This is a genomic window from Streptomyces siamensis (assembly GCF_039543605.1).
Taxonomy (GTDB): Bacteria; Actinomycetota; Actinomycetes; order Streptomycetales; family Streptomycetaceae; genus Streptomyces; species Streptomyces siamensis.
In genome coordinates this window covers 1-57,185 of record NZ_BAABKB010000026.1, presented here as the reverse complement: position 1 = coordinate 57,185, position 57,185 = coordinate 1, and the positions used below count along the sequence as shown (strand labels likewise).

General features: G+C 71.1%; 50 protein-coding genes (1 of these 50 running past the window's edge). 32 read left to right on the top strand and 18 right to left on the bottom strand.

Features of this window, described 5'->3' with window-relative positions; translation table 11 throughout:
* The 3 genes from ABEB03_RS28460 to ABEB03_RS28450 all read right to left on the bottom strand — a co-directional run.
* Positions 1–1,361, bottom strand: the 5' portion of a protein-coding gene (locus ABEB03_RS28460; RefSeq protein ID WP_345655485.1) for a glutamate synthase subunit beta. Its footprint begins 130 nt before the window's first position; the window shows 1,361 of its 1,491 coding nt (coding positions 1–1,361); its start codon is at positions 1,359–1,361; its stop codon lies off the left edge, out of view.
* 268 nt (positions 1,362–1,629) lie between these two features.
* Positions 1,630–2,109, bottom strand: coding sequence for an anthrone oxygenase family protein (locus ABEB03_RS28455; RefSeq protein WP_345655483.1), 480 nt, complete (start codon positions 2,107–2,109; stop codon positions 1,630–1,632).
* 454 nt (positions 2,110–2,563) lie between these two features.
* Positions 2,564–3,259 (bottom strand): DUF2293 domain-containing protein, encoded by a 696-nt coding sequence (locus ABEB03_RS28450; protein ID WP_345655480.1) that lies wholly within the window; start codon positions 3,257–3,259, stop codon positions 2,564–2,566.
* Positions 3,260–3,407: 148 nt separating this feature from the next.
* On the opposite strand from ABEB03_RS28450, the gene ABEB03_RS28445 reads away from it, so the two are divergent.
* The 3 genes from ABEB03_RS28445 to ABEB03_RS28435 all read left to right on the top strand — a co-directional run bounded on the left by ABEB03_RS28445 (position 3,408) and on the right by ABEB03_RS28435 (position 5,112).
* Positions 3,408–4,049, top strand: coding sequence for a nucleoside/nucleotide kinase family protein (locus ABEB03_RS28445; RefSeq protein WP_345655478.1), 642 nt, complete (start codon positions 3,408–3,410; stop codon positions 4,047–4,049).
* A 68-nt stretch (positions 4,050–4,117) separates the two neighbouring features.
* Positions 4,118–4,531: a PPOX class F420-dependent oxidoreductase gene (locus ABEB03_RS28440; RefSeq protein ID WP_345655476.1), complete on the top strand. Its 414-nt coding sequence runs from the start codon at positions 4,118–4,120 to the stop codon at positions 4,529–4,531.
* 152 nt (positions 4,532–4,683) lie between these two features.
* Positions 4,684–5,112 (top strand): CBS domain-containing protein, encoded by a 429-nt coding sequence (locus tag ABEB03_RS28435; RefSeq protein WP_345655474.1) that lies wholly within the window; start codon positions 4,684–4,686, stop codon positions 5,110–5,112.
* Positions 5,113–5,178: 66 nt separating this feature from the next.
* Here the strand turns inward: ABEB03_RS28435 and ABEB03_RS28430 are convergent, their stop codons facing one another.
* Positions 5,179–6,306, bottom strand: coding sequence for a magnesium and cobalt transport protein CorA (locus ABEB03_RS28430; protein ID WP_345655472.1), 1,128 nt, complete (start codon positions 6,304–6,306; stop codon positions 5,179–5,181).
* Between the two features lie 386 nt (positions 6,307–6,692).
* Here ABEB03_RS28430 and ABEB03_RS28425 point away from each other — a divergent pair, with 386 nt between their 5' ends.
* Positions 6,693–7,487, top strand: coding sequence for a class I SAM-dependent methyltransferase (locus ABEB03_RS28425; protein ID WP_345655470.1), 795 nt, complete (start codon positions 6,693–6,695; stop codon positions 7,485–7,487).
* Between the two features lie 43 nt (positions 7,488–7,530).
* Here ABEB03_RS28425 and ABEB03_RS28420 read toward each other — a convergent pair whose 3' ends face one another.
* Complete coding sequence (locus tag ABEB03_RS28420; protein WP_345655468.1) at positions 7,531–8,478, bottom strand: carbohydrate kinase family protein; 948 nt, start codon at positions 8,476–8,478, stop codon at positions 7,531–7,533.
* Entirely contained in the window at positions 8,475–9,380 is a 906-nt protein-coding gene (locus tag ABEB03_RS28415; RefSeq protein ID WP_345655466.1) for a pseudouridine-5'-phosphate glycosidase, read from the bottom strand. The genes ABEB03_RS28420 and ABEB03_RS28415 overlap by 4 nt, the downstream gene beginning before the upstream one ends.
* A gap of 106 nt (positions 9,381–9,486) precedes the next feature.
* Here ABEB03_RS28415 and ABEB03_RS28410 point away from each other — a divergent pair, with 106 nt between their 5' ends.
* Both ABEB03_RS28410 and ABEB03_RS28405 read left to right on the top strand, forming a co-directional pair.
* On the top strand, positions 9,487–9,915 hold the full coding sequence (locus ABEB03_RS28410) for a VOC family protein (protein WP_095933579.1): 429 nt from the start codon (positions 9,487–9,489) through the stop codon (positions 9,913–9,915).
* A 95-nt stretch (positions 9,916–10,010) separates the two neighbouring features.
* Complete coding sequence (locus ABEB03_RS28405) at positions 10,011–10,373, top strand: cupin domain-containing protein (RefSeq protein WP_345655463.1); 363 nt, start codon at positions 10,011–10,013, stop codon at positions 10,371–10,373.
* 142 nt (positions 10,374–10,515) lie between these two features.
* Here ABEB03_RS28405 and ABEB03_RS28400 read toward each other — a convergent pair whose 3' ends face one another.
* The 3 genes from ABEB03_RS28400 to ABEB03_RS28390 form a co-directional block, all read right to left on the bottom strand.
* Positions 10,516–11,784 carry an MFS transporter gene (locus ABEB03_RS28400; protein ID WP_345655547.1) on the bottom strand — a complete coding sequence of 423 codons (1,269 nt, stop codon included), beginning with the start codon at positions 11,782–11,784 and terminating at the stop codon, positions 10,516–10,518.
* Between the two features lie 123 nt (positions 11,785–11,907).
* Positions 11,908–12,462 (bottom strand): methylated-DNA--[protein]-cysteine S-methyltransferase, encoded by a 555-nt coding sequence (locus tag ABEB03_RS28395; RefSeq protein ID WP_345655461.1) that lies wholly within the window; start codon positions 12,460–12,462, stop codon positions 11,908–11,910.
* 138 nt (positions 12,463–12,600) lie between these two features.
* Positions 12,601–13,473: a glycerophosphodiester phosphodiesterase gene (locus tag ABEB03_RS28390; RefSeq protein WP_345655458.1), complete on the bottom strand. Its 873-nt coding sequence runs from the start codon at positions 13,471–13,473 to the stop codon at positions 12,601–12,603.
* A gap of 280 nt (positions 13,474–13,753) precedes the next feature.
* On the opposite strand from ABEB03_RS28390, the gene ABEB03_RS28385 reads away from it, so the two are divergent.
* The 6 genes from ABEB03_RS28385 to ABEB03_RS28360 all read left to right on the top strand — a co-directional run bounded on the left by ABEB03_RS28385 (position 13,754) and on the right by ABEB03_RS28360 (position 22,407).
* Positions 13,754–14,620, top strand: coding sequence for an MHYT domain-containing protein (locus ABEB03_RS28385; protein ID WP_345655455.1), 867 nt, complete (start codon positions 13,754–13,756; stop codon positions 14,618–14,620).
* Positions 14,621–14,660: 40 nt separating this feature from the next.
* Complete coding sequence (gene uvrB, locus ABEB03_RS28380) at positions 14,661–16,787, top strand: excinuclease ABC subunit UvrB (RefSeq protein WP_345655453.1); 2,127 nt, start codon at positions 14,661–14,663, stop codon at positions 16,785–16,787.
* A gap of 159 nt (positions 16,788–16,946) precedes the next feature.
* The gene (locus ABEB03_RS28375; protein ID WP_345655451.1) at positions 16,947–17,525 is read left to right on the top strand and encodes a TerD family protein; all 579 of its coding nucleotides are present in this window, start codon (positions 16,947–16,949) and stop codon (positions 17,523–17,525) included.
* 52 nt (positions 17,526–17,577) lie between these two features.
* A complete protein-coding gene (locus ABEB03_RS28370) occupies positions 17,578–19,584 on the top strand; it encodes a TerD family protein (protein WP_345655449.1) in 2,007 nt (668 codons plus the stop codon).
* 298 nt (positions 19,585–19,882) lie between these two features.
* Positions 19,883–20,881, top strand: coding sequence for a TerC/Alx family metal homeostasis membrane protein (locus ABEB03_RS28365; protein WP_345655447.1), 999 nt, complete (start codon positions 19,883–19,885; stop codon positions 20,879–20,881).
* Between the two features lie 425 nt (positions 20,882–21,306).
* Positions 21,307–22,407 carry a calcium:cation antiporter gene (locus ABEB03_RS28360; RefSeq protein WP_345655445.1) on the top strand — a complete coding sequence of 367 codons (1,101 nt, stop codon included), beginning with the start codon at positions 21,307–21,309 and terminating at the stop codon, positions 22,405–22,407.
* A 28-nt stretch (positions 22,408–22,435) separates the two neighbouring features.
* Here ABEB03_RS28360 and ABEB03_RS28355 read toward each other — a convergent pair whose 3' ends face one another.
* Positions 22,436–23,737 carry an MFS transporter gene (locus ABEB03_RS28355; RefSeq protein WP_345655443.1) on the bottom strand — a complete coding sequence of 434 codons (1,302 nt, stop codon included), beginning with the start codon at positions 23,735–23,737 and terminating at the stop codon, positions 22,436–22,438.
* 119 nt (positions 23,738–23,856) lie between these two features.
* On the bottom strand, positions 23,857–24,903 hold the full coding sequence (locus ABEB03_RS28350) for a S66 family peptidase (RefSeq protein WP_345655440.1): 1,047 nt from the start codon (positions 24,901–24,903) through the stop codon (positions 23,857–23,859).
* A gap of 101 nt (positions 24,904–25,004) precedes the next feature.
* Here ABEB03_RS28350 and aroQ point away from each other — a divergent pair, with 101 nt between their 5' ends.
* Positions 25,005–25,478, top strand: a complete 474-nt coding sequence (gene aroQ / locus ABEB03_RS28345; RefSeq protein ID WP_345655438.1) for a type II 3-dehydroquinate dehydratase — start codon at positions 25,005–25,007, stop codon at positions 25,476–25,478.
* 553 nt (positions 25,479–26,031) lie between these two features.
* On the opposite strand, the gene ABEB03_RS28340 is transcribed toward aroQ, so the two are convergent.
* Together ABEB03_RS28340 and ABEB03_RS28335 are read right to left on the bottom strand one after the other, a co-directional pair.
* The gene (locus tag ABEB03_RS28340) at positions 26,032–26,688 is read right to left on the bottom strand and encodes an MBL fold metallo-hydrolase (protein ID WP_345655436.1); all 657 of its coding nucleotides are present in this window, start codon (positions 26,686–26,688) and stop codon (positions 26,032–26,034) included.
* Between the two features lie 9 nt (positions 26,689–26,697).
* Complete coding sequence (locus ABEB03_RS28335; RefSeq protein WP_345655434.1) at positions 26,698–27,387, bottom strand: maleylpyruvate isomerase family mycothiol-dependent enzyme; 690 nt, start codon at positions 27,385–27,387, stop codon at positions 26,698–26,700.
* 224 nt (positions 27,388–27,611) lie between these two features.
* On the opposite strand from ABEB03_RS28335, the gene uvrA reads away from it, so the two are divergent.
* Positions 27,612–30,650, top strand: a complete 3,039-nt coding sequence (uvrA, locus tag ABEB03_RS28330) for an excinuclease ABC subunit UvrA (protein WP_345655431.1) — start codon at positions 27,612–27,614, stop codon at positions 30,648–30,650.
* A 180-nt stretch (positions 30,651–30,830) separates the two neighbouring features.
* Here uvrA and ABEB03_RS28325 read toward each other — a convergent pair whose 3' ends face one another.
* Positions 30,831–31,397, bottom strand: a complete 567-nt coding sequence (locus tag ABEB03_RS28325) for a YceI family protein (RefSeq protein WP_345655428.1) — start codon at positions 31,395–31,397, stop codon at positions 30,831–30,833.
* A 100-nt stretch (positions 31,398–31,497) separates the two neighbouring features.
* Between ABEB03_RS28325 and ABEB03_RS28320 the strand changes: the two genes are divergently transcribed.
* Positions 31,498–32,352 (top strand): helix-turn-helix domain-containing protein, encoded by an 855-nt coding sequence (locus ABEB03_RS28320; RefSeq protein ID WP_345655426.1) that lies wholly within the window; start codon positions 31,498–31,500, stop codon positions 32,350–32,352.
* Between the two features lie 9 nt (positions 32,353–32,361).
* Here ABEB03_RS28320 and ABEB03_RS28315 read toward each other — a convergent pair whose 3' ends face one another.
* Together ABEB03_RS28315 and ABEB03_RS28310 are read right to left on the bottom strand one after the other, a co-directional pair.
* Positions 32,362–33,273, bottom strand: coding sequence for a carbohydrate kinase family protein (locus ABEB03_RS28315; protein WP_345655424.1), 912 nt, complete (start codon positions 33,271–33,273; stop codon positions 32,362–32,364).
* On the bottom strand, positions 33,270–34,328 hold the full coding sequence (locus ABEB03_RS28310) for a LacI family DNA-binding transcriptional regulator (RefSeq protein ID WP_345655422.1): 1,059 nt from the start codon (positions 34,326–34,328) through the stop codon (positions 33,270–33,272). Before ABEB03_RS28310 ends, ABEB03_RS28315 begins: the two co-directional genes overlap by 4 nt.
* Before the next feature lie 326 nt (positions 34,329–34,654).
* Here ABEB03_RS28310 and ABEB03_RS28305 point away from each other — a divergent pair, with 326 nt between their 5' ends.
* Entirely contained in the window at positions 34,655–35,080 is a 426-nt protein-coding gene (locus ABEB03_RS28305) for a Rieske (2Fe-2S) protein (RefSeq protein ID WP_345655420.1), read from the top strand.
* An 18-nt stretch (positions 35,081–35,098) separates the two neighbouring features.
* Here ABEB03_RS28305 and ABEB03_RS28300 read toward each other — a convergent pair whose 3' ends face one another.
* Complete coding sequence (locus tag ABEB03_RS28300) at positions 35,099–36,046, bottom strand: hypothetical protein (protein ID WP_345655418.1); 948 nt, start codon at positions 36,044–36,046, stop codon at positions 35,099–35,101.
* Positions 36,047–36,282: 236 nt separating this feature from the next.
* On the opposite strand from ABEB03_RS28300, the gene ABEB03_RS28295 reads away from it, so the two are divergent.
* Complete coding sequence (locus tag ABEB03_RS28295; protein WP_345655416.1) at positions 36,283–36,429, top strand: hypothetical protein; 147 nt, start codon at positions 36,283–36,285, stop codon at positions 36,427–36,429.
* A gap of 93 nt (positions 36,430–36,522) precedes the next feature.
* Here the strand turns inward: ABEB03_RS28295 and ABEB03_RS28290 are convergent, their stop codons facing one another.
* Positions 36,523–36,879 carry a response regulator gene (locus ABEB03_RS28290; protein WP_345655414.1) on the bottom strand — a complete coding sequence of 119 codons (357 nt, stop codon included), beginning with the start codon at positions 36,877–36,879 and terminating at the stop codon, positions 36,523–36,525.
* Positions 36,880–37,053: 174 nt separating this feature from the next.
* Between ABEB03_RS28290 and ABEB03_RS28285 the strand changes: the two genes are divergently transcribed.
* From ABEB03_RS28285 to ABEB03_RS28215, 15 genes are all read left to right on the top strand, one after another.
* Entirely contained in the window at positions 37,054–37,179 is a 126-nt protein-coding gene (locus ABEB03_RS28285) for a hypothetical protein (RefSeq protein WP_345655412.1), read from the top strand.
* Positions 37,180–37,331: 152 nt separating this feature from the next.
* Positions 37,332–40,283 (top strand): PAS domain S-box protein, encoded by a 2,952-nt coding sequence (locus tag ABEB03_RS28280; RefSeq protein WP_345655410.1) that lies wholly within the window; start codon positions 37,332–37,334, stop codon positions 40,281–40,283.
* A gap of 496 nt (positions 40,284–40,779) precedes the next feature.
* Positions 40,780–41,451 carry a response regulator transcription factor gene (locus ABEB03_RS28275; RefSeq protein WP_345655408.1) on the top strand — a complete coding sequence of 224 codons (672 nt, stop codon included), beginning with the start codon at positions 40,780–40,782 and terminating at the stop codon, positions 41,449–41,451.
* Between the two features lie 159 nt (positions 41,452–41,610).
* Positions 41,611–43,656, top strand: a complete 2,046-nt coding sequence (gene uvrC, locus ABEB03_RS28270; RefSeq protein ID WP_345655406.1) for an excinuclease ABC subunit UvrC — start codon at positions 41,611–41,613, stop codon at positions 43,654–43,656.
* Positions 43,653–44,726 carry an RNase adapter RapZ gene (rapZ, locus tag ABEB03_RS28265; protein WP_345655403.1) on the top strand — a complete coding sequence of 358 codons (1,074 nt, stop codon included), beginning with the start codon at positions 43,653–43,655 and terminating at the stop codon, positions 44,724–44,726. Before uvrC ends, rapZ begins: the two co-directional genes overlap by 4 nt.
* Positions 44,723–45,793 carry a gluconeogenesis factor YvcK family protein gene (locus ABEB03_RS28260; RefSeq protein ID WP_345655401.1) on the top strand — a complete coding sequence of 357 codons (1,071 nt, stop codon included), beginning with the start codon at positions 44,723–44,725 and terminating at the stop codon, positions 45,791–45,793. The genes rapZ and ABEB03_RS28260 overlap by 4 nt, the downstream gene beginning before the upstream one ends.
* Positions 45,784–46,773, top strand: a complete 990-nt coding sequence (gene whiA, locus ABEB03_RS28255; protein WP_345655399.1) for a DNA-binding protein WhiA — start codon at positions 45,784–45,786, stop codon at positions 46,771–46,773. Before ABEB03_RS28260 ends, whiA begins: the two co-directional genes overlap by 10 nt.
* 268 nt (positions 46,774–47,041) lie before the next feature.
* Positions 47,042–49,999 carry a M14 family metallopeptidase gene (locus ABEB03_RS28250; protein ID WP_345655397.1) on the top strand — a complete coding sequence of 986 codons (2,958 nt, stop codon included), beginning with the start codon at positions 47,042–47,044 and terminating at the stop codon, positions 49,997–49,999.
* A 190-nt stretch (positions 50,000–50,189) separates the two neighbouring features.
* On the top strand, positions 50,190–51,200 hold the full coding sequence (gene gap, locus ABEB03_RS28245; protein ID WP_345655395.1) for a type I glyceraldehyde-3-phosphate dehydrogenase: 1,011 nt from the start codon (positions 50,190–50,192) through the stop codon (positions 51,198–51,200).
* A gap of 122 nt (positions 51,201–51,322) precedes the next feature.
* On the top strand, positions 51,323–52,534 hold the full coding sequence (locus tag ABEB03_RS28240) for a phosphoglycerate kinase (protein ID WP_345655393.1): 1,212 nt from the start codon (positions 51,323–51,325) through the stop codon (positions 52,532–52,534).
* Between the two features lie 6 nt (positions 52,535–52,540).
* The gene (gene tpiA / locus ABEB03_RS28235) at positions 52,541–53,317 is read left to right on the top strand and encodes a triose-phosphate isomerase (protein ID WP_345655391.1); all 777 of its coding nucleotides are present in this window, start codon (positions 52,541–52,543) and stop codon (positions 53,315–53,317) included.
* A gap of 143 nt (positions 53,318–53,460) precedes the next feature.
* On the top strand, positions 53,461–53,691 hold the full coding sequence (gene secG / locus ABEB03_RS28230) for a preprotein translocase subunit SecG (RefSeq protein ID WP_218835031.1): 231 nt from the start codon (positions 53,461–53,463) through the stop codon (positions 53,689–53,691).
* A gap of 236 nt (positions 53,692–53,927) precedes the next feature.
* Complete coding sequence (locus tag ABEB03_RS28225) at positions 53,928–54,263, top strand: RNA polymerase-binding protein RbpA (RefSeq protein ID WP_003976875.1); 336 nt, start codon at positions 53,928–53,930, stop codon at positions 54,261–54,263.
* Between the two features lie 781 nt (positions 54,264–55,044).
* Entirely contained in the window at positions 55,045–56,313 is a 1,269-nt protein-coding gene (locus tag ABEB03_RS28220; protein WP_345655388.1) for an MFS transporter, read from the top strand.
* Positions 56,314–56,385: 72 nt separating this feature from the next.
* The coding region (locus tag ABEB03_RS28215; RefSeq protein WP_459115353.1) for a glucose-6-phosphate isomerase at positions 56,386–57,185 on the top strand (800 nt) is incomplete at its 3' end.

Here is a 57,185-nt window from a genome sequence, read left to right as displayed (position 1 = left end):
CCACGGGCCGCGTCCCCGGCGGCGTACACCCCGGGGACGTTGGTCCGGAAGTCCGCGTCGCGCGCGATCGTGCCGCGCGGGTCGAGGGCGAGACCGAGCTGGTCGATCAGACCGTCCCGGCGGTCCGGGCCGGAGAACCCGAGGGCGAGCAGCACCAGATCGGCGGGGAGCGTGCGCCCCGACTCGGCGATCGGGCGGCGTCGCTCGTCGACCTCGACGAGGTGCAGTTCCCGCACGTGCCCGTCCGCGTCCCCGGCGAAGCGCAGGGTGGACGCGGCGAACAGCCGTGCGTCCGCGTCCGCCGCGGGTGCCGTCTCCAGCGCCCCGGCCTCCTCGTGCGCGGCCGAGAGCCGGTAGATCTTCGGATACGTCGGCCACGGCTCGACGTCCTCGTCACGCTCGGCCCGCGGCAGCGGGTAGATGTCGAGCTGGGTCACCGACGCGGCGCCCTCCCGCACCGCCGTCCCGAGGCAGTCCGCGCCCGTGTCACCGCCACCGACGATCACCACGTGCCGGCCGGCCGCGGACAGCGGCGAGACCTCCAGATCCCCCTCGCACACCCGGTCGGCGAGCGGCAGGTACTCCATCGCCTGATGGATTCCGCTCAACTCCCTTCCAGGGACATCCAGTTCACGCCAGGCCGTCGCGCCGACGGCGAGTATCACCGCGTCGTACCGTGCCTTCAGGTCCGTGGCACGGATGTCCCTGCCGATCGCCGTCGACGTACGGAAGCGGGTCCCCTCCGCACGCATCTGGGCGAGCCGCCGGTCGAGGTGCCGCTTCTCCATCTTGAACGCGGGGATCCCGTACCGCAGCAGTCCGCCGACCCGGTCGGCCCGCTCGTACACGGCGACGGTGTGCCCCGCCCGCGTCAACTGCTGCGCCGCCGCCAGCCCGGTGGGCCCCGAGCCGATCACGGCGATGGTCCGCCCGGACAGCCGGTCGGGCGGGCGCGGGGGAGTGAAGCCGTCCTGCCAGGCTCGGTCCGCGATGGCGACCTCGACGTTCTTGATGGTCACCGCCGGCTGGTTGATCGCGAGAACGCAGCCGGCCTCGCACGGAGCCGGGCACAACCGCCCGGTGAACTCCGGGAAGTTGTTGGTGGCGTGCAGCCGGTCGCTCGCCGCCCGCCAGTCCTCGCGCGAGACCAGGTCGTTCCACTCGGGGATCAGATTGCCCAGGGGGCAGGCGTCGTGACAGAAGGGGACCCCGCAGTCCATGCAACGGTCGGCCTGCTTGCTGATGATCGGCAGCAGGGCTCCGGGGACGTACACCTCGTTCCAGTCCCGCACCCGCTCCTCGATGGGCCGACGCGGGTACTCCTCGCGCGGTGTGGTCATGAACCCTTTGGGATCGGCCATGGCCGTCTCCCTCGCGTACGCGTACCGGCAGGGCGCCGCGCGCCGGCGCACGTGAACGCGCCAAGGCCTCCGCGCGGCACTCCTTTCCCGCCACGATACGTCCCCTTCAGGAGCCCCGCCGCTCAGGTGAGGAGCCGCCCCCGGGGCCGTCCGGTGGCGTCCCCGAGGGCCGTTCACCGGGTCGTCCGGGGGCCGCTCGCAAGGTCGTCCGGACGGCGTCCCCGGGTCCGAGCCGGAAGGTCCGGGGGAGGAGGGCCAGGGCCCGGGCTCAGGTCAGGGCGAGCGTGTACGACACGGCGGCGGCGGCCGAGGCGACCGTGCGGACGTGGTTCCACCACGTCCACTCCCGCACGTACGTCCGCCAGTACGCGGCGGCCTCCTGCGTCCCCGGGTCCAGCTTGAGAAGCGCGTCGTTGCGCGGGACGTTCGCGACGATCGTCACTCCGAACGACCCGAACAGATACAGCGCGCTGCCCAGCAGCAGCTCCACCGTCCCGTCGTCCGGCAGCAGCACGAACGTGACCACTCCGAGCACGGCACACAGCCCCGCAGAGCCGACGAACACCAGCATGAACGGCGGTCGCACCGCCGCGACATTGATCGCGTTCATCGCGGCCACCCCCTGCGCGGGCGGCAGGTCGGCGAGCCCCCTCATCACGAATGTCGAGAATCCGCAGAAGACGCCTGCCACCACCCCGCAGCCGAGCACTCCCAGCACCGTCAGTACGAAGTACGGTCCATCGATCATGTTCACTCCCCCCGTCCCCGAGACCAAAGATCTTGCACCGACCGTCACCACAAGTGAAGCCCCCTGCGTCCACAGTGACCATCACCGAGGAGCGCGGGCACATGCGTGAACGTCCAGAACGCGCGCCGCGCCCGTGCGCCACGGATCGGGTTCCCTCCCGTGACCCGTGACCCGTGACCCGTGACCCGTGACCCGTGACCCGTGACCCGTGGGGCGTGGCCCGTGAACCGTGACCCGTGGCCCGTGACCCGTGGCCCGTGGGCTGTGACCCGTGACTCGTGGCACGTGAGCTGCGGGCCGTGGGCCGTGACCCGTCGGCCGTGGTCTGTGGCCCGTGGACTCTGGGCCGTGACCCGTCGGCCGTGGTCTGTGGACCGTGGTCTCTGGGCCGTGACCCGTCGGCCGTGGTCTCTGGGCCGTGAGCCCTTGCGTCGTGCGCCGGGGCCACGCCCGCTCACGAGCGAACCGTGCCCCCTTCGCGCCACGCGCCGAGCCGCGCCTCCACCACGGCCTCGATCCGGTGGCGTGCCTCGTGGCGCGGCACGCCGTCCATCAGCAACTGGTCGTACGACGTGTCCACGTGCCGTACGGACGCCCGGACCGCCGCGGTCACCGCCCCCTCCGACAGTGCACGGCCCGCCGCACTGCGCCCCACCCGTCCGCTTCCCCGCACCGAGGCGTGGCCCGCGATCGCCCGTGCCCGGTCGGCCGGGCAGCGTGGGAACAGGCGGCGTATCTCCCGTGCGAACGCGTCCGTGAACCGCACGTCCTCCCTCTCCCGCCGCCGTGCGTCCCGCACCCGGCGCCGCCTCCTCGCCTCCGCGTCGGCCAGACACCGCGCCTCGGCACGGGCGAGGGCCTCCTCCTCCACGAGCAGGCCCTGCCGTTCGTAGCGGCCACGACGCCGGTTGAACCGCACCACGACCGCCCACAGCGCACTGCCCTCCCGCGACCTGCGCGTCAGCGCGGTGTCCCCGCGCGGCAGGAAGACCAGATGCCCGAGATCGGCACAGTCCAGGCACCGCGGAGTCCCCTCCTCCAGCACGAGCAGCGCCAGCGGTCCGGTCCGGCAGTCACCGCAGTGCCGCTTCTTGAGCGGCTGGACGACGAGAAGTCCGGTCCCTTGCACGGGAGTTGCCATGGGTGCCATACGCGGTTCATTCCCCCCTTCGCCCCGTACGGAATGCGCTGGGATGCCGTCCTTCCGGGCCGACTCGGTCCCCGGGCCGTATCGGCTGCTCCCGGAGCCCCGCCGCCGTCCCCGTCGGCCGACGAGAACCTCGCCCGCACGGGGCATCATGGGCTCTGTGCGACTCGAAGCGATCACCTGGGAACGGCTCGGCGATCTTCTCGCCGGTCGCCTGCTCGACCTGAAGCCGGACGACGGCAGCCCGTGGCCGCGCATCGCCTTCGACGGAGCCCCCGCCGCCCGCCCCGGCGAACTCGCGCACCGCGTCTCCGAGGCACTGCGCATACGCGGCCGGACCTCGCTCGTCGTCGGCACGGAAGGCTTCCTGCGCCCCGCGTCGCTCCGCCTCGAATACGGTCACCAGGACGCCGACAGCTACTACGACGGCCGGTTCGACACCGGCGCCCTCTGGCGCGAGGTCTTCGGCCCCCTGGATTCGGACGGCGACGGGCGCGTGCTGCCCGACCTCTGGGACCCGGTCAGCGACCGCGCCACCCGCAGCCCCTACGTACAACTCCCGCCCGGCGGGATCCTGTTGATGCACGGCCCCTTCCTCCTTCGCCACTGGTTCCCCTTCGACCTCAGCGTTCACGTGCTCCTTTCTCCCGGCGCCCTGCGCCGCCGTTCCCCCGAGGCGGAGCAGTGGACCCTCCCCGCCTTCGCGCGCTACGAGGCCGAGGTGGACCCGGGCGCCACGGCGGACCTCATGGTGCGCGCCGACGATCCGCGCCGCCCGGCTTGGAACGGCTGAGCGATCACGCACGGCCACTGACACGAAAAGGCTTTTATATGCGCGTGCATATAGTTAGCCTGTGGTCCATGACGACCTCCGCCGACAGCCCGGCATCCTTCGACGACTCGGTCCGCGCCCTCCTCGACGGCAAGAACTTCGCCAGCGTCGCCACCCTGGGACCCGGCGGCGCTCCTCAGAACTCCGTGGTGTGGATCAAGCGCGACGGCGACACCGTCCTCTTCTCCTCGACCGCCGGACGCCAGAAGGTACGCAATCTCCGACGCGACCCCCGCATCAGCCTCTCCGTCTTCGATCTGGTCAACCCCTACTCCTCGGTCGAGATCCGCGGCACCGCCGAGATCCTCCCCGACGACGCCAAGCGACTCCCGTACGAGCTCTCCCACAAGTACCTCGGGATCGACCCCCCGGCGGAGAAGGACGACGAGGTCCGTGTGATCATCCGCGTCGTCCCGCGGAAGGTCGTCGGCTTCTCCGCCTGATCCCGGGGCCACCGCGCGGGCGGGGCTCCGGCAGTCGCCGGAAATCCCGCAGTTCCGGGTGCGTTCGTCCGGCGACACGGCGAGAATTGAGGGCGCCGGGACTAGCGGTGCGTCCCGCGCCGCGCCGGCCGTCCGGCACTGGGAGGTACTTCATGACCACCGCCGGAGACATCATGCACCGCGGTGCCCAATGGATCCCCGCGCACGAGACCCTGGACCGCGCCGCCCAGCTGATGCGCGAGCTCAACGTGGGCGCCCTGCCCATCAGCGACGAGAACGAACGGCTCTGCGGCATTCTCACCGACCGCGACATCGTCGTCGGATGCGTGGCCAGGGGTCACGACCCGGCGAAGATCACCGCGGGAGACCTGGCCCAGGGCACACCGCGCTGGATCGATTCGAGCGCAGATGTCGACGAAGTGCTCCAGGAGATGAAGGGGCACCAGATCCGCCGGCTTCCCGTCATCGAGAACAAGCGGCTGGTCGGCATGATCAGCGAGGCGGACCTGGCCCAGCATCTGACGGACGAACAACTCGCCGCCTGGGTCGAGGGCGTCTACGCGAGGAGCCTGGCCGGCTGACACGGATGTCCAGTCGTCCCCGAGGGCGCACTCTCGTCCGGCCGGCCGTGCCGGGCGAGGGGCGTCTCAGAGCCAGCCGTTGCGCCTGAATCCCCGGTACAGGACGACACAGGCGACGGATATCACGCCTATGACCAGGGGGTAGCCGAACCTCCAGTGCAGTTCCGGCATGTTGTCGAAGTTCATTCCGTAGACACCGCAGACCATGGTCGGCACCGCGATGACCGCCGCCCATGCCGTGATCTTCCGCATGTCCTCGTTCTGCGACACGGTCACCTGCGCGAGGTGGGCCTGGAGGATCGAGTTGAGCAGTTCGTCGAAAGCCGCGATCTGTTCGGCGACGCGCGTCAGATGGTCGGAGACGTCGCGGAAGTAGGTCTGTATCTCCGGGTCGACCACGCGTATCGGCCGGGTGGCGAGCTCCTGGACGGGGCGGGCGAGCGGCACCACCGCACGCTTCAGCTCCAGGAGTTCGCGCTTGAGCTGGTAGATGCGACCGGCGTCCGCACGGGCTCCGTTGGGAGCGAACACGTCGGCCTCGACCTGGTCGATGTCCGACTGGACCGAGTCCGTGACACTCACATATTCGTCCACCACGTGGTCGGCGATCGCGTGCAGGACGGCCGCCGGACCCTTGGACAACTGCAGGCGGTCGGCCTCCAACTCCTCGCGCAACGGCCCCAGGGAGCCGTGCCGCCCGTGCCGCACCGTGATGACGAAGTCCGGTCCGACGAAGACCATGATCTCGCCGGTGTCGACCACTTCGCTGGTCGCCGTCAGTTCCTTGTGCTCGACATAGCAGACGGTCTTGAACACCGCGAACAGCGTGTCGCCGTACCGCTCCAGCTTCGGACGCTGATGGGCTTCCACCGCGTCCTCGACGGCCAGCGGGTGCAGGTCGAAGAGTTCGGCGATGCCGGCGAACTCGCGGTCCGTCGGCTCGTGCAGCCCGAGCCAGACGAAACCGTCCTCGTCCTTGCGGATCCGCTCCACGGTGTCGACCAGGTCGCGGCCGCCGGGGACTCTGGCACCGTCCCGATAGGCGACGCAGTTCACCACCGCGGAGCCCAGGGGAGACCGGGCGGGGTGGCTCAGGTCGACACGGGCACGCCGCCGTGTCAGCCGTGCCACCTTGCGGAGGCCGCCGACCGCGCCGAGGGCCGTGACCTTCCGCAGATTCCCTGCCATGGACATCTGGATCTCCTTGCGTGGATCTCCTCGCGCCGCACTTTGCGCCTTGGCGCGCCAGTCTGCCAGCCCTGATCGGATGCCGGAAAAGCCTGTGGGAACGGAATATTCCGTTCCGTTGGATGCGGGTGGGTACGGGGCCGAGCCGCCGGTCCGCGCCGGCCCCGCCGAGGTCGGCGTCTCGCGGGTGTCTGCGAGGCGCGCCCGACCGATACCCGCACGGGCCCGCGGGGGGACGTGTGCCCGCAGGGCGCTCACGCATGCGGGCGAGTGGGCGAGGAGCCGCCCGTGGGCGCCGCGAGGGGGTCTCGCGGGTGGGAGCGGTCCCGCCGGTGCCGACGACGGGAGCGTCGCCGATTCCCGGCAAGCCGGTCAACTGGGATGATCTCCCCATGACGCGAACCGACGGATACCTCCTCGACAACCGGCAGAACGAGGCGGGGCAACGCTTCGACGCCTTCGCCACCGTCTTCGACCCCACGACGTTCCGGCACTTCGAGAGCTTCGGCATCGGATCCGGCTGGCGCTGCTGGGAGGTCGGCGCGGGCGGCACGTCCGTGGTGTCCTGGCTCGCCAAGAAGGTCGGCCCGACCGGCCGGGTCCTCGCCACCGACATCGACACCTCGTGGGTGGCCTCGGTCGCGCGCTCGCCCGTCGAGGTCCGCGTCCACGACGTGGGTGCGGAGGAACCTCCGGGGGAGGGCTTCGACCTCGTGCACGCCCGACTCGTCCTGGTCCATGTGCCTGACCGGGAGCGAGCGTTGCGCTCCATGATCCGGGCCCTGCGGCCCGGAGGCCGGCTCCTCGTCGAGGACGCCGACCCCGCCCTGCAGCCCCTGCTCTGCCCCGACGAGTACGGCCCCGAACAGCAGCTCGCGAACCGGCTGCGCAAGGGGTTCCGCAGTCTGCTCGCGGAGCGCGGCGCCGACCTCGCGTACGGCCGCAAGCTCCCGCGGCTGCTCCGCGAGGCCGGCCTGAGCGGCGTCGAGGCCGACGCGTACTTCCCCGTCGCCTCACCCGCCTGCGCCGCGCTGGAGACGGCGACGGTCGAGCAGATCCGCGACCGGCTGGTCGGCGCGGGCCTCGCCACCCACGAGGAGATCGACCAGCACCTCACCAACGTCGCCTCCGGAAGCATGGACCTGGCGACGGCACCGATGATCTCGGCGTGGGGGCGCAAGAAGTAGCCGACGCGACCACCGTGCCGTCACCGGCTGCTCGTGGCCGTCGTCAGGTGCGCGCCGGAGGCCTGCCGCCGACCCGCTCGACCGCCCTCGCTCCCGCCGCGCACCCCTCCACCGCCGCCTCCTCGGGTCCCACGCCCGCGAGCAGGGCGGCCAGGAACGCCCCGGTGAAGGCGTCCCCGGCACCCGTGGTGTCGCGAGGGGTCGCGGGCGCCGCCGGGACGCGGGCCAGGATGCGCCCCGAACGGGCCACCAGCGCTCCTTCGGCTCCCTGCTTCGCGACGACCAGGGGCACGTGGTGGCTCAGCTTGGCCGCTGCGTCGGCCGGATCGGGCAGCCCGGTCAGCAGGTGCGCCTCGGCACGGCTGGGCAGCAGGACGTCGATGCCCTCGACGAGTCCGAGGAAGCGGTCAACGCCCAGATCGACGAGGAAACCCGCCGACGCCGGATCCAGACTCACCGGCACGCCACGCGCGCGTGCCGACTCCACCGCCACCGGCAACAACGCCCTGCCCGGCTCGGAGAAGAGCAGGTATCCCGACAGGTGCAGGCGCGCCACACCGTCGAGGAGCGCGGACGACCAGTCGGCCGGTTCGAGCCGCAGGGACGCCCCGCTGTCCGTGAGGAACGTCCGCTCGGCCGCTGCGCCCCCGTCGACCAGACAGATCACCGTCCCGGTCGGTGCCCGCGGATCCACGACCAGCAGCGGACGTACCCCGCAGGCGGCGAGCTCGCGTCGGTGCCACTCGGCCGCGTCCTTGCCCACCCGGCCGAGCAGCCGTACGTCCGGGCAGCCGCGATGCGCCGCCCAGCACGCGACGTTGGCGCCGGCCCCGCCCGGCAGGGTCCGGATCGCGGCAGCCGTGTCCGTACCCGTGGTGAGCGGCCCCCGATGCCGGGCGACGACATCCGTGACCACGTCCCCGACGACCAGCAGCGCGCCCGCGGAGCTCCCGGCGCCCGGCCCGGAGTCCCCGCGGCCCGTCCCGTTCACACCCGGGCCCACGCCGCCGCGATCCGCGCCGCGAGGCGTACGTTGCCGCGCACCGCGGCCAGATTGGCGGTCAGCGAGGCACCGTCGGTGTGCCGGACCAAGTAGTCCAGCAGGAACGGCGTCACGGCCTGTCCCGTCACCCCCTCCGCCTCGCACGCCCGCAGCGCGTCGGCGAGCACGCGCGCGTGGAGCCCTGGATCGAGCTGCTCCTCCTCGGGGACCGGGTTCGCCACGATGAGGGACGAGTCCGGGGCGTCCAGCGCGTCCTGCGCGCGCATGACCTCGGCGACCTGCTCCGGGGAGTCCAGCGTCCAGTCGACGGGATGACCGGAGTCCGACAGATAGAAGCCGGGGAACCGGTCCGTGCCGTACCCGGCCACCGCCACACCGAGCGTCTCCAGGCGTTGCAGGGTCGCCGGCACGTCCAGGATCGACTTCACGCCCGCGCACACCACCGTGATCCTGGTCCGCGCCAGCAGGCCCAGGTCGGCGGACTCGTCCTGCGTCACCGTCCACTCCCGGTGCACCCCGCCCAGCCCGCCCGTGGCGAACACCCGCAGACCGGCCCGCGCGGCCAGCAGCGCCGTCGCGGACACCGTCGTCGCCCCGCTCGCGCCCGCCGCCATGGCGAGGGGCAGGTCGCGGTGGCCCAGTTTGCGGATCCCGTCCTCGTTGGCGACCCGCTCCACCTGGTCCTTGTCCAGTCCCACGTGGGGCCGCCCGTCGAGCACCGCGATCGTCGCGGGTACCCCGCCCTCCTGCCGTACGACGTCCTCCAGCTCCAGCGCGACCTGCAGATTGCGCGGGCGGGGCAGCCCGTGCGCGATGATCGTCGACTCCAGAGCCACCACCGGCCGGCGCGCGTCGAGCGCCTCTCGCACCTCTTCGGACACCACGATCACGCGTCTGCCTCCTGTCGGTCGAGGTTCCCCCGTATCTGGATCTCTGGCGGGCGGCGCCCCCGGTCAAACTCTTGCGAGCCGCGCCGTACGCCACCAGCCTGGGGGCATGACGGACAACTCGACACGTCTCGACCATGTCGTCCTCTGGGTGCGTGACCCGGCCGCCGCGGCCGCGTTCTACGAGGACGCCGTCGGCCTGGAGCCCCTGATGGTCGCCGAATACGCCGCGGGAAAGGCGTCCTTCCCCTCCGTACGCGTCAACGAGGAGACCATCCTCGACCTCGCGCCGCTGCCCCTGGCGGAGTACATGAACATGGTCCCGGGCGGCACGGAGAGCGCCGGTCACCCGGTGAACCACGTCTGCCTGTCCTTCCCGGAGGACGAGTTCGACGCCCTGCACGCCCGTCTGGAGGAACGGTCCGTCTCCGTCTCGGGCTTCTCCTACGACGCCTCCGGCGCCCGCGGGCCGGCCAAGCGCAGCTTCTACTTCCGCGACCCGGACGGAAACGTCTTCGAGGCCCGGCACTACGAGTAGCCCCCGGCGGCCCCTCGGCGAATCCGGCCGGTCGATCGAGGGGCGGGGCACCCTCGTCGCCGCTCCGGACGGCCCTGCCCTTAGGGTGACCGCTCATGACCACGAACACCGGGGCCACCCCGTCCTTCGCCGTGCACATCCCCGACGCCGAGCTCGAACCGGAGCCGCTGGACCCGGCCCAGATCGTCTCCGGCGAGCCGGTCGTGACGGGCAAGGTGCTGTGGGAGTCCCCCGACGGCAAGCAGCTGCGCGGCATCTGGCAGATCACGCCCGGCGTGGTGACCGACACCGAGGCGAACGAACTCTTCGTCGTGGTCAGCGGCCGCGCCACGGTCGAGGTCGAGGGCGGCGACGTCATCGAGGTGGGCCCGGGCGACGCGGCGATCCTGCGCGAGGGCGACCGCACGACATGGACCGTGCACGAGACGCTGCGCAAGGCGTACCACATCAGCCTCTGAAGACCTCGAAGGCCTTTCGAAGCCCTCGCAGCTCTTGAAGCCCCCTATGTCCTGAACCCCTGAAGTTCTGAAGCGGTGAAGTCCAGAGGCCTTGCGCGTCTGAAGGCCTCTGAGGGGGTTCGGCAGCATCCGCCGGTCCGGCTCATCGACCGCGGCGGTTCCGGGTGAACAACGCCAGGCCGCCCAACGGCACCAGCAGACAGGCGGCGGCGAGGTTCAGCCAGCCGTAGCCCGCCTGCGCGGCGACGACTCCGGCGGTCGCTCCACCCAGACCGGCCGCCGTGTTCATGGTCAGGTCGGACAGCCCTTGGGCCGCGGCCCGTGCCGCCTGCGGAACGGAGTCCGTGAGGAGCGCGGAGCCCGACACGAGCGCGGAGGACCAGCCGAGACCGAGCAGGAACAGCCCCACCGCGGTCTGCCCGTGATGGGCACCCGCCGTCCCCGCGAGCAGCGTCGCCGCCGCCAGCAGGGCCACCGCGAGCGCTATCCCGGACAGCCGGCCGAGCCGGTCCGAGAGCCGTCCCATCAGCGGCGAGAACGCGTACATGCCCGCGATGTGTCCGCTGATCACCAGCCCGATCAGATCGATGCCCGCCCCGTGGTGCCCGAGGGCCACGGGGGTCATCGACATGACCGAGACCATGGCCGTGTGCGCGACCGCCACGGTCACGAGTGCCAGCCTGGCCCGCCGCGAGGCCGCGACGGCCGCGAACCCGGCCCGCAGCGAGCGCGCCTCGGCCGACCGTTCCTCGGCCGGTGCGAGCGCCCTGGCGGTCAGCAGCGGATCGGGCCGCAGCAGTACGGCCACCAGCAGCGCCGACACGAGGAACACCCCGGACGCCCACAGGAACGGTCCCGCCGCCCCGGGGATCCCGAGTCCCGAGACGCTGCGTCCGGCGGGCGCGGCGATGTTGGGGCCCAGCACCGCCCCGATCGTCGCCGCCCACACCACGTTCGAGATGGCGCGGGCCCGCATCGAGGGCTCGGCCAGGTCGGCGGCGGCGAACCGCGCCTGCAGATTCGCCGAGGAGGCCGCGCCGAAACCCGCCATGCCGAGCAGCAGCAGCGGGAAGCTTCCGACGCTCGCCGCGACCACGACGACGGCCGCTCCCGCCGCACCGATGAGATACCCCAGCACAAGGCCCGGCCGGCGTCCTCGCGCCGTCATCAGCGCCGCCAGCGGCACCGAGAGCACCGCCGTACCGGTCACGGTCGCGGTCGGCGCCAGTCCGGACAGCGACTCGGTGCCGCTGACCTGTTGGGCCAGTACGGTGGCGAGCGCGATGCCCGTGGCGACGCCGAGCCCGCCGAGGATCTGACCGGCGATCAGCACGGCGGTGATGCGGCGGCGCAGCACGGGTATCGCCTCGGCGTCGACGGGGACGCCCGCCTGCCGCTCGACGGACGTCACGCGGAACACCGGGGCGCGACGGAACAGGACGCGGTGCGGGATCTGGTCACCGGCGCAGTGTCCCAGCTCGCACCCCTGTACGAACATCCGCCGGAGGTCCCCCGGCAGCGGCGGTGCCCGGTGTCAGAACAGCGGCTCCGGCAGCACGCCTTCCAGCGCCAGCAGTTTCCGCTTCGTCTCCAGGCCGCCGCCGAACCCGCCGATGCCGCCGTCGCTCTCGACCACCCGGTGGCAGGGCACCACGACCGGCAGCGGATTGGAGCCCATGGCCACGCCCACGGCCTGCGCCGCGCCCGGCTGGCCGACCCGTCCGGCCAGGTCGCCGTAGCCGACGACAGAGCCGTACGCCACGCCCGACGCGAGCTCGCGCAGCACCTGACGGTTGAAACCGGAGATCAGGGACCAGTCGAGCGGCAGCTCGAAGTCGTGCCGCTCGCCCGCGAAGTACGCCGAGACCTGGTGTATCGCCTCCGCGAGCAGGGGGGACCCGGGTGCCTCGACGGGGGCGGTGCCCAGCCGGGACACGAGCCGGTCGAGTGCCTTGTCGCGCACCGTGTCCGTGGCGTGGAACACGACGTTCACCAGGCCGTCGCGTGTCGCCACGAGCAGCAGCGGACCGATGTCCGTGCCGACGACGGTCCACACGACCTGTTGCCCGTACTGCCCGTGGCTGTCCATGTGCCCCACCGTACGGCGCGCCACTGACAACGCCCGTCGCGCCACGGGCGGGGGAGCCGTGGAGTCCGGGGCGGCGGGAGCGGCCGCGCCGGGCCCCGGGTGAGGAGGCCGCCGCGCCGACCTGGACGGGGAAGCCGCCTAGTCGTCCACCGCTTTCTGGACCACGTCGGGAGCGTTGGTGATGATCCCGTCGACACCGAAGCCCGCCACCCGCCGGGCGCCGTCCTCGTCGTTCACGGTCCACGCGAAGACCTTCATCGGCGTGCCGTGCGGTCCGTGGAACGCGTGGACCGCCGAGACGTAGCCGGTGGAGAGCGTGGTGTGATCCGAGTTGATCTGGTCGGCGAATCGCGCGTACTGCGGCAACTGCGCCACCGACGGCGTGCCCAGGAAGGCCGTGCGGACGTCCGGGCGCAGGTCGTGCACCGTTCGCACACTGTCGGCGCTGAAGCTCTGCACGATCAGCCGGCCCGTGACGTGCGCCCGGTCGAGCCAGCCCTCGTTGCTCAAGAGCTTGAGGGTCTCCCGTTCGATGCCCGGGTAGAGCTGGGGGTTCTTGATCTCCAGGACGAGCTTCTGATGGTTGTGCGCGACGCGCTCCATGTACCGCGCGAGCGTCGGCACGCGCGCGCCCGCGTACCGGGAGCCGAACCAGCTCCCGGCGTCCAGGCGGGCGATCTCGGCCGCGGTGAAGTCCCGGACGTTCCAGGGGGCTCTGTCCGGGTAGAGCTCCTCGACATCGGTCGTGCGCGCGAGGCCCGCGTCGTGGAGGACGACGAGTTCGCCGTCCTTCGTGCGCTGGACGTCGTTCTCGACCCAGTCGAACCCCAGGTCGGCGGCCTTGTCGATGGCGGCCAGGGTGTTCTCGGGAGCGTAGGCGGAGGCGCCGCGGTGGGAGACGACGACCGGACCGGTCCCTTGGGCCCCGGCGCGCGCGTGCGGGCTGGGCAGTATCACGGCGGCGCCTCCAAGAAACGCGGCGGTCGTGGCGGCGGTTACGCGCGCGTACATGCGTCCTCCTCAGCGTCGTGTGATCACGGACAGCACCAGAGTGACAGCAGAGAGTCGATGAAGGTGGTGTGTGAGGTGGCCACAAATTGAATGGAGTTGCCCAAGTCCGCACACTGACGCCGCACAGGTGCGGCGAGGCCGTGATTCTTTGCCGGAAAATCGTTCGACCATTCCGGTGGGAGTCATACTCTTCGCCTCGGCCCAGTCCGCTCGTGCGGTCCTCCGGGTGGGGGAATTTCAGGGCTTTTCAGGAGCAATACGGCGGGGAGGGCATCCGCGCATGCAGGGCACGGTCGACGGCTTCACTTACGGACTCGTCACACCGCTGGCGGCCTACCTCATGGCTTGCCTGGGCGGAGCGCTCGGACTGCGCTGCACCACCAGATCCATGCTGGTCGCCCGCTCCTGGCGGGCCGGCTGGCTCGCCCTCGGCTCGGCCGCGATCGGCTCCGGCATCTGGACCATGCACTTCATCGCGATGATGGGATTCAGCGTCGAGCAGACGCCGGTCCACTACGACAGACCGACGACGTTCGCGAGTCTGGGCGTTGCCATCGTGATGGTGGGCATCGGGATCTTCATCGTCGGCTACCGCGGTGCCAGTGGGGCGGCGCTCTTCACAGGAGGCACGATCACCGGCCTCGGCGTGGCCTCGATGCACTATCTCGGCATGGCGGGAATGCGGCTGAACGGGAAACTCGAATACAACACTCTCACCGTCTCCGCCTCCGTCGTCATAGCCGTGGTCGCCGCCACAGCCGCCCTGTGGGCGGCGGGACAGGTCCGGGGATTTCTCTGGAGCGTGGGCGCGAGCCTCGTGATGGGACTGGCGGTGACCGGCATGCACTACACGGGCATGGCGGCCCTCAGCGTCCATCTGCACGGCACGTCCAGCAGTCCCGGCGGGGACTCGGCCGCGGCCCTGCTCGCGCCCATGATGATCGGCCCGCTGGCCTTCCTGTGCCTCGCGGGCGTCGTCGTGATGTTCGATCCGCTGATGGTCATGGGCAAGCCCGACTGGACTCCCACGGAGAACCGGCCGGGTGTCCCGGCCCACACCGCGGTACGGCGCACCGGCGGCCGGCCCCCGGTCCGTCCCGGGCGGGTCCGCGCGCAGCGGAGGTCGCGCACTCCGCAGAACCGGTGATCGGACCCCGTTGTCAGTGCGGGGTCGTACGGTGGATTCCATGCGGCCCGTATCCAAGATCGAACGTTCGGTGGCGCCCTTCGAGGTCGTCAGCCCCTACCAGCCGAATGGCGACCAGCCCACCGCCATCGCCGACCTGGAGAAGCGCATCCGCGCAGGCGAGAAGGACGTCGTCCTCCTGGGCGCGACCGGCACGGGCAAGTCCGCCACCACGGCCTGGATGATCGAGAAGCTCCAGCGCCCCACCCTGGTGATGGCTCCGAACAAGACCCTGGCCGCCCAGCTGGCGAACGAGTTCCGCGAACTCCTCCCGAACAACGCGGTCGAGTACTTCGTCTCGTACTACGACTACTACCAGCCCGAGGCGTACGTCCCGCAGTCGGACACCTACATCGAGAAGGACTCCTCGATCAACGAGGAGGTGGAGCGCCTGCGCCACTCCGCGACCAACTCGCTGCTGACCCGCCGTGACGTCGTCGTGGTCGCCTCGGTCTCCTGCATCTACGGCCTCGGTACACCGCAGGAGTACGTGGACCGCATGGTCGCGCTCAAGGTCGGCGACGAGATCGACCGGGACGACCTGCTGCGCCGCTTCGTCGACATCCAGTACACGCGCAATGACGTGGCGTTCGCCCGGGGCACCTTCCGGGTCCGCGGCGACACCATCGAGATCTTCCCCGTGTACGAGGAGCTCGCGGTCCGCATCGAGATGTTCGGCGACGAGATCGAGGCCCTGTCCACGCTGCACCCGCTCACCGGCGAGGTCATCAGCGACGACGACCAGCTCTACGTGTTCCCCGCCTCGCACTACGTGGCGGGCCCCGAGCGCATGGAGCGCGCGGTCAACGACATCGAGAAGGAGCTGGAGGAGCGCCTCGCCGAGCTGGAGAAGCAGGGCAAGCTCCTGGAGGCCCAGCGCCTGCGCATGCGCACCACGTACGACATCGAGATGCTCCGCCAGATCGGCTCCTGCTCCGGCGTGGAGAACTACTCGATGCACTTCGACGGCCGTGAGCCCGGCTCCCCGCCCAACACGCTGCTGGACTACTTCCCGGACGACTTCCTGCTCGTCATCGACGAGTCGCATGTGACCGTGCCCCAGATCGGTGCCATGTACGAGGGCGACGCCTCCCGCAAGCGCACGCTCGTGGACCACGGTTTCCGGCTTCCGTCAGCCCTGGACAACCGCCCCCTGAAGTGGGAGGAGTTCCAGGAGCGCATCGGGCAGACGGTGTACCTCTCGGCGACCCCGGGGCAGTACGAGCTCTCCCGTTCGGACGGCCAGGTCGAGCAGATCATCCGGCCCACCGGCCTCGTCGACCCGGAGGTCGTGGTCAAGCCCACCGAAGGGCAGATCGACGACCTGGTGCACGAGATCCGCACGCGCGTCGAGAAGGACGAGCGCGTCCTGGTCACCACGCTCACCAAGAAGATGGCCGAGGACCTCACCGACTACTTCCTGGAGCTCGGCATCCAGGTGCGCTATCTGCACAGCGACGTCGACACCCTGCGCCGTGTCGAGTTGCTGCGCGAGCTGCGCGCCGGAGAGTACGACGTCCTCGTCGGCATCAACCTGCTCCGTGAGGGGCTCGACCTGCCCGAGGTCTCCCTCGTGGCGATCCTCGACGCCGACAAGGAGGGCTTCCTGCGCTCCGGCACCTCACTGATCCAGACGATCGGCCGCGCGGCGCGCAATGTGTCCGGGCAGGTCCACATGTACGCCGACAAGATCACCCCGGCGATGGAGAAGGCCATCGACGAGACCAATCGTCGCCGGGAGAAGCAGATCGCCTACAACAAGGAGAGGGGCATCGACCCGCAGCCCCTCCGCAAGAAGATCAACGACATCGTGGCGCAGATCGCCCGGGAGGACGTCGACACGGAGCAGCTGCTCGGCTCCGGATACCGCAAGTCGAAGGACGGCAAGGGCGCCAAGGCCCCGGTTCCCGCGCTCGGAAAGGCCGCCAAGGCGGCCAAGGGCAAGGCCAAGGAGACGGTGCCCACGGACCGGCCCGTGGCGGAACTCGCCGAGCAGATCGAGGAGCTGACGGAGCGGATGCGTGCCGCGGCCGCCGACCTCCAGTTCGAGATCGCGGCCCGGCTGCGCGACGAGGTCTCCGAGATGAAGAAGGAGCTGCGGCAGATGAAGGAAGCGGGCCTGGCCTGACGCTCCCGCCGAGGCGCCGGACCTCGGGACATGCGCACTGTGTTGCAAGACCGACACAAAGTGCGCCCCAGGGTTCGGCGCTGTCGGTGCCGCTGCGTAGTGTTCTGGTCATCCGCGGACTCCGCGGCAACAGGGGACAGTTCGAGAGGGGAACAGCGCGTGACGGTCAACATGACCAAGGGTCAGGCCATCAGTCTGCAGAAGAACGACGGGGGCACGCTGACCGCGGTGCGCATGGGCCTCGGCTGGCAGGCCGCTCCGAGGCGCGGCCTGTTCGGCTCGCGCACCCGGGAGATCGACCTCGACGCGTCCGCCGTGCTGTTCGCGGACAAGCAGCCCGTCGACGTGGTGTTCTTCCGTCACCTCGTCAGCGACGACGGCTCCGTACGGCACACCGGTGACAACCTGGTCGGCGGCGCGGGCCAGGGAGGCGACGACGAGTCGATCCTCGTCGACCTGCAGCGCGTCCCGGTCCACATCGACCAGATCGTCTTCACCGTGAACTCCTTCACGGGCCAGACCTTCCAGGAAGTGCAGAACGCGTTCTGCCGTCTGGTCGACGAGACCAACGGCCAGGAGCTCGCCCGCTACACGCTCGCGGGCGGCGGACAGTACACGGCCCAGATCATGGCCAAGGTGCACCGTGCCGGAGCCGGCTGGCAGATGACGGCCCTCGGTACGCCGGCCAACGGCCGCACGTTCCAGGACCTGATGCCGGCGATCCTGCCGCACCTGTAGGCCACGCGCCCACACCGCACGAAGCGACACAGCGACACAGGGGGACAAGGCGATGACGGCCGAGCTGGTCCGGGGGCAGAACCACCCGCTCTCCCAGGTCCGTCTCGAGGTCCGGATCTCGGCCGGTAAACCGGTCGTGGCCGGGGCCACGCTCAGCGACGAGCAGGGCAAGATCCGCGGCGTCGAGTGGGTGGCCCACCCGGGCGCGCCCACACTGCCGGGGCTGGAGGTCTCCAAGCAGGCGGCGGCCGATCACCGCCTGGCGTTCGACCTCGACGCCCTGCCGGAGCATGTGCACCGGGTCAGTGTGCTGCTCGCACTGCCGTCCGGGGTCGGCGGCCCGGTCCGGTTCGGCGCCGTCGCCGCCCCCTTCGTCGCGGTCACCGGCCTCGACGGCGCGGAGGTCGCCAGCTACACCGTCACCGGTCTGGACGCCGAGTCCGCCGTCGTCGCCCTGGAGCTCTACCGCAGGCAGGGTGCCTGGAAGGTACGCGCGGTCGGCCAGGGGTACGCGGGCGGCCTCGCCGAACTCCTCGCCGACCAGGGCCTTCCCGAGGCCCAGCAGCTCGCCGGAAGCATCAATGAAGCGGTGGCGCGCGGAATGGCCCGCTCGGTCGCCGCGCCCCCACCGCGTACGGCGGACGCGGACCGGTCGCGCCAGGCGGCCAGTTCGACGCCCGGAGCCGACCAGCCGTACCCGGGACCGCAGGGCGCCCCTGGGACCGTCACACCACCGCAGTCCCCGTACGACACCCCCGGTCCGCAGGGGGGTGCGACGCCGGGGCAGGGCTACCCGCCCGACCCCTCCGCCGTCACCCAGCCGTCCGCATCCGTCGGCGGCGGGATCAACTACACCCACCCCGGCCGGCAGACCGCGGCACCGCCCCCGCCTGCGCCGACCGCGCCACCGGCCGAGCCCGGCCGTCCCGCCCAGCCCGTCGCGGGCGACGCGACCGGATGGTCCATGGACGAGCGGCTCTACAACCAGGTGTGGGGCATGTTCGAGGACCTCGCCCGCACCACCGCCGCCTACCGCAGCGCCGTCGACTTCGCCGACTCCCGCATGGAGAAGGAACTCGACCAGGTGCTGTCCGACCCGCGCAGCCGGATCGGCGGACAGGGCGACGCGGCCCGTGAGGCGGCGCGCGCCCGGCACGCCCAGCTCGTCGACCAGGCCCGCGAGGCGCTCGACCGGGATCTCGCCCAGCTGGTCGCCGAGTCCGAGGTCGTCGAGCCCGCGCTCCCCGCGGCGTACGCACGCTGGGACAACCCTGTCTGGCACGGCTACCGGGTACCGATGGAGATCCCCATGGCCCTGCGCCTGGGCGATCTCAGCCTGCCCGAGAGCGAACGCCTGAGCATTCCGATGCTCCTGCGGCTGCCGCTGGAGCGCGGCCTGTGGATCGACAGTGGCCGCAGCTCCGCGGACGGCGGCCTCGCCGACGCCGACGAGCTGCGCCGCCTGGCGATGGACACGGCCGTCGCGCATGCCGCGCGGCTGCTCGCCGTGTATCCCGCCGGCGAGTTCACGGTGCACGTCATCGACCCGGCCGGTTCCGGAGCGTCCTCGCTCGCACCGCTGACGCAGTCCGGGGTGCTCGACGTGCCGCCCGGTGCCGGCGCCGCCGGGGTCTCCGAGGTCCTGGCCCGGCTCACCCAGCGGGTCGACCTGGTGCAGATGGCGATCCGTGGCGGAGCGTCCGACTCGTTGCCGCCCGGGTTCGACACCGCCGAGCAGTTGCTGATCGTCAATGACTTCCCGCACGGGTTCGACGACCGTGCCGTGACCCAGCTGCGCTATCTCGCGGACGAGGGCCCGGCCGTCGGGGTGCACCTGATGATGGTGGCCGACCGGGAGGACGCCGCCGCCTACGGGCCGCTGCTCGACCCGCTCTGGCGTTCGCTGCTTCGGCTGACGCCGGTGGCCGACGACCACCTCGCCGACCCGTGGGTGGGGCACGCCTGGACGTACGAGCCCACGCTCGTCCCGGCGGGCAGTCAGGTGCTCCAGCAGGTGCTGGCCCAGGTGGCCGCTGCCCGGCGTCCGTGGAACCGATGAGCACGCGCCGGGCCGAGCTCCTGGAGTGTGCCAAGTAACAGTAAAGCCCCTCTGAGCTGGGAATTTGGCTCTTCTTTTACCAATCACTTTACCTTTCCTTGGTGGTTGGGTACTCTCGTTCGTACGGAGGGGAGTACTCCCTACCTATGGCGACGTGCCCGTCAATACGGATCAGGCCAGATCCCGGGGCGTCGGCCCGCGGACACCGGGCGCATCACGCGCCCCGGCCGTCCCGGGTGGAAGAGACCTCCGGCAGCGACGACGCTGAGACCTGCCGTTACGTACTGCCGGAGGCGCAGTGGATGTTTCCCTGACCCTGTGGGTCCTGACGATCGTGGGCCTCGCCGCCCTCATCGCGGTCGACTTCTTCATCGGCCGCAAGCCGCACGACGTGTCGATCAAGGAAGCCGGAATCTGGACGATCGTCTGGATCGCCCTGGCCGGCCTCTTCGGACTCGGCCTGCTCGTCTTCTCAGGCGGCCAGCCCGCCGGAGAGTTCTTCGCCGGCTTCATCACCGAGAAGTCGCTGAGCGTCGACAACCTCTTCGTCTTCGTACTGATCATGGCGAAGTTCGCGGTGCCCTCGCAGTACCAGCAGCGCGTGCTCCTCGTCGGTGTGCTCATCGCCCTTGTCCTGCGCGCGATATTCATCGCCGCGGGTGCCGCGATCCTCGCGAGCTTCGCCTGGGTCTTCTACATCTTCGGCGCGTTCCTCATCTACACCGCCTGGAAGCTGATCCAGGAGGCCAGGGCCGAGGAGGAGGACGAGGAGTTCGAGGAGAACCGCCTGCTGAAGGCGGCCGAGCGACGCTTCGGCGTGGCCGACCGGTACCACGGCACCAAGCTGTGGATCCAGCAGAACGGCAAGCGCGTCATGACGCCGATGCTCGTCGTCATGCTGGCGATCGGCACCACCGACGTGCTCTTCGCCCTCGACTCGATCCCCGCGATCTTCGGCCTCACCCAGGACCCGTACATCGTGTTCACGGCCAACGCGTTCGCGCTGATGGGCCTGCGACAGCTGTACTTCCTCATCGGCGGACTGCTCAAGAAGCTGGTCCACCTGAGCTACGGCCTCTCGGTCATCCTCGGCTTCATCGGCGTCAAACTCGTCCTGCACGCGCTGCACGAGTCCGGCGTCCACGTTCCCGAGATCTCCATCCCGGTCTCCCTCGGCGTGATCTGCGCGGTCCTGGTGGTCACCACGATCACCAGCCTGATGGCCTCCAGGAAGCAGGCGGCGCGCGACGAGCAGGAGAGCGCCGGGGACAAGAGCCCGAAGAGCGTCGACGTCTGACGGCGTCGACTGCGCGAACAGCCTCCGGGAGCGGCGTGCGGCGAGGAGCCGACCACCGCTCCCGGAGCATGTCCGGGCACAGCGACGGACGGCCCTGACATCCGCTCCTCCCGACCTGTCCGGAGGAGCACACCCATGACGTCGACCAGGCACGCCGGCCGCGGCCGCGAGCGCACCGACCCCACGGAGCCCCGAACCCAGCACACGACACCGAACGACCAGGACGGCACGGCGACGCCCCACAGGCCCACAGGCCCGCCGTCCGCCCACCCAACGCGACACACGGGAGACGACTGATGCGACACACGGGACACGACCGAGCCGACCTGGCGGCCGATCCCGGAAGCGAATCGTCCTCCACGACAGAGGAGCGGACACCGGACGACCGGAGTGCGGGCCCCACGAAGGACTGCGACGATCGCAGCATGATCGATCGGCTCCGGTCACCCCTCACGCAGTGGACGGCCATCGTGCCCATGCTCGCGGTGGTCCTGCTGGTCTTCACCTGGGGACGCGCCGTGCCGGGCGCGGTGGTGGTCCTGGTGACGCTGGTGCTCGCCGGAGCCGTGCTGGCAGCCGTCCACCACGCCGAGGTGGTGGCCCACCGGGTCGGCGAACCCTTCGGCTCCCTGGTGCTCGCCGTCGCCGTCACGATCATCGAAGTGGCCCTGATCGTCACCCTGATGGCGGACGGCGGCGACAAGAGCGCGACGCTCGCCCGCGACACGGTGTTCGCGGCCGTGATGATCACCTGCAACGGCATCGTCGGTCTCTGTCTGCTCGTCGCCTCCCTGCGCCACGGGCTCGCCGTCTTCAACGCCGAAGGCACCGGAGCGGCCCTCGCCACCGTCGCGACGCTCGCCACGCTCAGCCTCGTCCTGCCGACCTTCACCACCAGCAAGCCGGGCCCCGAGTTCTCCTCGGCCCAGCTCACCTTCGCCGCCCTGTCCTCACTCGTCCTCTACGGCCTGTTCGTCACGACCCAGACCGTGCGGCACCGCGACTACTTCCTGCCGATCACCCGGCAGGGCGAGGTCATCCACGCGGACGCCCACGCCGACGCCCCCTCGGGCCGTACGGCGGCGCTCAGCCTCGGACTGCTGGCCGTGGCCCTCGTCGGTGTGGTCGGACTCGCCAAGGGCGTGTCGCCCACCATCGAGTCCGGGGTGGAGGCGGCCGGCATGCCGGCCGCCGTGGTCGGTGTGATCATCGCGCTGCTCGTCCTGCTGCCCGAGACCATCGCCGCACTCCGGTCGGCTCGCCGCGACCGGGTGCAGACCAGCCTGAACCTCGCTCTCGGCTCCGCGATGGCCAGCATCGGACTGACCATTCCCGCCGTCGCCCTCGCGTCCATCTGGCTCTCCGGACCGCTCGTCCTCGGACTCGGCGCCACGCACATGGTGCTGCTCGCGCTCACCGTGGTGGTGAGCTCCCTGACCGTGGTTCCGGGCCGTGCGACCCCGCTCCAGGGCGGTGTCCATCTGGTGCTGTTCGCGGCCTATCTGGAACTCGCGGTCAACCCCTGAGCGCGGTTCGCACCAGGGACGGCACCCCTCAGTCGGCCGCTTGCACGACCGCAAGGCGTGGCACCGACCGGGTCTCCGGGAGCAGTGCGAAGCATCCCAGGCTGAGCAGCGCGATCCCGGTCAGATACGCGGCCACGCCCCAGGGGACGCCCGGTCCGCTCGCCACCGCGGTCGCCACGATGGGCGTGAGCGCGCCACCGAGAACCCCGCCCAGGTTGTAGCCCACGGCGGCGCCCGTGCAGCGCACGCGGGGCTCGTACAACTCCGGCAGATACGCGGCGATGACGGCGAACATCGTGATGAACGCGATCAGGGCCACCAGGAAGCCGGCGAACATCAGAAGGGGTTCGCCGGTCGACAGCAGGGCGACCATGGGGAACATCCACAGCGCGGCGGCCGTGCAGCCCACCAGACACAGGGGGCGCCGCCCGAACCGGTCCCCGAGCAGGGCCATCACCGGTGTCAGACATCCCTTGACCACCACCGCGGCCATGATGCAGGTCAGCATGACGGTACGGCTCACGCCCAGTCGCTCGACGCCGTACGCGAGCGCCCAGGTCGTCACCGCGTAGAACACCGCGTAGCCGACCGCGAGTCCGCCGGCCGTCAGCAGCACCAGCCGCCAGTGGTCGCGCACCACCTCGGCGAGCGGCACGCGCGCGTGGTCCCCCATCTCCAGGAACTGCGGGCTCTCCGCCAGCGAACCGCGCAGCCACAGCCCCGCCGCCGCGAGCACGCCCGCGGCCCAGAACGGCACCCGCCACCCCCACGCGGCGAACTGCGCGTCGGACAGCGTCGCCGACAGTGCCAGCATCACGCCGTTGGCCAGCACGAACCCCAGCGACGGGCCGACCTGCGGGAAGCTCGACCACAGCCCTCGCCGCTCGGCGGGCGCGTGCTCGGCGGTCAGCAGCACCGCCCCGCCCCACTCGCCGCCCAGGCCCAGGCCCTGGAGAAAACGCAGCACGAGAAGGAGCACCGGGGCGGTCACGCCGATGTGCTCGTACGTCGGCACGCAGCCCACGGCGACGGTCGCCGTGCCGGTCAGCAGCAGCGAGGCGACCAGGACGGGACGCCGCCCGCGCCGGTCCCCGAGATGCCCGAACAGCACCGAGCCGAGCGGGCGGGCGACGAACCCGACACCGAACGTCGCGAAGGCCGCCAGCGTCCCCGCCAGCGGTGAGAACGTCGGGAAGAACAGCGGCCCCAGGACCAGAGCGGCCGCCGTCCCGTACACGAAGAAGTCGTAGAACTCGATTGCGGTCCCGGCGAGGGAGGCGGCCGCGAGCCGCAGCATGGAGGGTGCCCTTACGGTGCGTACGTCGTGCATGCCGCGTCAACTACCCAGGGTGACGGGCGGTTACGGGGGCGTGCGGGTGCTCTCCTCGGTGTCGGCCCGCGCGTCCGGCGCACGGCGGCCGCGTCGGTCGCGACCGTCGTGCGCCCGCGTCAGTACGTCACGGTGATGCGCCGGGCCGGACCGTCCACCCGGACCGTGCCCCCGTAGGGGATGACGATCTGCGGATCCGTGTGCCCGAGGTCCACGTCGAACACGACCATCATGTCGGGCGCGTACTGGTCGACGGCCCGCAGCACCGCCTCGCGCTGTTCCCGCGTGTAACGGGCCTTGGCGTCGGCGTCGTTGGGGTGCTCGAAGGACCAGGCCTTCGCACGGCCCATCAGCAGCGCCGGGAAGCGTCGCAGCAGACCGCGCTCGCCCATGCTGCGCAGGATCCAGAAGACGTCGTCCGCCTTCGGCATGTCCTCCGAGGTCTCCAGGAACAGCACATGACCCTCGTGCACGGCGGGATCGCGGGCGATCTCCCGGTCGGCCATCAGCAGCCAGGAGAGGATCTCGATGTTGCCGCCCCAGGAGCGGCCCTCGACGATCCGGTCCGGGCGGTGCCACGTCCAGCCGCCGGCCGGCTCCGACGCGGGTTCGGACTCGAACGTCGCGGGGTCCTCCCAGGGGCCGTTGACGTCACCGAACCGGTCGGTGGGACGCAGCTCGTAGGGGCCCGAGGTGAACAGCGCGGCGCGGAGCGACTCCGCGGTCAGCGGGTGCATCGCGATCGGACGGCCTAGCTCGCACATCACGCTGCCGCCGTGGTAGCCGACGATTCCGGCGTTCCACAAGTACGCGAGCAGGTTGGTGTTGTCGCTGTATCCGAAGAAGGGCTTCGGGTTCGCACGGATCAACTCCCGGTCCAGCAGCGGCAGCACGGTGATCTGGTCCGCACCGCCGATGGAGGAGACCACGGCCTTGACCGACGGATCCGCGAACGCCGCGTGGATGTCGTCGGCGCGCTGCTGCGGCGTCGCCCCCATCTTGCGGGTGGTCGGATACTCGACCGGTTCCAGGCCGTACTCCGTGCGCAGTCGCTCCAGGCCCAGCTCGTAGGGGCGCGGGAAGAGTTCCGGCAGGCCCGCGGAGGGAGAGAGCACGGCGACGCGGTCGCCGGGCGAGGGCTTGGGGGGATAACGGAGCGTCGTCATGACCGGAGGGTACGGGCCGTCACCGCGTCGTCGCACCGTGATAAACCGGGTCCGAGCAGCGGTCCTGGACGGGCCGTGAACCTGGAAGGACCGGAGGAACCGTGCCCCGCACCCTCGCCAACGCCCCGATCATGATTCTCAACGGACCCAACCTGAACCTCCTCGGGCAGCGCCAGCCGGAGATCTACGGGTCCGACACCCTCGCGGACGTGGAGGCGCTGTGCGCGAAGGCGGCAGCCGTGCACGGCGGCACGGTGGACTTCCGGCAGTCCAACCACGAGGGCGAGTTGGTCGACTGGATCCACGAGGCCCGCCTCCACCATGCCGGGATCGTGATCAACCCTGCTGCCTACTCGCACACTTCCGTGGCGATCCTGGATGCGCTCAACACCTGTGACGGTCTTCCGGTGGTGGAGGTCCACATCTCCAACATCCACCAGCGCGAGCAGTTCCGGCACCACTCGTACGTCTCGCTCCGCGCCGACGGGGTCATCGCCGGCTGCGGTGTGCAGGGGTACGCCTTCGCGGTGGAGCGGGTGGCGGCGCTGGCCGGGACGGGGAAGGCGGACGCCTGACCCAGGAGCGGGCGTTGGAGGCGGAGCACGCCGAGGACGTCGGGTGCGCACGAACCCGCGTACGCCTGGCGCAGGGGCGGCGTACGCGTCACCGACCGCCGTTGCTGCGCCGCGGAGCCGCCGCTGCCCTGGGCGGAGACACCTGAGGGCGGCGGGCAGTGGCGCCGACCCGGCTGAGGACGTGCGCCCGGCACGAGGCCGGGCGCGGGGGGTCGACGGTACGTGACGAGCGGTGCAGGGCCGTGTGGTGGTCACCCGAGTGTGCCGGGGCCGCCGGCCGAGGGCGGGGATCGAAGGCCGGCGGCCCGTTCCGCGCCGGAGCCGTCATCCCGCGCGGGGCTGGCTCCAGTGGACTGCACCAGTGACAGCGCCGGGAGCGCGCGCGTGACACCGGCGCGTGCGCTCGGTTCACACGGGGCGCGTGTTCAGGACGCGCGCCCCGTGCGTGGAGAGCACCGACCTGAGGGTGGCCCAACGGCTCGGCGAGCTCGGCGGCATCGAACACGAGATCCCGGCCGCAGGCGTCGGGTCGCGCAACGGCCCGGCGGGTGACTCACCAGCCGCGCGCGTGCCACTCCGGCAGGTGAGGCCGCTCCGCGCCCAGCGTCGTGTCGTTGCCATGACCGGGGTAGACCCAGGTCTCGTCCGGCAGCGCGTCGAAGATCTTGGTCTCGACGTCGCGGATGAGGCTCGCGAACGCCTTCGGATCCTTGCGCGTGTTGCCCACGCCGCCCGGGAAGAGGCAGTCGCCCGTGAACACATGGGGGTGGCCGTGCGGGTCGTCGTAGACGAGCGCGATCGAGCCCGGCGTGTGCCCCACCAGGTGGCGCGCGGTCAGCTCGACATGTCCCACCCGGATCGTGTCGCCGTCGTCGACGGGGACGTCGGTCGGCACCGGGATGCCGTCGGTGTCGTCCCGGCCCGCGTAGGTGCGCGCACCCGTGGCCGCCACGACCTCGGCCAGTGCCTGCCAGTGATCGCCGTGCTGGTGGGTGGTGACGACGGACGCGATGCCGTCGTCACCGATCAGACCGATCAACGCCGAGGCGTCGTTCGCCGCGTCGATCAGGAGCTGCTCGTCGGTGGCCCGGCAGCGCAGCAGATAGGCGTTGTTGTCCATCGGGCCGACCGCGATCTTGGAGATCATCAGGTCCCGCAGCTCATGCACATCGGCAGGGCCGCCGACCTTCACCGCTCCGCTGTACGTCATGGCGGCAGCCTATAGCGGGGGGAGGGTGGGAAGCGCGTCGCCGCCGACGGTCAGCCCGGCGCCGTCACGGCGTCCCGCCAGCCAGCCGAGCAGCGCGGGCGCCGCGCCGGTCACGGTGATATCGGGCTCGCCCTGCGAGGCGCGTCCTGTGCTCCACGCGCGCGTGCCGTCGGTGAGGCGGGTGGCCGGCACCTCGGGGTGGCCGCGGAAGCGGTCGGTGAGGAACTCGATCTCCCGTGCCACGAAATCCTCGGGGAGGTCTTCGAGCTCGTAGCCGACCCCCAGGTCCACGTGGTGCAGCTCGACCTCGATCCACCGCCGGAACGGAACCCGGGCCGCCGTGTCGGTGACCCCGTTGCGCAGCTCCACCGTGCGGGACCAGTCCGCGGGAACGGCCCCCGCGTCCTGGAAACGGGCCGCGCTCGCCCGTACGTCGGCGAGCTGCGCGTCCACGGGCCGCGGCGCGTCCCGTTCGATGTCGGCGTCGCGCGCGTCGCCGGAGACGTACATGGGGCGTCCTTCGAGGACGTTCACCAGAGCGTCCGCGTTGCGGGCGAGATGGGCGAGCACGTGGCCGCGGCTCCAGCCGGGCAGCCGTGACGGCTCGGCCGCGGAAGCGTTGTCCAGTTTGGTGGCTGCGGTGAGCAGTCGTTCGGTCGCGTCACGTACAGACGCCAGGTCGCGCACATGATCAATCATGAGGTCGACCCTAGTCCCGCCACTCCTTCGGGTGAAGGTGGTCGACCGCCCCCGCAAATCGAATGTGCGTGCTATAAGCTCGGATGCGGCGTCGGGCATGCTGGAGGGCCCGGGATTGTTGTGAACCAGCGAATACCGACCGGCGCTGTCAGTGGCTCCCCCTAGTCTGAGAAAGACCGGGGCCTCGGCCCCTGTCACTTCTCTCAAGAAAGGTGCGGACCGGCGTGGCCGACCGTCTCATCGTCCGTGGAGCGCGCGAGCACAACCTGAAGAATGTCTCGCTCGACCTCCCGCGCGACTCGCTCATCGTCTTCACGGGCCTGTCGGGGTCGGGCAAGTCCTCCCTCGCCTTCGACACGATCTTCGCCGAGGGCCAGCGCCGCTACGTCGAGTCGCTCTCGTCGTACGCCCGGCAGTTCCTCGGACAGATGGACAAGCCGGACGTCGACTTCATCGAGGGCCTCTCCCCAGCGGTCTCGATCGACCAGAAGTCGACCTCGCGCAACCCACGCTCGACGGTCGGCACGATCACCGAGGTCTACGACTACCTGCGTCTGCTGTTCGCGCGCATCGGCAAGCCGCACTGTCCCGAGTGCGGTCGCTCCATCACGCGTCAGTCGCCGCAGGCCATCGTCGACAAGGTCCTGGAGCTGCCGGAGGGGAGCCGCTTCCAGGTCCTGTCGCCGCTGGTGCGCGAGCGCAAGGGAGAGTTCGTCGACCTCTTCGCCGATCTCCAGACCAAGGGGTACAGCCGTGCCCGCGTCGACGGCGAGACGATCCAGCTCACCGAGCCGCCCGCGCTGAAGAAGCAGGAGAAGCACACCATCGAGGTGGTCGTCGACCGTCTCACGGTGAAGGACTCCGCCAAGCGCCGCCTCACCGACTCCGTCGAGACGGCCCTCGGTCTGTCCGGCGGCATGGTCGTGCTGGACTTCGTCGACCTCCCCGAGGACGACCCCGACCGCGAGCGCATGTACTCGGAGCACCTGTACTGCCCGTACGACGACCTGTCCTTCGAGGAGCTGGAGCCCCGCTCCTTCTCCTTCAACTCGCCCTTCGGCGCCTGCCCCGAGTGCACCGGCATCGGCACGCGCATGGAGGTCGACCCCGAGCTGATCGTCCCGGACGAGGAGAAGTCCCTCGACGAGGGCGCCATCCACCCCTGGTCGCACGGACACACCAAGGACTACTTCGGGCGCCTCATCGGAGCCCTCGCGGACGCCCTGGGCTTCCGCACCGACATCCCGTTCGCGGGACTCCCGCAGCGCGCCAAGAAGGCCCTGCTCCACGGGCACAAGACGCAGATCGAGGTCCGCTACCGCAACCGGTACGGACGCGAGCGGGTCTACACCACGCCCTTCGAAGGGGCCGTCCCCTTCGTGAAGCGGCGGCACAGCGAGGCCGAGAGCGACGCCAGCCGCGAGCGCTTCGAGGGCTACATGCGTGAGGTGCCGTGCCCCACCTGTGAGGGCACGCGTCTGAAGCCGCTCGTCCTCGCGGTCACCGTGATGGACAAGTCGATCGCGGAGGTCTCCGCGATGTCCATCAGCGACTGCGCGGACTTCCTCGGCGAGCTGAAACTGAACGCCCGTGACAAGAAGATCGCCGAACGCGTCCTGAAGGAGGTCAACGAACGGCTGCGCTTCCTGGTCGACGTGGGCCTCGACTACCTGTCGCTGAACCGCGCGGCCGGTACCCTCTCCGGCGGCGAGGCGCAGCGCATCCGGCTGGCCACCCAGATCGGCTCCGGACTCGTCGGCGTCCTCTACGTCCTCGACGAGCCCTCCATCGGTCTGCACCAGCGGGACAACCACCGGCTGATCGAGACGCTGGTCCGGCTCCGCGACATGGGCAACACGCTCATCGTCGTCGAGCACGACGAGGACACCATCAAGGTCGCCGACTGGGTCGTCGACATCGGCCCCGGCGCGGGCGAGCACGGCGGCAAGGTCGTGCACAGCGGCCCCTTGAAGGAGCTCCTCGCCAACGCCGAGTCGATGACCGGCCAGTACCTGTCGCGCAAGAAGGAGATCGCGACCCCGGACATCCGCCGCCCCACCGACCCGAGTCGCAGGCTCACGGTGCACGGCGCCCGGGAGAACAACCTCCAGGACATCGACGTGTCCTTCCCGCTCGGCGTCCTCACCGCCGTCACCGGCGTCTCGGGCTCCGGCAAGTCCACCCTGGTCAACGACATCCTCTACACGCACCTGGCCCGCGAGCTCAACGGCGCGAGGAACGTCCCCGGGCGGCACACGCGCGTGGACGGCGACGACCTCGTCGACAAGGTCGTGCACGTCGACCAGTCGCCCATCGGCCGTACGCCCCGGTCCAACCCGGCGACGTACACCGGCGTCTTCGACCACGTCCGCAAGCTGTTCGCCGAGACGACCGAGGCGAAGGTCCGCGGCTACCTGCCCGGCCGCTTCTCCTTCAACGTCAAGGGCGGCCGCTGCGAGAACTGCTCCGGCGACGGCACCATCAAGATCGAGATGAACTTCCTGCCCGACGTGTACGTCCCGTGCGAGGTCTGCCACGGTGCGCGCTACAACCGGGAGACCCTGGAGGTCCACTACAAGGGCAAGTCGATCTCCGAGGTGCTCGACATGCCGATCGAGGAGGCCCTCGACTTCTTCGAGGCGGTCCCGGCGATCGCCCGCCACCTCAGGACGCTGAACGACGTCGGTCTCGGCTACGTCCGGCTCGGCCAGTCCGCGCCCACGCTGTCGGGTGGTGAGGCGCAGCGCGTCAAGCTCGCCAGCGAGCTCCAGAAGCGCTCCACGGGCCGCACGGTGTACGTGCTCGACGAGCCGACCACCGGTCTGCACTTCGAGGACATCAGCAAGCTCATCTCCGTGCTGTCCGGCCTGGTGGACAAGGGCAACACGGTCATCGTCATCGAGCACAACCTCGACGTCATCAAGACCGCGGACTGGGTCGTCGACATGGGCCCCGAGGGGGGCAACGGCGGTGGCCTCGTGATCGCCGAGGGCACCCCAGAGCAGGTCGCCGGAGTCCCGGCCAGCCACACCGGCAAGTTCCTGCGGGAGATCCTCGGTGCCGACCGGATCAGTGACGCCGCTCCCGTGAAGGCCGTGCGCAAGACCGCGGCCAAGACGGTGGCGGCGAAGGCCACGACGAAGAAGACGGCCACGAAGGCGGTCAACAACACGGCCACCAAGAAGGCGGCCGCGGCGACCAAGAAGACGGCCACCAAGAAGGCGACGCCCGCGAAGAAGACCACGCGGGCCCGCCAGGCCTGACCGGCGGACACCGGCCGGCGGCCCCGCCCCCGGCCCGTCGACCGGCGGTGGGAAGACCTTCCCACCGCCGGTGCGAAGGCAGGCCACCCGCAGGCGCGACGCCCGGCGGCCGAGTCCGACAAGTCCCCAGAAATACGGCGCCCCACGGGAACTCCCCGTGGGGCGCCGCCCGTTGAACAGTCAGCCGCCCTGTCCCTGCGGCTCGACGAACTGCATGTCCAACTGCACCTTGACAACATCACCGAGGAAACCGGTCCCGAAGTCCAGACCGAAGTCACTGCGCCGGATCTCACCCGTCGCCTCGAACCCGGCATGCCTGCGCTGGTCGGCGGGAGAGTCCACCACCCCACCGAACTCGACGTCGAGCGTCACCGGCCGGGTCACGCCCCCGATGGTCAAGTCCCCTTCCATCGACCACTCCTCGCCGTCGCCGAAGACCCGCGTCGAGGCGAAGGACATCGTCGGCCGCTTCTCGACGTCGAGCAGGTCGGCCGAGCGGGTGTGCGCGTCCCGGTCGGGGTTGCCGGTGTCGATGGAGGCCAAGGCGATCTCGGCGCCCACCTTGATGGCGTCGGCCGTCTCACCGACGTGGAGCGAGGCCTGCACGTCGGCGAAACGTCCGCGCACCTTGGCGATCCCGAGGTGGCGGATGGTGAAGTTGACCGCCGAGTGCAGCGGATCGAGCTCCCAGTCGCCGGCGGACAGCGGCAGCGAAGCGTGCGTGGCAGGGGAGTTGTCGTAAGTCATGGCACCACCGTGCGCGGCCGGAGGGAAAGGAGGGAGGCCGGGCGGATGGTGGTAGTGACAGGGCCACGATCCGAGGCCACGCGCGCTGTACGTTCGACAGGTGAGCGACAACGAACTGGGCACCTTCCTGCGCACACGACGTGAAGCGATCACACCCGCCCAGGCGGGGCTGCCGGCCGGACCCCGCCGCCGCACGCCGGGACTGCGCCGCGCCGAGCTGGCCACGCTCGCCGGAATCAGCGTCGAGTACCTCATCCGTCTCGAACAGGGCCGCGACCGCAACCCATCGCCACAGGTCCTGGGCGCGCTCTCCGACGCCCTGCAACTGCCCGTGACGGAACGGATCCTGCTGCGCCGGCTCGCCAAGGAGTCCGGTCACGACGCCATCCTCTGTTCGGCGGCCGCGGCGCCCACCCACGCGGTGCGCCCCTCCGTCCGGGCCATGCTGGAGCGGCTGGAGCCCACACCGGCCGTTCTCCTGAACTGGATCGGCGACATCCTGGCGTACACCGGTGGCTATCGCCGCCTCACCGGGCCGCTGGGGTTGCTCGACGGCCGGCAGCCGAACATCCTCCGGTACGTGTTCACCGACGAGCGGGCCCATACCGCTTTCACCGACTGGGACCAGGTCGCCGACACACAGGTCGCGCACCTGCGGCACGAGGCACCCCTCCAGGACCCCCATGTCGCCGCCCTGGCCGACGAGCTGACCGTCACGGCGGGAGCCCGTTTCGCCGACCGGCTCGCCGCGGTACCGGCCATGCCCCGCCGGGCCGGGACCGACCTGGTCACCCACCCCGAGGTCGGACCGCTGCGACTGTCGTACGAGACGCTCGCGCTGCCGGACGACGGTCACCGCATGGTCGTCCACCTGCCCGCGGACGAGGCCACGGCCGCCGCGCTCGACCGGCTCGACGGGCGGCAGCCGGGCGCTCTGCGGGCGGTCGGCGGCTGAGCGCGTCCGTCACAGGCCGCCGAGCTCGGAGGCGTACGGCGGTTCGGCCCCCGCGCGCGAGCACGTGATCGCCGCGGCGCGGGCCGCGAAGCGCAGCAGCCGGGCCCAGTCGTCGGGGTCCAGTTCCGTCAGCGCGGCCGGTGACAGGGCGTCCCGGGCGGCCAGACCGTGCAGCAGCGCCGCGTTCACCGTGTCGCCCGCGCCGATGGTGTCCACGACCTCGACCGGTTCGCCGGGCACGGAGAGCTCCTGGCCGTCGCGGGTGAACACGGTCAGCCCGTCGCCGCCGCGGGTGATCACCACGGCACCGGGGCCGGACGCCAGCCACTCGCGCGGGGTCCCGCCGAGCCATTCGGCGTCCTCCTGCGAGAGCTTGAGGAGCGACACGGACGGCAGCCAACTCTTGAACCGGGCCCGGTAGGCGTCCGGGTCGGGGATGAGTACGGCCCTGATGTTCGGGTCGAGCGCGGTGAACACGCCACGTGCGGCGGCGGACCGCATCAACTCCTCGTACGCTGTGGCGCCCGGCTCCAGGACCAGCGAGCACGTACCGAAGGACACTGCCTTCGTGGCGTCGGGGAGCCCGTCGGCCGCCGAGAAGAGGCGGTCCGCCGTGCCTTCGACGTAGAAGGAGAATCCCGCCGAGCCGTCCGGGCCGATCGTCGCGACGGCGAGTGTCGTCGGCTCCGCGCCGCGCTGCACATGGGAGACGTCGACGTCCGCCTCGCGCAGCCCGCCCAGGAGCGCCTCGCCGAAGGCGTCGTCCGAGACGCGGGAGCAGAAGGCGGTGGGGGAGCCGAGGCGGCCGAGGGCCACCGCCGTGTTGTACGGTCCGCCGCCGAGGCGCGGCAGCAGGTCCACGAGGGCGCCCGCGCCCTGCGGTACCAGATCGATCAGGGCCTCACCGGCGACGACGATCACGACTCGGGTCCTTTCCTGTGGTGCTCGGGCTCGGGGGAGCTGTCGGGGCAGCCGCACGAGGTGCGGTGGACGAAGGAGGACGGCAGCCGGAGGGTACGGCCCGTCCGCTCGGGGGACGCCAGCCGGTCCAGCAGCAGGCGTACGGCCTGAGCGCCGATCTCCTTGCTGGGCTGGGAGATCGCGGTCAGCCGCGGGGTGAACAGGTCGGCCCACGCGAAGTCGTCGAAGCAGCACAGCGCCAGGTCGTCCGGCACGGACAGACGCAGGCCGCGCAGAGCTCGCAGAGCGCCGATGGTCATCGCGTTGTTGGCGGTGACGAGCGCGGTGGGCGGTGCCGGGAGTGACAGCAGGCCGCGGGTGGCCTCCTCGGCGGCGTCCGCCTGGGAGTTGCCGTGGGCCACGAGCCGTTCGTCGTGGGGGAGCCCGGCCTGTGCGAGGCCGTGCCGGTAGCCCGTGATCCGCTCGGTCGTGGTGCTGAGCCCGGGAAGGCCCGCGACCAGGGCGATCCGCCGGTGCCCCCGCTCGGCGAGGTGGGTGACCAGGTGTGCCGTGGGCTCGGTGTTCTCCGTGCACACCTGGTCGAAACGGAAGGAGGAGCCGACGGGGGAGTCGACGAGTCGGTCCAGGAACACGGTGGGCACCTCGTGCTGCGCGAGGAGACGCAGCAGCCCCTCCGGTGCCGCCGAGGGCGCGATGATCATGCCGTCGACACGTCGTTCGTGCAGCAGCTGCACGACCTTGCGCTCATGCTCCGGGTCGTCGTGCGGATCGGCGATGAGCAGGCTGTAGCCGTGCTGGAGGGCGCCTGCCTCGACACCCTGAAGGATCTCCGTGAAGTACGGGTTGCTGATCGCCGACACCGCGAGCCCGATGGACCGGGTGCGGGAGGTCACCAGAGAACGGGCCAGGGTGTTGGGCGTGTATCCGAGCTCGTCGATGGCGTCGAGCACGGCCTGGCGCGTCGCGGGCAGCACGGGGCGCGTGGCGTTGAGCACGTGCGAGACGGTGGCGATGGACACGCCCGCGCGCCGGGCCACATCGACCATCGTCGCCATGGCGTTCCCTCCGCCGGTAGCCGGTTCCTAGCCGGGGAACGTATCTCATCCGCGGCGACACGTAAACGCTTACGCATGGATGTGCGTAAGCGTTTACGCGGGGTGTCCGTGCCAGCGCTCGCCGCGGCCCGGGCTCCGACCTGCCCCGGCTCGGGCGGAATGACCGGTACCGGTATCGTCGACGAACGACGCATCGCGTCCGTCGAGGCGGCCGAAACGGCCCGAAGCGTGCCCAGGCGCGCTCGCGCGCCGAAGGCAAGGACGCACAGGGCTCGCTCCATGCCGCCCGATGCCCTTCGAGAACGCCCTCGACCAGTGGAGATGCCATGCCTGGCCGTCCGTCCCCGAGCCGCCGCACCGTGTTGCGGGGAGTCGCGACAGCCCCGGTCGCCGGGTTCGCCCTGACCGCCTGCTCCGGCGGCACGGGCGGCGCGGCGCCCGCGACACCGACCGCGCCGGTCGAGCTGGGCGCGGAGAGCGAGATCGCCAAGGGCGGCGCCAAGCTGTACCGGGATCACAACGTGGTGGTCAGCCGTGCCGAGGACGGTTCGCTGAAGGCGTTCAGCACGATCTGCACCCACGCCGGGTGCCCCATCAACAAGCTGGAGGGCACGACGCTGACGTGCCCGTGCCACGGCAGCGAGTTCGACGCAGTGACGGGCGAGGTGCTGCACGCGCCGGCGACCGTGCCGCTGAACGAACTGTCCGTCGAGGCCAAGGGCGGGAAGATCGTCGCGGGTCCGGACGCCTGAGCCGGCGCCCGGCCCCCCTCACTCCCAGTCCCAACCGATCCCCACGATCCCCGACCGCACACGCGGCTCGACCAGATGCACCGAACGGTGGTGGCCGCTCAGCGTCAGCTCCTGGCGGCCGCTGCGCGGAGCGGCCGCCGAGTGCTGGGTGAAGCGGTGGCAGCGCACGGGCAGGGCGTCCTCGGCGAACCGCACCTGGAGCGCGTACTGCCCGCCCGCGAAGCCGAACCCGCGGACGTACTCGGTGGACGCGCCGGCCGTGCCGTCGTCGAAGCCGTAGCGGAAGAGGAACGTGTCGCCGGCGCGCAGGCGTGTGTCGAAGAGCAGCTCGGCCACGAGCAGTCCGGTGTCGTGGTGCCGGCGCACCCGCCCCGTACGGCAGTTCTCCAGGGCCCGCACCGACATTCGCTCGGGCACGCAGCCCGGATCGCCGTGGTGGATCGCGACATAGCGATCCACGCCGTCCCTGTGGGCCCGCACTATGTGGTGCGATTCGCGGCCGAGCAGTTCGCGGTGCGCGCCGATGTGGACGCGTTCGTGGTGGCCGATGGTGTGCAGTCCGCCGTCGAGCGGTGACTCCAGCTCGGCCAGCAACTGCTCCTGGACGCTGGAGGCCGCCACCAGGGAACGGTAGGTGCGGCCCGCGGGGCGTTCCGGGTCGGATCGTTCGTCGGCCTCGGCGAGCAGCCGGATCAGCGACTCGTCCGGAAGCCGCAGGATCTCCTCCAGGGCGCGTACGGCCCGCAGGGACTCGGGGCGCTGCGGGCGCCGCGCGCCCTGCTGCCAGTAACTGAGGCTCGTCACCCCCACCTTGACCCCGTACCGGGACAAGTGGTGCTGCACGCGCTGGAGGGGGAGGCCGCGGGCGGTGATGGCGGCGCGGAGCGCGACGTGGAAAGGGCCGCCCCGCAGGGCCGTCTCCAGTTCCGCCGCGGCGCTGTCCGCCTGCTGTGTGCCGTGCCGCATGCAGGGGCCTTTCTGTGAATGTTCACAACGGCTGGTCAGGCCGTTCGCGTGGGGCGCAAGGGTCGCCAGGTCGGCGCACGGGAGCCCGTTCACACGCAGGTGCAGCCGTTCACGCCCCGAGTTCCCACGCATTGAAGCGTGTTGACCAAGCCGCGACAACACCTGATGCTCAACATGCTCCACCGCGGCGTCCGGAGCGCTCCTCCACTCCTCACCCCCCACCCGGGAGCATCGCGATGCGCCACAGCGTGCTGTGCGTGCTTGCCGCGCGCGCGGAACACACCGACCCGGCGGTCGTCGTCGCGTCCGTCATCGCGGGCGTCGGCGCGTTCGTCGCCCTCGTCCTCAGTGCCGTGCGAGCCGTGCGCCGAAGGCGCCGCTGATCCCCGGGCCCCGGCGGCTCCCGCCGCGGGCGCGGCGACTCCTCGGCCGACCACGCCGAGACCGCGGTCGCACGCATGCCGTCCCCGCCGGCCCTAGTCCTCACGCCCCAGCAACTCCCTCACCGCCCGCGCCGAAAGCGCCGACTTGTGCAGGAAGCCGCGGGCCGCGCTGGCCACGACGAGTTCCTGGAAGTCCTCCAGGGCGTGCGTCGAGATGAGGATGACGGAGGGCACGGTGACCGCGAGCCTGCCCGCCACCTCGAAGCCGTTCTCCCCGTCGAGGTCGATGTCGACCAGCGCGACGTCCGGAACCAGCTCACCGGCGCGCGCGACGGCCTCCGCGCCCGTGGAGGCGGTACCGACGACCTGCATCCCGCCACGTTCCAGCAGGGCGCACGCGGCTTCCAGGAAGTGGGCGCTGTCGTCGACGAGGAGACAGCGCATGGACATGCGGACAGCTTCCCAACAGGCCGGGCCCGCGCGCCTTCCGGCTACCCGGAAAGTGCTGAAGTCCTGTGCCGGAAAAGCCGATTAGTATTCACGCAAAGCATTCGAAGGGTCACGCGCGGTAGCATGTCAGTGCCCTGGAGTGGCCCTGTCCCGTCGGCCGGATGGGGGTGCTCGATGACGTCACTCCGAAGCGACAACCACGCGATCGCGCCCGCCGTCGCGCGGCGACGCGCCTGCGACACGGCCCTGCCGGCGGCCGGTGAGGTGCCCATCGCCGCCCACCCGGCCGGTGGGCCATGAGAGCGGGCCCCCGGTACCGGACACGCGCGCCCCGCGCCCGGTACCGGGCGTGCGAGAGCGCCCGGACCCGACAGGGGATCCGCGAGACGGCCCGCACCCGGCATCGGACACGCGGATCCGGGACCGGGCTGCCGCTGCTCGCACGAGTGAGGGTGGGCACCAGGCTGACGCTGCTCGTCCTGCTGCCGGTCGCCGGGCTGCTCGCCTGCGCAGCCGTCCCGGCCCTGGCCCGATGGCACGAGACGCGCACTCTGGAGCAGTACCGGGCCGCGACGCAGGTGTCCTACGCGACGGCAGGGCTCTACGAGGCGGTCGCCCGGGAACGACTCGCGGAGGTCCTCGCCCGGACGGTCCCGGACCGGGCCGGCCTGTCCGCCGAACGGGCAGCCGCCAGGAACGCCACCGACCGCGCCCTCGCCGCCGCACAGGACGCCGCCGCACAGGACGGCGTGGCGCGGCTCGGGGGCCGGCCCGGCGTGCTCCGCGTCCTCGACTCCGTGCGCGGTCGACTACGAACCGCCCGGCCGGAGCCGGGCGACGGGGCCGGTGCGCCGCTGCGCACCGAGCAGCGGTACGCGGCCGTGGCGACGCGGCTGCTCGACACCGCCGGCCGCCTCGTCTCCAGCCGGCCCGCAGGGGCCTCACGTCGCTCCGGCGACGCCTGGACGGCCCTCCTGGGCGCCGTCGAGGCCGCCGAACGCGAACGCGCCCGACTCGCCGTCCTGCTCGCCGAGCAGAGCCCGGACCGGTACACCGGCCTCGTCGACGGCTGGCCCACCCTGGAGGCGGCTCGGCTCGACGCGTTCCGCCAGGCGGCCTCAAGGCCGCTGCGCGAACGCCTCTCGGCGGCGCTGGAACAGCCCGCGGAGCGCACCGTGCGCGCCTTCCGGGAAGCTCTCGTGGACGCCGCCGACTCCGGCACGCAACTCCCTTCCCCGGACGGTTGGCTGACGGCCTCGGCCGACCGGCTCACCGCCCTGCGCGGGGTCGCCCACGCCGCGGCGGCCGAACTCGCCGACGACACCGACCACGACCTGGCCGACGCCCGGGAGCGGAGTGAGCGCGAACTCGCCCTCTTCGCAGGGGTTCTCTGCGCCGTCCTCGCCCTCACCCTGGCACTGCGCCGTTCCGTCGTGCGGCCGTTGGCCGAGGTGTCCCTGGGCGCCCGGGCCCTGGCCGACGGAGACCTCTCGTACGAGGTCCACTACCGGGGGCGCGACGAGACCGGTGTCGTCGCCGACAGCCTGCGCGAACTCCACCTCATCAGCACGCGGCTCACCGCGGAGATCCGCGCCATGAGCACCGCGATCGACGACAACCGCCTCGGTCACCGCGCGGACGTCGCGGCCTTCCACGGGACCTGGGCCCGGCTGCTGGACGACATGAACGCCACCATGGTGGCGTTCGCCGCCGGGCACGGCAGACGCCGCAGGGCCGAACGGGAACTGGCGGGCGTCTTCAACCTCTCCCTCGACCTGCTGTGCATCTGCGGGACCGACGGCCGCTTCAAGCGCGTCAACCCGGCCTTCGAGCGGATTCTGGGCCACGGTGCCGCGACGCTCTCCGGCACGTCCTGGACGGACCTCGCCCACCCTGAGGACCGGGAACGCACGCGTGCCGCTCTCGACCGGCTGGCCGACGGCGTCGCGCTCGCCGAGTTCGAGAACCGCTGTGTGCGCGACGACGGCACCGAGGTCTGGCTGCAGTGGAGCGCCCGCCCGGTGACCGGCGAGGGGCTCGTCTACGCCGCCGCCCGCGACGTCACCCGGACCCGCCGCGCCGACCGCGAGCAGGCCGCGCTGCGCCGCGTCGCCACCCTGGTCGCCCGTGGCGACCCGCCGCGCGAGGTGTTCTCCGCGGTCGCGCGCGAGGTGGGACTCGTCCTGGGCACCGGGGCCGTCGCCGTCCTGAGGTACGGGGCCGACGGCGCCGCCACGGTGCTCGGCTCGGCACCGGGGGCGGTGCCCGCGCCGGGCCCGGCAGCCGGGGTGGTCCCCACGTTCGGCTCGGCATCCGGGACGGGCCCTGCGCCCGGCCCGCTCCCGGCCGAAGGTGCAGGCGGTGCGGGTGGCGCGGGTAGTGCAGGTGGTGGCGGCGGTGCGGGTGGCGCGGGTAGTGCAGGTGGTGGCGGCGGTGCGGGTGGCGCGGGTAGTGCAGGCGGTGGCGGTGGCGCGGGCGAGGAGGCGGCGCGCGTCGTGGCCTCGACCCGCCGGGCGGCCCGCGCGGGACGCTCGGTCGGTGCGCCGATCGTCGTCGACGACCGTCTGTGGGGTGCCGTCGTCGCGGCCCCGACGGGCCCGGAATCCTTGCCCCCGGGCACCGAGCACCGGCTCGCGGACTTCACCGAGCTCGTCGCCGCCGCGATCGCCAACGCCGACAGCAGGGCCCAACTCACGGCGTCACGCGCGCGCGTGATGGCCGCCGCGGACGCCTCCCGGCGGCGGATCGAGCGCGACCTGCACGACGGCGTGCAGCAGCGACTGGTCACGCTGCGGCTGGGGCTGCGGATGGCCGAGTCTCTGACGGACGGCCGGCCCGCCGGGCTCGCCGAACAGTTGGCGCACCTCGGCAAGGGCCTGGACGACGCCTTCGAGGACCTTCTGCGGATCTCGCGGGGCATCCACCCGGCGATCCTCTCGCAGGGCGGCCTGGGTCCCGCGCTGCGTGCCCTGGCCCGCCGCTCCGCCGTCCCGGTGGAACTGGACCTGCGGCTGCCCGCCGCCCGTCTCCCGGAACGGACCGAGGTCGCCGTCTACTACGTGACCTCCGAGTGCCTCACCAATGCCGTCAAGCACGCGCACGCCACGGTCGTACAGGTCGAGGCCCACACGTACGACGACGTCCTGACGGTGTCCATCCGCGACGACGGCACAGGAGGAGCCGAACCGGGCGGCGGCTCGGGGCTGATCGGGCTGATCGACCGCGTCGAGGCGATCGGCGGCAGGCTCGCGGTCGGCAGCCCGCGGGGGAGCGGCACCACCGTGACCGTCCGACTGCCGCTGCGGGACCCGCGGCCTGGGCACCCGCGGTTCCCGGAGCTCCCGGCGACCACGGACACCGCGCGGAGCGCCCCCGCGGCGGAGCAGGGGAGGAGCCCCGGATAGCCGGACGCCGGACCGACCCACGCGCACCCGCCGACCTGCGGCAGGGAGGCGTACCGGCATCGGAGCGCGGACGTACCGACAAGAGGCCGCTGACGTGGCGGCGTCGGACGCGGACGCGCCGCCGGGTGCCGCGGGCGCACCGGCCCACGACACGGGCGTACCGGCCCACGAGACTCACCCACCGCCCCACGACAGGGGCATACGCGCGGGCGTACGGGCGGACACGGACCGACCACCGTCATCCCTCGGTCCGTGTCCGCCGCGTATCTCCCGCAGCCCTTCGGCCGTGCCTGACCGCCCCTCGCCCGGAGCGGCCGGCCCTTGCGTCGGCACCGCTACGAGCATCGCCCCGGAAGCCCCCGGTGTCGTCATGGGCAGCCCCCAAAGCCCCTTCCCGCTAGCCGTAACACCGAGGGTCCGGGACGCTGTCGGGAACGCACCGCACCAGCCCGTCGGACCCGCGGTCCGGCCTGGGACGGGCAAGGGGGCCGTGACCATGGACGCAGCGCAACAGCCCGCGCGGGGACGGATCGTGCTCGCCGACGACGACGTCCTGCTCAGGGAGGGCCTGGCAAGCCTGTGCGAGCGGGCCGGTTACGAGGTGGCCGGTCAGGCGGGTGACGCCGTGCGGCTCCTGGAGCTGGTGGACGACCGGCTGCCCGACCTGGCGATCGTCGACATAAGGATGCCCCCCGACCACTCGACCGAGGGACTCAAGGCCGCCCGCACGATCCGTGAGCGCCACCCGGCCACCGGCATCCTGGTCCTGTCGGCGTACGTCGAGGTCGAGGACGCCCTGGAGTTGCTGGCCGGCGGGCACAAGGTCGGCTATCTCCTCAAGAGCCGGATCACCGTCGTGGAGGAGTTCACCGAATCGCTCGACCGGATCCACAAGGGCGGCTCCGTCGTCGACCCCTCGCTGGTCCAGGAGCTCTTCTCGGCGCGACGGCGCGACGATCCCCTGTCGTTGCTCAGCACCCGGGAACGCGAAGTCCTGGCGCTGATGGCCGAGGGCCGCTCGAACGCCGGGATCGGCCGACGGCTGTGGGTCACCGAGGGCACGGTCGAGAAGCACGTCCGCAGCATCCTGGGCAAGCTGCGGCTTCAGGAGGACACCGACGACCACCGCCGGGTCCTCGCGGTGCTGACGTTCCTGGAGTCGCGCTAGCGGAGTGGCGCCGGCCCGCGGTGCCGCGTCGTCGCCACCCCGCCGGAGCGGGCCGGTGACACGGGCCCGCTGGAGCGCCCGAGCCGCCCCGGGAGTTCTGTCCACAGGCAGGGCCGGGAGCCCGCCGCGCTGTCGGTCCCCGCCAGTAGGGTGTGTGACATGGCCGACCCCTCCAGCTACCGCCCCAAGCCGGGACAGATCCCGGACTCGCCCGGGGTGTACAAATTCCGCGACGAGCACCGCCGGGTGATCTACGTCGGAAAGGCGAAGAGCCTGCGCCAGCGCCTGGCGAACTACTTCCAGGACCTGGCCAATCTCCACCCCCGCACCCGCACCATGGTCACGACGGCCGCGTCGGTGGAGTGGACGGTGGTGTCCACGGAGGTCGAGGCGCTTCAGCTGGAGTACAGCTGGATCAAGGAGTTCGACCCCCGGTTCAACGTCAAGTACCGCGACGACAAAAGCTATCCGTACCTCGCGGTCACGATGAACGAGGAGTTCCCCCGCGTACAGGTGATGCGCGGCCAGAAGAAGAAGGGCGTGCGCTACTTCGGCCCCTACGGCCACGCGTGGGCGATCCGCGACACCGTGGACCTGCTGCTGCGTGTCTTCCCCGTCCGCACCTGCTCCGCGGGCGTCTTCAAGAACGCGGCCCGCACCGGCCGCCCCTGTCTCCTCGGCTACATCGGCAAGTGCTCCGCCCCGTGCGTGGGACGTGTCCCCGCCGAGGAGCACCGCGAACTGGCAGAGGAGTTCTGCGACTTCATGGCAGGCCGTACGGGGACGTACCTCCGCCGCCTGGAGAAGCAGATGACCGACGCGGCCGAGGAGATGGAGTACGAGCGGGCGGCCCGCCTCCGCGACGACATCGAGGCCCTGAAGAAGGCCATGGAGAAGAACGCGGTCGTGCTCGCCGACGCGACCGACGCCGATCTGATCGCCGTCGCCGAGGACGAGCTCGAAGCCGCCGTGCAGATCTTCCACGTACGCGGCGGGCGCGTGCGCGGCCAGCGCGGCTGGGTCACGGACAAGGTGGAGGCCGTCACCACCGGTGACCTGGTCGAGCACGCGCTCCAGCAGCTCTACGGCGAGGAGAAGGGCGACTCCGTCCCCAAGGAGGTGCTCGTCCCGGCCCTGCCCACCCCCGTGGAGCCGGTCCAGGAATGGCTCACCGAGCGCCGCGGTTCGAACGTGTCGCTGCGCATCCCGCAGCGCGGCGACAAGAAGGCGCTGATGGAGACCGTCCAGCGCAATGCGCTCCAGTCGCTCGCCCTGCACAAGACCAAGCGCGCGTCCGACCTGACCACCCGCTCGCGCGCTCTGGAGGAGATCGCCGACGCCCTCGACCTGGACAGCGCGCCGCTGCGGATCGAGTGCTACGACATCTCCCACCTTCAGGGCGACGACGTGGTGGCCTCGATGGTCGTCTTCGAGGACGGGCTCCAGCGCAAGAGCGAGTACCGCCGCTTCCAGATCAAGGGCTTCGAGGGCCAGGACGACGTCCGCTCGATGCACGAGGTGATCACCCGCCGCTTCCGGCGCTACCTCGCGGAGAAGGAGAAGACGGGGGAGTGGGCCGACGGCGAGGGCGCGCTCACCGAGGAGGACGGCCGTCCCAAGCGGTTCGCCTACCCGCCCCAGCTCGTCGTGGTCGACGGCGGACAGCCCCAGGTCGCCGCGGCGAAGAAGGCCCTCGACGAGCTGGGCATCGACGACATCGCGGTGTGCGGCCTGGCCAAACGTCTGGAGGAGGTCTGGCTGCCGGAGGAGGACGACCCGGTCGTCCTGCCGCGCACCAGCGAGGGCCTCTACCTGCTCCAGCGGGTCCGTGACGAGGCCCATCGCTTCGCGATCACCTACCAGCGCACCAAGCGGGCCAAGCGCTTCCGGTCCAGCCCCCTGGACGACGTGCCGGGCCTGGGCGAGACGCGCAAACAGGCGCTGATCAAGCACTTCGGTTCGGTCAAAAAGCTGCGATCCGCGACAATCGACCAGATCTGCGAGGTTCCCGGCATAGGCCGCAAGACGGCGGAGACCATCGCCGTGGCACTCGCCCAGGCGGCCCCGGCCGCGCCCGCCGTGAACACGGCGACTGGAGAGATCATGGGAGACGAGGAAGACGGGGCGCCCGAATCGACGGCGGGCTCCCCGGAGGAGCCCGTGACCGCGGGCGCCTCTGACGAGCGACGGGGGCAGGAGACATGACCGAGCACGACGCGCGCGAACAACAACAGCAGCCGCAGGGCCCAGGGGCCCGTGCCGCACAAGAAGCGCCCGCACACGAAGCGCCGCACGCGGCGCCCGCGGACGAGGCACAAAGGAAAGCAAGCGAGGATCACCTGGCGGGCGAAGCACCCCAGGAAGACGGAGCACAAGTGGGTACGGGCATCGAGACGGCCGGGGTCCCCGAGGCGGCCATCCCCGAGCTGGTGATCATCTCCGGCATGTCCGGAGCCGGCCGCTCCACCGCGGCCAAGTGTCTGGAGGACCTCGGCTGGTTCGTCGTCGACAACCTGCCGCCCGCCCTGATCCCCACCATGGTGGAGCTCGGCGCCCGGTCCCAGGGCAACGTGGCGCGGATCGCGGTCGTCGTCGACGTCCGCGGCCGCCGCTTCTTCGACAACCTCCGCGAGTCCCTCGCCGACCTGGAGTCGAAGCACGTCACCCGGCGGATCGTGTTCCTGGAGTCCTCCGACGAGGCCCTGGTGCGCCGCTTCGAGTCGGTGCGCCGCCCGCACCCCCTCCAGGGCGACGGCCGCATCGTCGACGGCATCGACGCCGAGCGCGAGCTGCTGCGCGAGCTGCGCGGCGACGCCGACCTGGTGATCGACACCTCCAGCCTGAACGTGCACGAGCTGCGCGCCAAGATGGACGCCCAGTTCGCGGGCGAGGAGGAGCCCGAGCTGCGGGCCACCGTCATGTCCTTCGGCTTCAAGTACGGCCTGCCGGTCGACGCCGACCTGGTGGTGGACATGCGCTTCCTGCCCAACCCGCACTGGGTGCCGGAGCTGCGCCCCTTCACCGGCCTGAACGAAGAGGTCGCGGCCTACGTCTTCAACCAGCCGGGCGCCAAGGAGTTCCTCGACCGCTACGCCGAGCTGCTCCAGCTCATCGCCGCCGGGTATCGCCGCGAGGGCAAGCGGTATGTGACCATCGCGGTCGGCTGCACCGGCGGCAAGCACCGCTCGGTCGCCACCTCCGAGAAGCTCGCCGCGCGACTCGCCTCCCAGGGTGTGGAGACCGTCGTCGTGCACCGTGACATGGGACGCGAATGACAGGACGTGCCGCACTGCGGCTGAGCAGGCTGCGGCGGACCATCCCGGAAGGACGGGGTGGTGCGACCGCCGAGGCGCGCGGCGGGCGCCCGCGCCGTCGGGGCACCCAGCCCAAGGTCGTCGCCCTCGGCGGCGGCATGGGCCTGTCCGCCTCGCTCGCCGCGCTGCGCCGGATCACCGGCGACCTCACCGCCGTCGTCACCGTGGCCGACGACGGAGGCTCCAGCGGGCGCCTGCGCGACGAGCTGGGCGTCCTGCCGCCCGGCGACCTGCGCAAGGCGCTGGCCGCGCTGTGCGGCGACGACGACTGGGGTCAGACCTGGGCGCGGGTCATCCAGCACCGCTTCCAGTCCAAGGGCGACCTGCACGAACACGCCGTCGGCAATCTGCTGATCGTCGCCCTCTGGGAGCAGCTCGGCGACCACGTCCAGGCGCTGGACCTGGTCGGCAGACTCCTGGGCGCGCAGGGCAGGGTGCTGCCCATGTCCGCCGTCCCCCTGGAACTGCAGGCCCTGGTCAAGGGCCACGACCCGGACCGGCCCGACGACGTCGACACGGTACGGGGCCAGGCCACGGTGGCCCTCACGCCCGGCGAGGTGCAGTCCGTGCACGTCGTGCCGCACGACCCGCCGGCCGTCCCCGAGGCGGTGGCGGCGGTCCTGGACGCGGACTGGGTGGTCCTCGGCCCGGGCTCCTGGTTCTCCTCGGTCATCCCGCATCTGCTGGTCCCGGAGCTGCTGGACGCGCTCACGCAGACCAAGGCCCGCCGGGTACTCTCCCTGAACCTCGCCCCGCAGCCCGGAGAAACCGAAGGCTTCTCCCCGCAGCGTCATTTGGAGGTTTTGGGGCGACACGCCCCTAAACTCGCCCTGGACGTGGTGCTGGCCGACGTGGCCGCCGTGCCCGACCGCGACTCACTCACCGACGCCGCCAAGGGGTTCGGCGCCGCGGTCGAGCTGGCGCCGGTGGCCCGGACCGACGGATCTCCGCGGCACGACCCGGAGCTGTTGGCAGCCGCGTACGACCGTATTTTTCGGATGCATGGAAGGATCGGCCCATGGCGATGACGGCAGCGGTGAAGGACGAGATCTCCCGGCTTCCCGTCACGCGGACCTGCTGCAGAAAGGCGGAGGTCTCCGCCATTCTGCGGTTCGCCGGCGGCCTCCACCTGGTGAGCGGCCGCATCGTGATCGAGGCGGAGCTGGACACCGCGATGGCGGCACGCCGCCTGAAGCGGGACATCCTGGAGATCTTCGGCCACAGCTCCGAACTGATCGTGATGGCGCCCGGCGGACTGCGCCGCGGCTCCCGCTACGTCGTGCGCGTCGTCGCGGGCGGCGACCAGCTGGCGCGTCAGACGGGTCTGGTGGACGGTCGCGGCCGCCCGATCCGAGGACTGCCGCCACAGGTGGTCTCGGGGGCCACCTGTGACGCGGAGGCGGCCTGGCGCGGAGCGTTCCTCGCACATGGCTCGCTCACCGAGCCGGGCCGGTCCTCCTCGCTGGAGGTGACCTGCCCCGGTCCGGAGGCCGCGCTCGCCCTGGTCGGCGCCGCCCGCCGGCTCTCGATCGCGGCGAAGGCCCGTGAGGTGCGCGGCGTGGACCGCGTGGTCGTCCGGGACGGTGACGCGATCGGCGCGCTGCTCACCCGGTTGGGTGCCCACGAGTCGGTGCTGGCCTGGGAGGAGCGGCGGATGCGCCGCGAGGTCCGTGCCACCGCGAACCGCCTCGCCAACTTCGACGACGCCAACCTGCGTCGCTCGGCCCGTGCCGCCGTCGCCGCCGGGGCCCGCGTGCAGCGTGCCCTGGAGATCCTCGCCGACGAGGTGCCGGAGCACCTCGCCGCCGCCGGCCGGCTGCGCATGGAGCACAAGCAGGCCTCCCTGGAGGAGCTGGGGGCGCTCGCCGACCCGCCACTGACGAAGGACGCCGTCGCGGGCCGTATCCGCCGTCTGCTGGCGATGGCCGACAAGCGGGCCCAGGACCTCGGCATCCCCGGTACGGAGTCGAACCTCACCGAGGAGATGGCGGACAACCTCGTCGGCTGACCCCGGGCGGCCCACGATCCCCGGAGCCCGGAGCCCGGAGCCCGGAGCCCGGAGCCCGGAGCCCGGAGCCCGGAGCCCGGAGCCCGGAGCCCGGAGCCCGGAGCCCGGAGGTCCCGCCTCGTGTCGATCGTCAATACGCCGGTGCCGTGGCCCACTTGGGTGTCGGCACCGGCGTTTGTTCGTCCTTGAGGCACTCTTGACTCGATCATGAAGTGTCATGAGCCTGGCATCTGTTCGCTGCTGTGGCGGACCAGTGCAAGGGGGGCTCATGAGACGAAGAGCGAGAGCGATCCTCGCCACCGGCGCGCTCCTGTTGGGCGGTGCGGGAACGACACCCATCGCCCAGGCGCAGAACGGAAGTTCACCCAAGCCCGACGCGAACGCCGTGAAGGTGTTCCGTGCCGAGGTCACCAAGCAGCAGATACCCCTGCTGCTCGCGGCCGGACAGGACGGCCACGAACTCGGCGACCAGACCTGGAAGAACGGGAAGACGACGGTCGAGGTCTACGCCACCGACCAGCAGGCCGGAAAGCTGGAGCAGCAGGGCGTCGAACTCACCGAGCACACCCTCTCGGCCAAGGCCGAGGACCGCGTCGAGGACGCGGCCCAGGGCGTGTTCCGTCCGTACAGCGGCAAGGGCAATCTCCAGGAGGAGATCGTCCGGACGGCGCAGCAGAACCCCGGTCTCACCAAGGTCGTCTCCATCGGCAAGACCCTCAAGGGTCAGGACATCCTGGCGCTCAAGCTCACCAAGGGCGCCAAGAAGACCACGGACGGCGCCAAACCGTCGGTGCTGTACATGTCCAACCAGCACGCGCGCGAGTGGATCACGCCGGAGATGACGCGGCGTCTGATGCACTACTACCTGGACAACTACAAGACGGACAAGCGCGTCAAGAAGATCGTCGACTCCACCGAGCTGTGGTTCGTGCTGTCCGCCAACCCCGACGGCTACGACTACACGTTCCAGGGCGAGGACACGCGCCAGTGGCGCAAGAACCTCCGCGACGTGAACGGCGACGGGGTCATCTCCACCGGCGACGGCGTCGACCTCAACCGCAACTTCGCCTACAAGTGGGGCTACGACGACGAGGGTTCGTCCCCGAACCCCACCAGTGAGACCTACCGCGGCACGAGCCCCGCCTCCGAGCCCGAGACCAAGGCCCTCGACGCCTTCGAGAAGCGCATCGGCTTCACGTACGGCATCAACTACCACTCGGCCGCCGAGCTGCTCCTGTACGGAGTCGGCTGGCAGGTCGCGACGCCGACGCCCGACGACGTGCTCTACAAGTCGCTCGCCGGGACGCCCGAGAACTCGGCGATCCCCGGATACCACCCGCAGGTCTCCTCCGAGCTCTACACCACCAACGGTGAGGCGGACGGCCACGCGGGCAACGTCAACGGCATCGCGATGTTCACCCCCGAGATGTCGACCTGTCAGACCGCGTCGAACCTCGATCCGAACGACGCCTGGAACGCGGCGGACTGCGCCTCTGTCTTCACCTTCCCGGACGACGAGAAGCTGATCCAGCAGGAGTTCCAGAAGAACGTCCCCTTCGCGCTCTCCGTCGCCGAGACGGCGAGCCACCCCGACCAGCCGTCCTCCTCGGTCGGCATCGCCGCGCCCGACTTCACGCCGGCCGCGTTCACCACCTCGTACTCCCGCGGCGCCGACCAGGAGGTCTCCGTCGTCGTCCGCAAGTCCGTGCGCGACAAGGAGCTCAAGTACCGCGTCAACGGCGGACGCACGCACGACATGACGCTGCGGCCCTGGCGCGGCGGCGAGACCTACGGCGGTGACGACAACCTCTACTTCGACGAGTACCGGGCCAAGGTCCAGGACGGCGGCCCCGGCGACAAGGTCGAGGTCTGGTTCACCGGTGAGACGAAGAGCGGCAAGCCCACCTCCAGCACGCACTTCACCTACACCGTGGCCGAGTTGCCCCGTGTCGACACGCTCGTCGTCGCCGAGGAGGGCGCGACCGCCTCGCAGGCCCAGACATACGTCGACGCGCTCAAGGCCAATGGCAGAAAGCCGCTGGTCTGGGACGTCGCGACACAGGGCGCGCCCGACGCGCTCGGTGTGCTCGCCCACGTCAAGACGGTCGTGCACTACACGGGCGGCGTACGGCCGGGCAACGCGACCCAGCTCCAGCTGCGGGCGTTCCTCAACGAGGGCGGCAAGCTGATCGAGGCCGGCGAGCTGGCCGGCGGCAGCGTCGACCTCGGCGGCGGCACCCTCTCGAACGACTTCAGCCAGTACTACCTGGGCGCCTACTCGCGTACGTCCACGCCGGGCGCCAAGGGCTTCAACGGAGCCGGGAAGCTCGCCGGTGCCACGGGAGCGCTCGGCGACGCGCCCGGCAACCCGCTGAACGCGGCCGGCACGTACGCCGTCACCTCGGACTCGCTGTCGGCCACGCAGTACCCGCAGTTCGCGTCCAGCGCCGGAGCGGGCCAGTTCGCCGGCACCGTCAACCCGTACGGGCCCTACGCGGGCTCCTCCATGGCCGCCGCCGTGCACACCGACGACGGCTACAAGCGACTCACCCGCACCATCGACCTCACCGGGGTCAGCGCCGCCGACAGGCCGACGCTGCGCACCCAACTGCTGTGGGACACCGAGCCCGGTTACGACCACGCGGTGCTCGAAGCCCACACGACCGGGGCCGACGACTGGACGACACTCCCGGAGGCGGGCGGCGCCACCAGCACCGCGGTTCCCACGGAGTGCGAGGCAGGGTTCCTCGTCAGGGAACACCCCTGGCTCAAGCGGTACCTGACCGTGAACTCCACCGGCTGCACCAACACCGGCACCAGCGGCGTGTGGAACAGCTTCACGGGTGCCTCCAGCGGATGGCAGCAGGTCTCCTTCGACCTGAGCGCGTACGCCGGCAAGTCGGTCGAGGTCTCCCTCGCCTACATCACCGACCCGGGCAGCGGCGGGCACGGCGTCCTCGCGGACGACGCCTCCGTCGTCGTCGGCGGCACGGCCACCGAGACCGAAGGCTTCGAGACATCCTTCGGGCCCTGGAAGGTCTCCGGTCCGCCCCCGGGCAGCCCGGCCGTCCTGAAGGACTGGGCGCGTTACGGGGAGCTCTTCAAGACGTATGGAGCGGTCACCACGAAGGACACCGTGCTGCTCGGCTTCGGCCTTGAGCACGTCACCGCGGCGGCCGACCGTGCGGCCCTCGTCGGCAAGGCACTGACGGCGCTGCGCGGCTGACTCTGTGTGACAGCGTCGTCAACGCGGAGGGCGTTCCGTACCCCTACTGGCGGGTACGGAACGCCCTGCCGTGTATGGGGCATCTGGATGTCACCACAGCCGCCTCAGGGAGGTAGGGTCGTAGGCGGTCGGGGACATCCCATACAGCTCGCCGGTCTCGAAACCGGCGTACCAACGAGGAGATCGGTTCGTGACGATCCGCGTAGGCATCAACGGCTTTGGCCGCATCGGTCGTAACTACTTCCGCGCGCTGCTGGAGCAGGGTGCTGACATCGAGATCGTGGCTGTCAACGACCTGGGTGACACCGCGACCACCGCTCACCTGCTCAAGTACGACACCATCCTGGGCCGTCTGAAGGCCGAGGTGTCGCACACCGCCGACACGATCACCGTCGACGGCCACACCATCAAGGTGCTGTCCGAGCGCAACCCCGCCGACATCCCGTGGGGCGAGCTGGGCGTCGACATCGTCATCGAGTCGACCGGCATCTTCACCAAGAAGGCCGACGCCGAGAAGCACATCGCCGGCGGCGCCAAGAAGGTCCTGATCTCGGCTCCGGCCAAGGACGAGGACATCACGATCGTGATGGGCGTCAACCAGGACAAGTACGACCCGGCGAAGCACAACGTCATCTCCAACGCCTCCTGCACCACCAACTGTGTGGCGCCGATGGCGAAGGTCCTCGACGAGAACTTCGGCATCGTCAAGGGTCTGATGACCACGGTGCACGCGTACACCAACGACCAGCGCATCCTGGACTTCCCGCACTCGGACCTGCGCCGCGCCCGCGCCGCCGCCGAGAACATCATCCCGACCACCACCGGTGCCGCCAAGGCCACCGCCCTGGTGCTCCCGCAGCTCAAGGGCAAGCTGGACGGCATCGCGATGCGCGTCCCGGTCCCGACCGGCTCGGCCACCGACCTGGTCGTGACGCTGCAGCGCGAGGTCACCAAGGACGAGGTCAACGCCGCGTTCAAGAAGGCCTCCGACGACGGCGACCTCAAGGGTTACCTGACCTACACCGAGGACGCGATCGTCTCCTCGGACATCGTCGGCGACCCGGCCTCCTGCACCTTCGACTCCTCCCTGACCATGGTCCAGGAGGGCAACTCGGTGAAGATCCTCGGCTGGTACGACAACGAGTGGGGTTACTCCAACCGCCTCGTCGACCTCACGGTCTTCGTCGGCGGCCAGCTCTAGGTCCGGAGCAGGTACACAGACGTGAGAGCAGGGCTCGGGCAGCGCAAAGGCGCGTTGTCCGGGCCCTGCTCTGTGCACGTATCGTCCAGCTCTCCGGATAGAGCCCTCCTAGGAGTCCACTCATGAAGACGATCGACGAACTTCTCGCCGCGGGCGTGGACGGCAAGCGGGTCTTCGTCCGCGCCGACCTGAACGTGCCGCTGGCCGACGGCCGCATCACCGACGACGGCCGTATCCGCGCCGTCCTGCCCACCGTCAAGGCTCTCGCCGACGCGGGTGCCAAGGTGATCGTCGCCTCGCACCTGGGCCGCCCCAAGGGAGCGCCCGACCCGGCCTTCTCGCTGCTGCCCGCCGCCGAGCGGCTCGGCGAACTCCTCGATGCCCCCGTCGCCTTCGCGCAGGACACCGTCGGCCCCGCCGCCCACGACGCCGTCGACGGCCTCCAGCCCGGCCAGGTCGCGGTCATCGAGAACCTCCGCTTCAACGCCGGTGAGACGTCCAAGGACGACACCGAGCGCGGCGAGTTCGCGGACCGCCTCGCCGCGCTCGCCGACGTCTACGTCGGTGACGGCTTCGGCGCCGTGCACCGCAAGCACGCCTCCGTGTACGACCTCCCGGCCCGCCTCCCGCACTACGCCGGCTACCTCATCGCCACCGAGGTCGGCGTCCTGAAGAGGCTCACCGACGACGTCGAGCGCCCCTACGTGGTCGCGCTCGGCGGCGCCAAGGTCTCCGACAAGCTCGCCGTCATCGACGAGCTGCTCGGCAAGGCCGACCGCCTGCTCATCGGCGGCGGCATGGCCTACACCTTCCTCAAGGCCAAGGGGTACGAGGTCGGCATCTCCCTCCTCCAGGAGGACCAGGTCCCGGCCGTCAAGGAGTACATGGAGCGCGCCGAGAAGAACGGCGTCGAACTCGTCCTCCCCGTGGACGTCCTCGTCTCCACGGAGTTCCCCGACCTCAAGACGAAGGCCCCGGCCAACCCCACCACCGTCGCCGCGGACGCCATCCCGGCCGACCAGGAGGGTCTGGACATCGGTCCCGAGACCCGCAAGCTGTACGCCTCGAAGCTCGCCGACGCGGCCACCGTCTTCTGGAACGGTCCGATGGGCGTCTTCGAGCACCCCGACTACGCCGAGGGCACCAAGGCGGTCGCCCAGGCCCTCATCGACTCCCCGGCCTTCACGGTCGTCGGCGGTGGCGACTCCGCCGCGGCCGTCCGCACGCTGGGCTTCGACGAGAAGGCATTCGGCCACATCTCGACCGGTGGCGGCGCCTCCCTCGAATACCTCGAGGGCAAGACGCTCCCCGGCCTCGCCGCACTGGAGGACTGACCAAGCATGAGCACGCGCACGCCGCTCATGGCGGGCAACTGGAAGATGAACCTCAACCACCTTGAGGCCATCGCGCACGTCCAGAAGCTCGCCTTCGCCCTGGCCGACAAGGACTACGAGGCCTGCGAGGTCGCCGTCCTGCCGCCCTTCACCGACCTGCGCTCGGTGCAGACGCTGGTCGACGGCGACAAGTTGAAGATCAAGTACGGTGCCCAGGACCTCTCGGCGCACGACTCCGGCGCCTACACCGGCGAGATCTCCGGCTCGATGCTGGCCAAGCTGAAGTGCACCTACGTGGCCGTCGGGCACTCCGAGCGCCGCCAGTACCACGCCGAGACCGACGAGATCGTGAACGCCAAGGTCAAGGCGGCCTACAAGCACGGCCTGACCCCGATCCTGTGCGTCGGCGAGGAGCTGGAGGTCCGCGAGGAGGGCAACCACGTCTCGTACACGCTCACGCAGGTCGAGGGCGGTCTCAAGGACCTGCCGGCCGAGCAGGCCGAGTCCGTCGTGATCGCGTACGAGCCCGTCTGGGCGATCGGCACCGGCAAGGTCTGCGAGGCCGACGACGCCCAGGAGGTCTGTGCGGCGATCCGCGGCAAGCTCGCCGAGCTGTACACCCAGGAGCTGGCCGACCAGGTCCGCATCCAGTACGGCGGCTCCGTGAAGTCCGGGAACGTCGCCGAGATCATGGCGAAGCCCGACATCGACGGTGCCCTGGTCGGCGGCGCCTCCCTGGACGCCGACGAGTTCGTCAAGATCGTCCGGTTCCGCGACCAGTGAGTATGCGGTAGCCGCGATACGTCGTACCCTTGCGGGGGCCGGGAGCCTCGAAAAGTGAGCGGACCGCTCACCCAGTAGGCTTCGGCCCCCGTCGTCCATCAAGATCCGAGGGAATTTCTCGGAAAGGGAGTCCAGCCGTGGTTTTGGGGTTCTCGATCGCCCTGATCGTCTTCAGCCTGCTGCTGATGCTGCTCGTGCTGATGCACAAGGGGAAGGGCGGCGGCCTCTCCGACATGTTCGGTGGTGGCATGCAGTCGTCCGTCGGTGGCTCCTCGGTCGCCGAGCGCAACCTCGACCGCATCACCCTGCTGATCGGTCTGCTCTGGTTCGCGTGCATCGTCGTGCTCGGAATCCTGATGAAGGTCAACAACTGATCACCGACCGACATCGGTACGGCAGCACAACTGCACATCAGGCAAGCACATTCCGCACGTAAGGCCCCATGTCCGGTACGCGCCCTCAGGCGCGGCCTATCATGGGGCTTGCGTCTAGGGGTGGGGATGTAACTCCAATCACTGGACGCGCGTTGGGCCTTACGTAGACTGAGGCGCTCGCAGCGAAGCGTCACGCCGACTCGCTTCGCGGCACCATCACGCAGGGAGTTACGACCGTGGCAAGTGGCAACGCGATCCGAGGAAGCCGGGTCGGGGCGGGGCCGATGGGTGAGGCCGAGCGCGGCGAGTCCGCACCCCGGCTGCGCATCTCCTTCTGGTGCTCCAACGGACACGAGACTCAGCCCAGCTTCGCCAGCGACGCGCAGGTTCCCGAGACCTGGGACTGCCCGCGCTGCGGCTTCCCCGCAGGACAGGACCGGGACAACCCGCCGGACCCGCCGCGCACCGAGCCCTACAAGACGCACCTCGCGTACGTACGGGAGCGCCGCAGCGACGCGGACGGCGAGGCGATCCTCGCCGAAGCGCTCGCCAAACTGCGGGGCGAGATCTAGAAGTTGACACCGGCCGGGTACCCACGGGTGCCTGGCCGGAGCTGTTCGGCGGCCCCCTTCGCGGCACGCACCGCCGCAAGCGGCCGAGGTACGGCCTCGAGGGTCCCGCGCCCGGAGCCGATGCGGTGCGGGCCCGACGGGCCATGACCGGACGGCGGGCCGGACCGGTGTGCGTGGCCGCATGGCGGGCCGGACCGGTGTGCGTGGCCGGATGGCTCGGGCCGTGCCGGTGCACGCCGTCGAGTGGCTCGCGCCGTGCCGGTGTGCGTGCTTCGGTGGCTCGCGGCGCGCCGGTGTGCGTGACCGGATGGCTCGCGGCGCGCCGGTGTGCATGGTCCGGTGGCTCGGGTCGTGACGGAGTCCGTGGGCCGTTGGCTCCCGCCTTGCCAGGGTTCGCGGCCGGGTGGCTCGGCCTGTGCCGGGCTAGCGTGGACGGGTGTCCGGGGCAGTACGGCCTGGGCGGTGCCCGCTCCCGGCCGATGTGGCGCAGGGGCGGCGGGCCCGTGACCTGACGGCCGAGCCGCGCCGGGGTGCGTGGCCGAACGGCGTGGGCCGTGACGGAGTGCGCGGGCGTGAGCGACTGTGCCCGGGCCGGGCGGTGCGCGGTCGGTGGTCCGCGTCGCGGCCGAGATGCGCCGCCGAGATGCGCCGCCGAGATGCGCGCGGTCGGGATGCGCGGTCGGGCCGCGGAGCCGGACGTGCCATGTCCCCGGCCGCTCCGAGGCCGATTGTCAGTGGCGGCCCTTACGGTTCTCGAAGTGGTGGAACCGGAGGGGGCGTTGTGACGACGGCGGAGGCGGCGGGCGTGCGCCCGCCCGCGTGGCGCGGCGGATTCGGCAGGCTGTGGACGGCGGCCGTGGTGTCGCGGTTCGGGGACGCGCTGCGCAACTCCGCCCTGCCCCTGCTCGCCGTGCGGCTCACCGACGACCCGCTCGTCATCGCCTCCGTCACCGCCTGCGGCTATCTCCCCTGGCTCCTGTTCGGGCTGCTCGGGGGCGCGATCGCCGACCGGGTGGACCAGCGGCGGGCCATGGGGGCCGTGGACGCCGTGCGCGGCGCACTGGTGGCCGGCTTCGCCCTGACCGTGGCGCTCGGACACGCCTCGATCGTCCTGCTGATCGCGCTGGCCTTCAGCCTGACCACCCTCCAGACGCTCTTCGACAACGCGTCCACGGCGCTGCTGCCGTCCCTGGTGGACCGCGAGGCCCTCGGCAGCGCCAATGCCCGGCTGATGACCGGCCAGCAGCTCGCGGGCGGCCTGCTCGCCGGCCCCTTCGTGCCGCTGCTGCTCGCCGCCGGGGCCGCCGTGCCGTTCACGGCGGACGCCGTCACCTACCTCCTCGCCGCCGCGCTCGTCGCCTCCCTGCGGATACGGCCGCCCCGGCGGGAGCCCCGCCCCGCGGGCAGCACGCTCCGTGCCGAGGTGTCCGCCGGCCTGCGCGCCCTGTGGGGCGACCGGGTGCTGCGCGCGGTGTGCACGGCCACCCTGCTGTGCAACATCGGCATGGGCGCGCTCATCGCCACCCTCGTCCTGCACGTCACGCACTGGCTGCACACGGGGGACGCGGGGTACGCGGCGGCGATGACGGCGTACGCGGTCGGCAGCTTCTGCGGCGGCTTCCTCGCCCAGCGTGTCGCCGGGCGGGTCGGACGGGCCCGGAGCCTGCTGGTGGCCGGATGCGTCCAGACGTCGTCGCTGCTGCTCGTCGGCACCGTCCGGCACCTCGGCGCCCTCCTCGCGGGCATGACACTGCTCGGACTGATGAACATGGTGTGGAACGTCAACCAGGTCACGCTGATGCAGCAGCGCAGTCCGGAATCCATGGTGGGCCGCATCAGCGCCGCCTTCCGCACCACCTCGACCTCGGGAGCCCCGCTCGGCGCCCTGCTCGGCGGCGCCGTGGCAGGGGCGTACGGGCTGAACGGGCCCGCCCTCCTGGCGGCGGTCCTCTTCGCCCTCGCCGTCACCTCGCTGATACCTGCGCTCAAGCCGGACGTATCTGTTGTTGAGCCGGACGACGGCGCGACGACAGCTCGCGTCAAGCCCTGATCAATTAGGTTGGGACCGGTAGTGGGGCAAGGTACGCAGCAGCACAGGCAGGAAAGAAGGCTGAAGTCCGAGATGAACGCAGAAAGCCGTACCAGGCTCAACCAGACCCCCGAGTGGAGCGCTCTGGCCAAGCACCGCGAGGAACTCGCGGACACCGGTCTGAGGGACCTGTTCGCAGCCGAACCCGGGCGCGGCACCGGCTACACGCTCCAGGTCGGGGATCTGCACATCGACTACTCCAAGCACCTCGTCACCGACGAGACGCTGCGCCTGCTCCGTGACCTGGCCACCGCGACGGACGTGTTCGGGCTGCGGGACGCCATGTTCCGGGGCGAGAAGATCAACGTCACGGAGGGGCGGGCGGTGCTGCACACCGCGCTGCGCGCCCCGCGGGACGCGGTCGTCGAGGTCGACGGTGAGAACGTGGTGCCGGCCGTGCACGCGGTCCTGGACAAGATGGCCCAGTTCGCCGACCGGGTCCGTTCGGGCGAATGGACCGGTCACACCGGCAAGCGCATCAAGAACGTGGTGAACATCGGCATCGGAGGCTCCGACCTGGGCCCCGCGATGGCCTACGAGGCGCTGCGCTCGTTCACCGACCGCGACCTCACGGTCCGTTTCGTGTCCAACGTGGACGGCGCCGACCTGCACGAGGCCACCCACGACCTCGACCCGGCCGAGACGCTGTTCATCATCGCCTCCAAGACCTTCACCACCATCGAGACCATCACCAACGCCACCTCGGCACGCTCGTGGCTGCTGACCGGGCTGAGGGCGGATCAGGAAGCGGTCGCGAAGCACTTCGTGGCGTTGTCGACGAACGCGGGGAAGGTGTCGGAGTTCGGCATCGACACCGCCAACATGTTCGAGTT

Coding starts and splice junctions, on each gene's coding strand:
- ABEB03_RS28250 (WP_345655397.1), top strand. CDS start 47,042: ATGAGACGAAGAGCGAGAGCGATCCTCGCCACCGGCGCGCTCCTGTTG.
- ABEB03_RS28385 (WP_345655455.1), top strand. CDS start 13,754: ATGCAGGGCACGGTCGACGGCTTCACTTACGGACTCGTCACACCGCTG.
- ABEB03_RS28305 (WP_345655420.1), top strand. CDS start 34,655: ATGCCTGGCCGTCCGTCCCCGAGCCGCCGCACCGTGTTGCGGGGAGTC.
- ABEB03_RS28390 (WP_345655458.1), bottom strand. CDS start 13,473: ATGTACGCGCGCGTAACCGCCGCCACGACCGCCGCGTTTCTTGGAGGC.
- ABEB03_RS28450 (WP_345655480.1), bottom strand. CDS start 3,259: ATGGCACCCATGGCAACTCCCGTGCAAGGGACCGGACTTCTCGTCGTC.
- ABEB03_RS28455 (WP_345655483.1), bottom strand. CDS start 2,109: ATGATCGATGGACCGTACTTCGTACTGACGGTGCTGGGAGTGCTCGGC.
- ABEB03_RS28340 (WP_345655436.1), bottom strand. CDS start 26,688: ATGACGTACAGCGGAGCGGTGAAGGTCGGCGGCCCTGCCGATGTGCAT.
- ABEB03_RS28425 (WP_345655470.1), top strand. CDS start 6,693: ATGACGCGAACCGACGGATACCTCCTCGACAACCGGCAGAACGAGGCG.
- ABEB03_RS28295 (WP_345655416.1), top strand. CDS start 36,283: ATGCGCCACAGCGTGCTGTGCGTGCTTGCCGCGCGCGCGGAACACACC.
- tpiA (WP_345655391.1), top strand. CDS start 52,541: ATGAGCACGCGCACGCCGCTCATGGCGGGCAACTGGAAGATGAACCTC.
- ABEB03_RS28300 (WP_345655418.1), bottom strand. CDS start 36,046: ATGCGGCACGGCACACAGCAGGCGGACAGCGCCGCGGCGGAACTGGAG.
- ABEB03_RS28430 (WP_345655472.1), bottom strand. CDS start 6,306: ATGTCCATGGCAGGGAATCTGCGGAAGGTCACGGCCCTCGGCGCGGTC.
- rapZ (WP_345655403.1), top strand. CDS start 43,653: ATGACCGAGCACGACGCGCGCGAACAACAACAGCAGCCGCAGGGCCCA.
- ABEB03_RS28445 (WP_345655478.1), top strand. CDS start 3,408: ATGGGCTCTGTGCGACTCGAAGCGATCACCTGGGAACGGCTCGGCGAT.
- ABEB03_RS28370 (WP_345655449.1), top strand. CDS start 17,578: ATGACGGCCGAGCTGGTCCGGGGGCAGAACCACCCGCTCTCCCAGGTC.
- ABEB03_RS28290 (WP_345655414.1), bottom strand. CDS start 36,879: ATGTCCATGCGCTGTCTCCTCGTCGACGACAGCGCCCACTTCCTGGAA.
- ABEB03_RS28410 (WP_095933579.1), top strand. CDS start 9,487: ATGACGGACAACTCGACACGTCTCGACCATGTCGTCCTCTGGGTGCGT.
- ABEB03_RS28350 (WP_345655440.1), bottom strand. CDS start 24,903: ATGACGACGCTCCGTTATCCCCCCAAGCCCTCGCCCGGCGACCGCGTC.
- ABEB03_RS28405 (WP_345655463.1), top strand. CDS start 10,011: ATGACCACGAACACCGGGGCCACCCCGTCCTTCGCCGTGCACATCCCC.
- ABEB03_RS28240 (WP_345655393.1), top strand. CDS start 51,323: ATGAAGACGATCGACGAACTTCTCGCCGCGGGCGTGGACGGCAAGCGG.
- ABEB03_RS28440 (WP_345655476.1), top strand. CDS start 4,118: ATGACGACCTCCGCCGACAGCCCGGCATCCTTCGACGACTCGGTCCGC.
- ABEB03_RS28285 (WP_345655412.1), top strand. CDS start 37,054: ATGACGTCACTCCGAAGCGACAACCACGCGATCGCGCCCGCCGTCGCG.
- ABEB03_RS28260 (WP_345655401.1), top strand. CDS start 44,723: ATGACAGGACGTGCCGCACTGCGGCTGAGCAGGCTGCGGCGGACCATC.
- ABEB03_RS28275 (WP_345655408.1), top strand. CDS start 40,780: ATGGACGCAGCGCAACAGCCCGCGCGGGGACGGATCGTGCTCGCCGAC.
- ABEB03_RS28395 (WP_345655461.1), bottom strand. CDS start 12,462: ATGGACAGCCACGGGCAGTACGGGCAACAGGTCGTGTGGACCGTCGTC.
- uvrC (WP_345655406.1), top strand. CDS start 41,611: ATGGCCGACCCCTCCAGCTACCGCCCCAAGCCGGGACAGATCCCGGAC.
- ABEB03_RS28325 (WP_345655428.1), bottom strand. CDS start 31,397: ATGACTTACGACAACTCCCCTGCCACGCACGCTTCGCTGCCGCTGTCC.
- uvrB (WP_345655453.1), top strand. CDS start 14,661: ATGCGGCCCGTATCCAAGATCGAACGTTCGGTGGCGCCCTTCGAGGTC.
- ABEB03_RS28355 (WP_345655443.1), bottom strand. CDS start 23,737: ATGCACGACGTACGCACCGTAAGGGCACCCTCCATGCTGCGGCTCGCG.
- whiA (WP_345655399.1), top strand. CDS start 45,784: ATGGCGATGACGGCAGCGGTGAAGGACGAGATCTCCCGGCTTCCCGTC.
- ABEB03_RS28310 (WP_345655422.1), bottom strand. CDS start 34,328: ATGGCGACGATGGTCGATGTGGCCCGGCGCGCGGGCGTGTCCATCGCC.
- ABEB03_RS28335 (WP_345655434.1), bottom strand. CDS start 27,387: ATGATTGATCATGTGCGCGACCTGGCGTCTGTACGTGACGCGACCGAA.
- ABEB03_RS28360 (WP_345655445.1), top strand. CDS start 21,307: ATGATCGATCGGCTCCGGTCACCCCTCACGCAGTGGACGGCCATCGTG.
- ABEB03_RS28435 (WP_345655474.1), top strand. CDS start 4,684: ATGACCACCGCCGGAGACATCATGCACCGCGGTGCCCAATGGATCCCC.